General features: G+C 59.3%; 53 protein-coding genes (2 of these 53 cut by a window edge). 23 read left to right on the forward strand and 30 right to left on the reverse strand.

Translation table 11 applies throughout. The features are described 5' to 3' along the window. Together AB4N74_RS28940 and AB4N74_RS28945 are read left to right on the forward strand one after the other, a co-directional pair. Positions 1-263, forward strand: the 3' end of a protein-coding gene (locus AB4N74_RS28940) for a TonB-dependent siderophore receptor (RefSeq protein ID WP_460097926.1). It extends 2,167 nt beyond the left edge of the window; the window shows 263 of its 2,430 coding nt (coding positions 2,168-2,430); its start codon lies off the left edge, out of view; its stop codon occupies positions 261-263. Between the two features lie 126 nt (positions 264-389). Next, positions 390-971, forward strand: a complete 582-nt coding sequence (locus AB4N74_RS28945) for a hypothetical protein (protein ID WP_093436202.1) — start codon at positions 390-392, stop codon at positions 969-971. 12 nt (positions 972-983) lie between these two features. On the opposite strand, the gene AB4N74_RS28950 is transcribed toward AB4N74_RS28945, so the two are convergent. Then, positions 984-1,859 (reverse strand): helix-turn-helix domain-containing protein, encoded by an 876-nt coding sequence (locus tag AB4N74_RS28950; protein WP_116254633.1) that lies wholly within the window; start codon positions 1,857-1,859, stop codon positions 984-986. Positions 1,860-1,998: 139 nt separating this feature from the next. Here AB4N74_RS28950 and AB4N74_RS28955 point away from each other — a divergent pair, with 139 nt between their 5' ends. After that, on the forward strand, positions 1,999-2,901 hold the full coding sequence (locus tag AB4N74_RS28955; protein ID WP_460097927.1) for a DMT family transporter: 903 nt from the start codon (positions 1,999-2,001) through the stop codon (positions 2,899-2,901). 19 nt (positions 2,902-2,920) lie between these two features. Here AB4N74_RS28955 and AB4N74_RS28960 read toward each other — a convergent pair whose 3' ends face one another. From AB4N74_RS28960 to AB4N74_RS28975, 4 genes are all read right to left on the reverse strand, one after another. Beyond that, positions 2,921-3,430, reverse strand: coding sequence for a DUF2165 family protein (locus AB4N74_RS28960; protein WP_093436210.1), 510 nt, complete (start codon positions 3,428-3,430; stop codon positions 2,921-2,923). Between the two features lie 148 nt (positions 3,431-3,578). Next, complete coding sequence (locus tag AB4N74_RS28965) at positions 3,579-4,553, reverse strand: 2-hydroxyacid dehydrogenase (RefSeq protein ID WP_099758044.1); 975 nt, start codon at positions 4,551-4,553, stop codon at positions 3,579-3,581. 727 nt (positions 4,554-5,280) lie between these two features. Further along, positions 5,281-5,655, reverse strand: a complete 375-nt coding sequence (locus AB4N74_RS28970) for a DUF6124 family protein (RefSeq protein ID WP_099758045.1) — start codon at positions 5,653-5,655, stop codon at positions 5,281-5,283. A gap of 410 nt (positions 5,656-6,065) precedes the next feature. After that, positions 6,066-7,034 carry a LysR family transcriptional regulator gene (locus AB4N74_RS28975; RefSeq protein WP_460097928.1) on the reverse strand — a complete coding sequence of 323 codons (969 nt, stop codon included), beginning with the start codon at positions 7,032-7,034 and terminating at the stop codon, positions 6,066-6,068. 275 nt (positions 7,035-7,309) lie between these two features. Here AB4N74_RS28975 and AB4N74_RS28980 point away from each other — a divergent pair, with 275 nt between their 5' ends. From AB4N74_RS28980 to AB4N74_RS28995, 4 genes are all read left to right on the forward strand, one after another. Continuing rightward, positions 7,310-8,809: an efflux transporter outer membrane subunit gene (locus AB4N74_RS28980; protein ID WP_093436224.1), complete on the forward strand. Its 1,500-nt coding sequence runs from the start codon at positions 7,310-7,312 to the stop codon at positions 8,807-8,809. A gap of 140 nt (positions 8,810-8,949) precedes the next feature. After that, on the forward strand, positions 8,950-11,142 hold the full coding sequence (locus AB4N74_RS28985) for an FUSC family protein (protein WP_460097929.1): 2,193 nt from the start codon (positions 8,950-8,952) through the stop codon (positions 11,140-11,142). Then, the gene (locus AB4N74_RS28990; RefSeq protein WP_007914106.1) at positions 11,132-11,332 is read left to right on the forward strand and encodes a DUF1656 domain-containing protein; all 201 of its coding nucleotides are present in this window, start codon (positions 11,132-11,134) and stop codon (positions 11,330-11,332) included. The genes AB4N74_RS28985 and AB4N74_RS28990 overlap by 11 nt, the downstream gene beginning before the upstream one ends. Before the next feature lie 10 nt (positions 11,333-11,342). Continuing rightward, on the forward strand, positions 11,343-12,209 hold the full coding sequence (locus AB4N74_RS28995) for an efflux RND transporter periplasmic adaptor subunit (RefSeq protein WP_038357606.1): 867 nt from the start codon (positions 11,343-11,345) through the stop codon (positions 12,207-12,209). 130 nt (positions 12,210-12,339) lie between these two features. Here the strand turns inward: AB4N74_RS28995 and AB4N74_RS29000 are convergent, their stop codons facing one another. Both AB4N74_RS29000 and AB4N74_RS29005 read right to left on the reverse strand, forming a co-directional pair. Beyond that, on the reverse strand, positions 12,340-12,738 hold the full coding sequence (locus AB4N74_RS29000) for a DUF4440 domain-containing protein (protein WP_460097930.1): 399 nt from the start codon (positions 12,736-12,738) through the stop codon (positions 12,340-12,342). Beyond that, positions 12,735-14,105 carry an MFS transporter gene (locus AB4N74_RS29005; protein ID WP_460097931.1) on the reverse strand — a complete coding sequence of 457 codons (1,371 nt, stop codon included), beginning with the start codon at positions 14,103-14,105 and terminating at the stop codon, positions 12,735-12,737. Before AB4N74_RS29005 ends, AB4N74_RS29000 begins: the two co-directional genes overlap by 4 nt. A gap of 109 nt (positions 14,106-14,214) precedes the next feature. On the opposite strand from AB4N74_RS29005, the gene AB4N74_RS29010 reads away from it, so the two are divergent. After that, complete coding sequence (locus AB4N74_RS29010; protein WP_257357043.1) at positions 14,215-15,096, forward strand: LysR family transcriptional regulator; 882 nt, start codon at positions 14,215-14,217, stop codon at positions 15,094-15,096. 109 nt (positions 15,097-15,205) lie between these two features. Here AB4N74_RS29010 and AB4N74_RS29015 read toward each other — a convergent pair whose 3' ends face one another. The 15 genes from AB4N74_RS29015 to yaaA form a co-directional block, all read right to left on the reverse strand. Beyond that, entirely contained in the window at positions 15,206-16,030 is an 825-nt protein-coding gene (locus AB4N74_RS29015; RefSeq protein WP_116254626.1) for an SDR family oxidoreductase, read from the reverse strand. Positions 16,031-16,065: 35 nt separating this feature from the next. After that, positions 16,066-16,530, reverse strand: a complete 465-nt coding sequence (locus AB4N74_RS29020; RefSeq protein ID WP_093436253.1) for a multidrug transporter — start codon at positions 16,528-16,530, stop codon at positions 16,066-16,068. Positions 16,531-16,797: 267 nt separating this feature from the next. Then, complete coding sequence (locus tag AB4N74_RS29025; protein WP_007914094.1) at positions 16,798-18,249, reverse strand: mannose-1-phosphate guanylyltransferase/mannose-6-phosphate isomerase; 1,452 nt, start codon at positions 18,247-18,249, stop codon at positions 16,798-16,800. A 215-nt stretch (positions 18,250-18,464) separates the two neighbouring features. Continuing rightward, a complete protein-coding gene (locus tag AB4N74_RS29030; RefSeq protein WP_007914291.1) occupies positions 18,465-19,121 on the reverse strand; it encodes an alginate O-acetyltransferase AlgF in 657 nt (218 codons plus the stop codon). A 14-nt stretch (positions 19,122-19,135) separates the two neighbouring features. Beyond that, positions 19,136-20,311: an alginate O-acetyltransferase gene (locus AB4N74_RS29035; protein WP_093436256.1), complete on the reverse strand. Its 1,176-nt coding sequence runs from the start codon at positions 20,309-20,311 to the stop codon at positions 19,136-19,138. A 10-nt stretch (positions 20,312-20,321) separates the two neighbouring features. Continuing rightward, on the reverse strand, positions 20,322-21,887 hold the full coding sequence (locus AB4N74_RS29040) for an MBOAT family O-acyltransferase (RefSeq protein ID WP_064118394.1): 1,566 nt from the start codon (positions 21,885-21,887) through the stop codon (positions 20,322-20,324). A 329-nt stretch (positions 21,888-22,216) separates the two neighbouring features. Beyond that, complete coding sequence (locus tag AB4N74_RS29045) at positions 22,217-23,341, reverse strand: mannuronate-specific alginate lyase (protein ID WP_093436266.1); 1,125 nt, start codon at positions 23,339-23,341, stop codon at positions 22,217-22,219. Positions 23,342-23,349: 8 nt separating this feature from the next. Next, positions 23,350-24,810, reverse strand: coding sequence for an alginate O-acetyltransferase (locus tag AB4N74_RS29050; protein WP_460097932.1), 1,461 nt, complete (start codon positions 24,808-24,810; stop codon positions 23,350-23,352). A 10-nt stretch (positions 24,811-24,820) separates the two neighbouring features. Next, positions 24,821-26,392 carry a mannuronan 5-epimerase AlgG gene (gene algG / locus AB4N74_RS29055; RefSeq protein WP_460097933.1) on the reverse strand — a complete coding sequence of 524 codons (1,572 nt, stop codon included), beginning with the start codon at positions 26,390-26,392 and terminating at the stop codon, positions 24,821-24,823. A 26-nt stretch (positions 26,393-26,418) separates the two neighbouring features. Further along, positions 26,419-27,900 (reverse strand): alginate export family protein, encoded by a 1,482-nt coding sequence (locus AB4N74_RS29060; protein ID WP_460097934.1) that lies wholly within the window; start codon positions 27,898-27,900, stop codon positions 26,419-26,421. Further along, positions 27,897-29,408 carry an alginate biosynthesis TPR repeat lipoprotein AlgK gene (gene algK / locus AB4N74_RS29065; protein ID WP_407047279.1) on the reverse strand — a complete coding sequence of 504 codons (1,512 nt, stop codon included), beginning with the start codon at positions 29,406-29,408 and terminating at the stop codon, positions 27,897-27,899. Before algK ends, AB4N74_RS29060 begins: the two co-directional genes overlap by 4 nt. A gap of 9 nt (positions 29,409-29,417) precedes the next feature. Next, entirely contained in the window at positions 29,418-30,587 is a 1,170-nt protein-coding gene (locus AB4N74_RS29070; protein ID WP_007914303.1) for an alginate biosynthesis protein Alg44, read from the reverse strand. Positions 30,588-30,622: 35 nt separating this feature from the next. Beyond that, positions 30,623-32,104: a mannuronan synthase gene (gene alg8 / locus AB4N74_RS29075; protein ID WP_161986611.1), complete on the reverse strand. Its 1,482-nt coding sequence runs from the start codon at positions 32,102-32,104 to the stop codon at positions 30,623-30,625. An 87-nt stretch (positions 32,105-32,191) separates the two neighbouring features. Continuing rightward, entirely contained in the window at positions 32,192-33,508 is a 1,317-nt protein-coding gene (locus tag AB4N74_RS29080; protein WP_007914305.1) for a nucleotide sugar dehydrogenase, read from the reverse strand. An 809-nt stretch (positions 33,509-34,317) separates the two neighbouring features. Continuing rightward, positions 34,318-35,097, reverse strand: coding sequence for a peroxide stress protein YaaA (gene yaaA / locus AB4N74_RS29085; RefSeq protein WP_099758057.1), 780 nt, complete (start codon positions 35,095-35,097; stop codon positions 34,318-34,320). A gap of 328 nt (positions 35,098-35,425) precedes the next feature. Between yaaA and AB4N74_RS29090 the strand changes: the two genes are divergently transcribed. The 6 genes from AB4N74_RS29090 (at position 35,426) to AB4N74_RS29115 (ending at position 40,737) form a co-directional block, all read left to right on the forward strand. Further along, entirely contained in the window at positions 35,426-36,550 is a 1,125-nt protein-coding gene (locus tag AB4N74_RS29090) for a polysaccharide deacetylase family protein (protein WP_460097935.1), read from the forward strand. Between the two features lie 337 nt (positions 36,551-36,887). Next, positions 36,888-38,282 (forward strand): PhoH family protein, encoded by a 1,395-nt coding sequence (locus AB4N74_RS29095; RefSeq protein WP_007914309.1) that lies wholly within the window; start codon positions 36,888-36,890, stop codon positions 38,280-38,282. Between the two features lie 238 nt (positions 38,283-38,520). Further along, positions 38,521-38,994, forward strand: coding sequence for a cyclic pyranopterin monophosphate synthase MoaC (moaC, locus tag AB4N74_RS29100; protein ID WP_460097936.1), 474 nt, complete (start codon positions 38,521-38,523; stop codon positions 38,992-38,994). Further along, positions 38,991-39,233, forward strand: a complete 243-nt coding sequence (locus AB4N74_RS29105; RefSeq protein ID WP_460097937.1) for a MoaD/ThiS family protein — start codon at positions 38,991-38,993, stop codon at positions 39,231-39,233. The genes moaC and AB4N74_RS29105 overlap by 4 nt, the downstream gene beginning before the upstream one ends. A gap of 3 nt (positions 39,234-39,236) precedes the next feature. After that, the gene (gene moaE, locus AB4N74_RS29110; protein WP_007914312.1) at positions 39,237-39,689 is read left to right on the forward strand and encodes a molybdopterin synthase catalytic subunit MoaE; all 453 of its coding nucleotides are present in this window, start codon (positions 39,237-39,239) and stop codon (positions 39,687-39,689) included. Positions 39,690-39,960: 271 nt separating this feature from the next. Next, complete coding sequence (locus tag AB4N74_RS29115; protein WP_460097938.1) at positions 39,961-40,737, forward strand: ABC transporter substrate-binding protein; 777 nt, start codon at positions 39,961-39,963, stop codon at positions 40,735-40,737. 100 nt (positions 40,738-40,837) lie between these two features. Here the strand turns inward: AB4N74_RS29115 and AB4N74_RS29120 are convergent, their stop codons facing one another. The 5 genes from AB4N74_RS29120 to AB4N74_RS29140 all read right to left on the reverse strand — a co-directional run bounded on the left by AB4N74_RS29120 (position 40,838) and on the right by AB4N74_RS29140 (position 46,148). Next, positions 40,838-41,464 carry a helix-turn-helix transcriptional regulator gene (locus AB4N74_RS29120; protein ID WP_064586076.1) on the reverse strand — a complete coding sequence of 209 codons (627 nt, stop codon included), beginning with the start codon at positions 41,462-41,464 and terminating at the stop codon, positions 40,838-40,840. A 93-nt stretch (positions 41,465-41,557) separates the two neighbouring features. Beyond that, positions 41,558-42,685, reverse strand: a complete 1,128-nt coding sequence (locus AB4N74_RS29125) for an NAD(P)/FAD-dependent oxidoreductase (protein ID WP_116254617.1) — start codon at positions 42,683-42,685, stop codon at positions 41,558-41,560. A gap of 149 nt (positions 42,686-42,834) precedes the next feature. Further along, positions 42,835-43,779, reverse strand: a complete 945-nt coding sequence (locus tag AB4N74_RS29130; protein WP_460097939.1) for an ornithine cyclodeaminase family protein — start codon at positions 43,777-43,779, stop codon at positions 42,835-42,837. A 136-nt stretch (positions 43,780-43,915) separates the two neighbouring features. Further along, on the reverse strand, positions 43,916-45,394 hold the full coding sequence (gene rhlB / locus AB4N74_RS29135) for an ATP-dependent RNA helicase RhlB (protein WP_460097940.1): 1,479 nt from the start codon (positions 45,392-45,394) through the stop codon (positions 43,916-43,918). 97 nt (positions 45,395-45,491) lie between these two features. Beyond that, positions 45,492-46,148 (reverse strand): alpha/beta hydrolase, encoded by a 657-nt coding sequence (locus AB4N74_RS29140; RefSeq protein WP_460097941.1) that lies wholly within the window; start codon positions 46,146-46,148, stop codon positions 45,492-45,494. Between the two features lie 467 nt (positions 46,149-46,615). On the opposite strand from AB4N74_RS29140, the gene AB4N74_RS29145 reads away from it, so the two are divergent. The 4 genes from AB4N74_RS29145 (at position 46,616) to AB4N74_RS29160 (ending at position 50,776) form a co-directional block, all read left to right on the forward strand. After that, positions 46,616-47,647 carry an amino acid ABC transporter substrate-binding protein gene (locus AB4N74_RS29145; protein WP_007914328.1) on the forward strand — a complete coding sequence of 344 codons (1,032 nt, stop codon included), beginning with the start codon at positions 46,616-46,618 and terminating at the stop codon, positions 47,645-47,647. A gap of 66 nt (positions 47,648-47,713) precedes the next feature. Beyond that, positions 47,714-48,895: an amino acid ABC transporter permease gene (locus tag AB4N74_RS29150; protein ID WP_099758062.1), complete on the forward strand. Its 1,182-nt coding sequence runs from the start codon at positions 47,714-47,716 to the stop codon at positions 48,893-48,895. A gap of 10 nt (positions 48,896-48,905) precedes the next feature. After that, a complete protein-coding gene (locus AB4N74_RS29155) occupies positions 48,906-50,000 on the forward strand; it encodes an amino acid ABC transporter permease (RefSeq protein ID WP_093436977.1) in 1,095 nt (364 codons plus the stop codon). 11 nt (positions 50,001-50,011) lie between these two features. After that, on the forward strand, positions 50,012-50,776 hold the full coding sequence (locus AB4N74_RS29160; RefSeq protein ID WP_008080191.1) for an amino acid ABC transporter ATP-binding protein: 765 nt from the start codon (positions 50,012-50,014) through the stop codon (positions 50,774-50,776). A gap of 52 nt (positions 50,777-50,828) precedes the next feature. Here AB4N74_RS29160 and AB4N74_RS29165 read toward each other — a convergent pair whose 3' ends face one another. Together AB4N74_RS29165 and AB4N74_RS29170 are read right to left on the reverse strand one after the other, a co-directional pair. Beyond that, entirely contained in the window at positions 50,829-51,317 is a 489-nt protein-coding gene (locus AB4N74_RS29165) for a type II toxin-antitoxin system MqsA family antitoxin (protein WP_034154577.1), read from the reverse strand. Further along, positions 51,314-51,625 carry a type II toxin-antitoxin system MqsR family toxin gene (locus tag AB4N74_RS29170; protein ID WP_116254613.1) on the reverse strand — a complete coding sequence of 104 codons (312 nt, stop codon included), beginning with the start codon at positions 51,623-51,625 and terminating at the stop codon, positions 51,314-51,316. The genes AB4N74_RS29165 and AB4N74_RS29170 overlap by 4 nt, the downstream gene beginning before the upstream one ends. 166 nt (positions 51,626-51,791) lie before the next feature. On the opposite strand from AB4N74_RS29170, the gene AB4N74_RS29175 reads away from it, so the two are divergent. The 5 genes from AB4N74_RS29175 to AB4N74_RS29195 all read left to right on the forward strand — a co-directional run bounded on the left by AB4N74_RS29175 (position 51,792) and on the right by AB4N74_RS29195 (position 55,816). After that, positions 51,792-52,451 carry a FadR/GntR family transcriptional regulator gene (locus tag AB4N74_RS29175; RefSeq protein WP_123464869.1) on the forward strand — a complete coding sequence of 220 codons (660 nt, stop codon included), beginning with the start codon at positions 51,792-51,794 and terminating at the stop codon, positions 52,449-52,451. Then, complete coding sequence (locus tag AB4N74_RS29180; protein ID WP_093436962.1) at positions 52,441-53,745, forward strand: CynX/NimT family MFS transporter; 1,305 nt, start codon at positions 52,441-52,443, stop codon at positions 53,743-53,745. Before AB4N74_RS29175 ends, AB4N74_RS29180 begins: the two co-directional genes overlap by 11 nt. A 238-nt stretch (positions 53,746-53,983) precedes the next feature. Beyond that, a complete protein-coding gene (locus AB4N74_RS29185) occupies positions 53,984-54,454 on the forward strand; it encodes a nuclear transport factor 2 family protein (protein WP_077571232.1) in 471 nt (156 codons plus the stop codon). Between the two features lie 39 nt (positions 54,455-54,493). Continuing rightward, a complete protein-coding gene (locus AB4N74_RS29190; protein WP_008083651.1) occupies positions 54,494-54,796 on the forward strand; it encodes a GIY-YIG nuclease family protein in 303 nt (100 codons plus the stop codon). 84 nt (positions 54,797-54,880) lie between these two features. Further along, positions 54,881-55,816, forward strand: coding sequence for a glutathione S-transferase family protein (locus AB4N74_RS29195; RefSeq protein ID WP_099758067.1), 936 nt, complete (start codon positions 54,881-54,883; stop codon positions 55,814-55,816). Positions 55,817-55,929: 113 nt separating this feature from the next. Here the strand turns inward: AB4N74_RS29195 and AB4N74_RS29200 are convergent, their stop codons facing one another. Further along, positions 55,930-56,172, reverse strand: partial view of a glutaredoxin family protein gene (locus tag AB4N74_RS29200; protein WP_093436950.1) — the 3' portion only. 108 nt of this gene lie beyond the right edge of the window; only the last 243 of its 351 coding nucleotides appear in the window; the start codon falls outside the window, past its right edge; it ends in the stop codon at positions 55,930-55,932.

Genomic DNA, 56,172 nt, shown 5'->3' on the forward strand with positions numbered 1-56,172 from the left:
GCGATCAATTGCGCGTCGGCGCCGGGGCGCGTTATGTCGGCGAACGAGCGGGTAACGCGGTGAATGATTTTGATCTGCCGAGTTATACCGTGGCGGATGCGTTTGCCACTTACGACACCAGGGTTGAGGGGCAGAAGGTCAAGTTTCAGCTGAATGTGAAGAACCTGTTTGATCGCACGTACTACACCTCGGCGGCGAGCCGGTTCTTTGTGTCGATGGGGGATGCGCGGCAGGTTTCGTTGTCGAGTACCTTGGAGTTTTGAGAACAGTGAAGTTAATGCGCTTTTCGGCGGCCCTTTATAGATATTTTCGTTCTCAGCTACTGCATGGTAATTGTAAAACGATCTAAGCACCTGTCAGTTATGACAGGTGCTTTGGGGAGGATTTAAATGTGTACTGTCTTCTCAATGTCTTTGGAAGAGAGTATTGCCATGTCAAATGACCATGTAGCTGGAGCCGAGGGTTATTTTTTAAAGCTCATTGCGAAAGAAGACTTCAACGGTGTGAAGCCTGATTCACCGGAGAGATTTTCGAGTCTGGATCTTGAACATTTTTCTCTACAAACGCTCGGTGGCGAAAACGGCGCTTCTATGTCGACGATTTTGTTTGAGTCGGATCAGCGTTATGTGGAGGGTCAGTTCGAGGGGACCGGGATTCAATGCAGCGGTGACCACCAGAATGAAAATGATTCTGCCGAACTTCGGATTGTTCTGAAACCTGAAAAAGTTCACCGTTTGCGCTTTGCATTAGATGTTTTTGCGACCCAGAATGTATCGCATATCGAGTTTTACGAACCATCTGGAAACGTGTTGAAACGCTTCGAAAACAAGCTCGGGTGGATCGATTATCAGGTACCCCTGCTGGACAAAGAAATAGCGAGTATTGCGCGTGTTTCTATCTACTATAGGGTCTATTTTGGGACACCGTATATTGATTCGTTTGAGCTGTGGCGATGGCAGAGCTTTGAGTAATTGCGGAATAAGTCATCGTAAAAACGCCTGTCGATACTCGCCAGGTGTTCCTCCCAAAATCTGTTTGAACCGATTAGTGAAATGACTCGCGCTGGCAAACCCGCACGCCAGCGCAATCTCACCCAACGGCAACGCCGTGCCGCGCAACAACTCCCGCGCCCGGCTCAGGCGCCGCGCCAGCACATATTGATGCGGCGGCAGGCCGAAACTGGTACGAAACATCCGCGCAAAGTGGTATTCCGACAGCGCACACAATCCGGCCAGTTGACCGAGGCTGATCGGCTCGGCCAACTGGTTGTCGATGAACTCCACCAGTTGCCGACGCTGGTGTGGTGCCAGTCCGCCCTTCAATCGCAAACCCTGACGCGCGCCGACCTGACTGAGCAAAGTGTGGCTGATCAACTCATGGGCGAGGCTGCTGGTTAGCAGACGCTCGGCTGGCTCGTCCCAATTCAGCGTCAGCAACTGCCGGAAGCGTTGCGCCTGTTGCGCGTCTTCGAGAAAGGTCTGCTCGCGCAACTGCATCTCGCGGGGTTCGCGATCGAGCAGCGTGACGCAACCGAGGGCGAATTGTTCGGCGCTGAAATACAGGTGCGCCAAGCGAATATCACCGTTGATCACCCAGCCCGATTCATGATCGGCCGGCAGGATGCACAACTTGTCCGGCCCGCCTTTTTGCCCGGGTTGATCGCGACGAAAGGTGCCGGTGCCACCGGCGATGTAGCAGGACAAGGTGTGGTGGCTTGGCGCTTCATAATCCTGCGCATCGTGGTGGTTGGTCCACAAAGCGGCAGACAAGCCGTCACCGAGCTCGGCGCTGTGCACCAGGCGTGCGTTCGGCGAGCTGTTCAACGCTTGAAAGACTTGGAGGGTATCGATGGCGGCCATGGTCGGTTCTCTTCAACGCCTTGCATCCTACTCCGTAGACACCGCGCTGCCAGCCTGCCGCCAGACAAAAGCGCAAGAATCTGCAAGCGCACAAGCCTGACCCGGACGGACACTCAAGGCCTACCGAGGAGTGCCTGCCATGAACCTGTCGTTGTATTTGCTGACCGTGCTGATCTGGGGCACCACTTGGATTGCCCTGAAATGGCAGCTTGGCGTGGTGGCGATTCCGGTGTCGATCGTCTATCGCTTCGGTCTCGCCGCGCTGGTGCTGTTTGCGCTGTTGCTGCTCAGCCGTCGCTTGCAGCCGATGAACCGCCGCGGGCATCTGATCTGCGTGGCTCAGGGGCTGTGCCTGTTTTGCGTCAACTTCATGTGTTTCCTGACCGCCAGTCAGTGGATCCCCAGCGGTCTGGTCGCGGTGGTGTTTTCCACCGCGACGCTGTGGAACGCGCTGAATGCGCGGGTGTTCTTTGGCCAGCGCATCGCGCGCAATGTGCTGATGGGCGGTGCGCTGGGGCTGTTCGGCCTGGGCATGTTGTTCTGGCCGGAACTGGCCGGGCATCACGCCAGCCCGCAAACCTTGCTGGGACTCGGCCTGGCCTTGTGCGGCACCTTGTGTTTCTCGGCGGGCAACATGCTCTCGAGTGTGCAGCAGAAGGCCGGTCTCAAGCCGCTGACCACCAACGCCTGGGGCATGGCCTATGGTGCGGCGATGCTGTCGGTGTGGTGCCTGGTCAAGGGCATTCCGTTCGACATGGATTGGAGCCCGCGTTACGTCGGTGCGCTGCTGTATCTGGTGATCCCCGGTTCCGTCATTGGTTTCACCGCGTATCTGACGCTGGTCGGGCGCATGGGGCCGGAGCGTGCGGCTTACTGCACGGTGCTGTTTCCGGTGGTGGCGCTCAACGTTTCGGCGTTTGCTGAAGGGTACCAATGGACAGCGCCGGCGCTGGTCGGTCTGGTGTTAGTGATGCTGGGCAATGTGCTGGTGTTTCGTAAACCGAAAGCAGTGGTGGCGCCAGTACAGGGAAAGTTGGCTTGAAATAAACGAGCGCTGAACGTCAGCGCTCGACTTTCAAGGTGATGTAAATCATCACCGGGAAGATGAAGTCAACTATATGCCGTGCCCAGTCCTTGGCATTCCATGATTGCGAAGTGTCCATGTCGAACCATTCCACACCCACGGTTTGCAGGCAGACGTAATAAATGAAAATGGCCGCGAGTATGCCCATGATCGAGAACTTCTTTGCCTCATGGAATACCTCGGCAGGGGCATTGATATGGCGCAACAACTGATAGGTACCCATCAGGCATAGCACGGTGTAGGTGACTTCCAAAGTAATGATGAACCAGTAAATCCGGTGATGAATCATCGGCGATTCGATGGCCCGATACTTGATGGTTTCGCTGGCAGTGGTGGTGTCCATGCTCAGGATATGGGCCACGTAAGTGTAGTTTGAGTCATAGTCGGTGAAGTTGTGGATCATCACCAACAGGCCAAAGAAACTGATGTAGGCCATCAATATAACTTTGCTGTAACGGATAAGTTTGTCGGTGGTCAGGGTGTTCAAGGTTTTGGCTCTCCATAGCGCTTGTCGATTATTCGGCAGCCAGGCAGAGCTTATAACGCTGTTGTTTGAATTGGTTTGTTGTTCAATTTCAAGTTGTGTATGGCAATAACTAACGGGCAAGTGCGATGTTGCACTTGCCCATATTTTTTTATCCGCGCCAGACTTGCGGGTTGACCAGATCCTGCGGGCGTTCGCCGAGCAGGGCGCTGCGCAGGTTGGCGAGGGCGCGATTGGCCATGGCTTCGCGGGTTTCATTCGTCGCCGAGCCGATGTGCGGCAGGGTCACGGCGTTACTCAACTGGAACAGCGGCGATTCGGCCAGCGGTTCTTTTTCGTAGACGTCGAGACCAGCGCCACGAATACGCTTGTTTTGCAGGGCTTCGATCAACGCCGGTTCATCGACGACCGGGCCACGGGAGATGTTGACCAGAATCGCGTCGGGTTTCATCAAGGCCAGTTCGCGATGGCTGATGAGGTGGCGGGTCTTGTCGCTGAGCGGCACTACCAGGCAGACGAAATCGGCCTCGGCGAGCAGTTGATCGAGGCTGCGAAATTGCGCGCCGAGTTGTTCTTCCAGTTCGGTCTTGCGGCTGTTGCCACTGTAGATAATCGGCATGTTGAAACCGAAGTGGCCACGGCGGGCGACGGCGGCGCCGATGTTGCCCATGCCGACGATGCCGAGGGTTTTGCCGTGGACGTCACAGCCGAACAGTGGCGCGCCGACGCTGGCTTGCCATTGGCCGGCCTTGGTCCAGGCGTCGAGTTCGGCGACGCGGCGGGCGCTGCTCATGATCAGGGCGAAGGCCAGGTCGGCGGTGCTTTCGGTGAGTACGTCGGGGGTGTTGGTGAGCATGATCCCGCGTTCGTTGAAGTAGGCGAGGTCGTAGTTGTCGTAGCCGACGGAGACGCTTGAGACCACTTCCAGTTTTGTGGCGTTTTCCAGTTGTGCGCGGCCGAGTTTGCGGCCGACGCCGATGAGGCCGTGGGCGTGGGGCAGGGCTTCGTTGAATTGGGCGTTGATGTCGCCGGCCTTTGGATTGGGGACGATGACGTCGAATTCTTGTTGCAGGCGTTCGATCATGGGCGGGGTGATGCGGCTGAAGGCCAGGACAGTTTTTTTCATCGTTTTTGGCTCTTGTTCGGGCTTGATACCAAGCACGCTAACATTTTTGTTTTGGGGTGTCTTGGCGGCCTTTGGGCCGACCATGTTCTTTGGGTTTTTGGGTGTATATCCGTTGCTTCGGGGGCTGCGGCTGGCGGTTTCGCCCTTACGGCGACTCACTTTTTTACAAGCGCCTAAAAAAGTAAGCAAAAAACGCTTGCTCCTACGTGCGGCCCGCTCGCTGGGGCTCGGGGTTCCTTCGCTGCGGGATCGATCCGGGCGCAGCGTCTCCGGTTTGCTTCGCTGCACCTACTCCCGCTGTGTTTGGCTACGCCAAACGGTCGCTGCGCTCCCACGCCCGGATCAATCCCTCCACTCAGCCTTCCGACGTCGCCTTACAGATCAAGAGCTGCAGCCGAGCTAACGCTCATCCTGTTGAGTGGTGAAGAGCACGGGTGTTCGGCTTTTGATTTGCGTTGTTTGCTGCCCCTCACCCCAGCCCTCTCCCGAGGGAGAGGGAGCCGATTTTTGGGCTTTCAAAGTCTGAGTTCGACTCGGTATCGCACGTCGGCGTACCTCGCCCAAACACCGCGATCAGTCCCCTCTCCCTCTGGGAGAGGGCTAGTGTGAGGGGCTCTTGATCTGATTCAGAATTTGTATTCGACTCGGTATTTCACGTCGGCGTAACTCTGCCAAACACCACAGTCAGTCCCCTCTCCCTCCGGGAGAGGGTTAGGGTGAGGGGCTTTTAGCTGTGTGCCGGGGATTGGGAGATTTCGTGGTTATCCAGCACCCGATTCACCGCCAGTTCAGCGAGCATGATGATCTGCTGAATCGCCAGAATCGTGCGCCGTTGCGGCAAGTCGATGTAGGCGGCGATGTCGCTGGTCATCAGGCTGGCTTGTGCCAGTGATTCGCAGGCGTGGACCAGCAGGCTTTCGCTGTCCTGTTCCGGTGCGACCTGGAACATGGTGCTGGGTTTGTGGAAGCGCAGGGTGAGTGCGTTGGGTTTGAGGTAGTGGTCGAGGGCGCGTTCGGCGGCTTCGTGGAATTTCTTTGAGCCGGGGAATTCGTAGGGGGTGGTGTTCTCCGCTTCGGGCGGATTAGGCGTTGGTTTGAACATAGGAAACATACTCGTGGCAAGTTGAGTGAAGCCGCCACTTTTCGTTTTCCAGGCGAAAGGGTGGCAACTGTGCGCGGACTGGAAAAACCGGCCAACTTCCCAAAACCGGCAGGCCCTAGGGCCTCCCGCGCACAGCCGCCATAACATTGCGAGCTAAAAAGCGCCGCAGTATGCCATGAGCTTTGGTAGTTGAAATCGGGTTTTCCAGACCCGGTCGCTGATGCGTCAGCGACACCCAAATCCTAGCCACCGCACTTCCGACGGACAACCTGCAAAACCTGTCGGAAAGATCCGCGAAATCCCCGTTCTGTAGGAGCTGCCGTAGGCTGCGATCTGTTGATTTTTAAACATCAAGATCAAAAGATCGCAGCCTACGGCAGCTCCTACAGAAGACGCATTGTGTTTACAAATCAGTTGGCGACGCGCGCGCCGGCGAGGCTGCCGCTGAGTTCGTAGGCGGCCAATTCGGCTTGATGCGCCGCGAGAATTTCCGGCAACGACCCGCGCAGATACTCAACCCACGTCTTGATCTTCGCATCCAGATATTGCCGCGACGGATAGATCGCATACAGGTTCAGCTCTTGCGAGCGGTAGTTCGGCATGACCCGCACCAGTGTGCCGTTACGCAAACCTTCGATCGCCGCATACACCGGCAACACGCCCACGCCCATGCCGCTGGTGATCGCGGTTTTCATCGCGTCGGCGGAGTTCACCAGAAACGGCGAACTGTTGATGGTGACCATTTCCTGGCCATCCGGGCCGTCGAAGGCCCATTTTTCCAGGGGGATCACGGGGCTGACCAGGCGCAGGCAGGCGTGGTTGAGCAGGTCGCTGGGCTTTTGCGCGGCGCCGTTGGCTTTCACGTAGGCCGGCGAGGCGCAGACGATGCTGTAGGTGATGCCCAGGCGTTGCGACACAAAACCCGAATCCGGCAGTTCGCTGGCGAGCACAATGGACACGTCGTAGCCCTCGTCGAGCAGGTCCGGCACGCGGTTGGCCAGGGTCAGGTCGAAGGTCACGTCCGGGTGGGTTTTGCGGTAGCGGGCAATGGCGTCGATGACGAAGTGCTGACCGATGCCGGTCATGGTGTGCACTTTCAATTGCCCGGCCGGGCGTGCGTGGGCGTCGCTGGCTTCGGCTTCGGCCTCTTCGACGTAGGCAAGGATCTGCTCGCAGCGCAGCAGGTAGCGTTTGCCCGCTTCGGTGAGGGCGATGCGCCGCGTGGTGCGGTTGAGCAAGCGGGTTTGCAGGTGGGCTTCCAGGTTGGAGACCGCGCGCGAGACGTTGGCGGTGGTGGTGTCGAGTTGCACGGCGGCGGCAGTGAAGCTGCCGGCTTCGGCGACACAACTGAAGGCGCGCATGTTTTGCAAAGTGTCCATGGGGTGCTCTCAAGGGAGATGGCAAATTGTGACACGAAGTTTCGGGGGCTGAGACCCCAGACTTAAGGATTATCTCGTTAACCGTAACAAAGATTCACAGAAATCCCAGCTTATCGCCGTACGGGGCCTTCCATAGAATTGCGCCGATCCCTGTAGGCGTTGCCGAAGGCTGCGATCTTTTGATTTTGTTTTAAGGGAATCAAGATCAAAAAATCGCAGCCTGCGGCAGCTCCTACAGAGGAAGCATCGATCCCCTCTCTCAGGAATTCGCAGCTGTGCCGCGTCGCATCAACAGAGCGCTTTTGCCGCTCAGTGTTCTGGCTTTTACCCTGGGTCTTGGCGGCTGCATCTCAACGGACGGAATTGCCCCACAGGGCACGGCAATGGAGGCCAATACACTGGCCACCGATGACGCCATCGCCCACGCCGCCCGTGACGCCAACTGGCCCACCGCGCAATGGTGGCAAGCCTACGGCGACCCGCAACTCAATCGCTGGATCGACCTCGCCGTGCAGGGCAGCCCGAGCATGGCCATGGCCGCTGCGCGAGTACGTCAAGCCAAAGCCATGGCCGGTGTCGCCGAATCCGCCGAGTCATTGCAGATCAATGGCGAGTCGACCCTCAAACGCCACAACTGGCCGACCGATCAGTTCTACGGCCCGGGCGATCTGGCCAACACCACCACCTGGGATAACAACGCCGCGTTGGGTTTCAGCTACGCGCTCGATCTCTGGGGCCGTGAAAGCAATGCCAGCGAGCGGGCGGTGGATCTGGCGCACATGAGCGCGGCCGAGGCGCGGCTGGCGCAGTTGGAATTGCAGAACAACATCGTCCGCGCCTACATCGAACTGTCGCTGCATTACGCGCAGCGCGACATCGTCGCCGCGACGCTCAAGCAGCAACAACAGATTCTCGATCTGGCGCAGAAGCGCTTGAACGGCGGAATCGGCACGCACTTCGAAGTCAGCCAGGCCGAAACGCCGCTGCCGGAAACCCATCGTCAGCTCGATGCGCTGGATGAAGAAATCGCCCTGAGTCGCAACCAGATCGCCGCGCTCGCCGGCAAAGGTCCGGGGGCGGGCGCACAGTTGCAGCGCCCGACATTGTCCCTCGGTGCTGCGCTGAAACTGCCATCGGCATTGCCCGCCGAATTGCTCGGCCAGCGTCCCGATGTAGTCGCCAGTCGCTGGCAAGTGGCGGCGCAGGCGCGCGGTATCGATGTGGCGCATGCCGGGTTTTATCCCAATGTCGATCTGGTCGGCAGTCTCGGTTACATGGCCACCGGCGGTGGCGCGCTGGAGTTTTTGACCGGCAAGAAACTCAACTACAACGTTGGTCCGGCGATCTCGCTACCGATCTTCGACGGTGGCCGACTGCGCGCCGAATTGGGTGAGGCTTCCGCCGGTTACGACATCGCCGTGGCGCATTACAACCAGACGCTGGTGAATGCGCTGAAGAACATCTCCGATCAGTTGATCCGCCGCGAGTCGATGGACAAGCAGCAAGGCTTCGCCGCCGAGTCGGTGGCCACGGCGCAGAAGACCTACGACATCGCGATGATCGCTTATCAGCGCGGCCTCACCGATTACCTCAACGTGCTCAATGCGCAGACGTTGCTGTTCAAGCAGCAGCAGGTGCAGCAGCAGGTGCAGGCGGCGCGGTTGAGTGCGCATGCCGAACTGGTGACGGCGCTGGGCGGTGGACTGGGGGCCGGCAACGATGTGCCGACCGCCGAGAAAACCCAAGTGCCGAAAACCCCGGTTCTCCTGCGTTGAACACACATCAAATTGTAGGAGTGAGCCTGCTCGCGATAGCGGTGTATCAGTCAACAGAAATGTTGGATGTAAAATCGCCATCGCGAGCAGGCTCACTCCTACAGGGATCGCGTCTTGCCTGAATTCTTGAGCACAATTGAATGACTCCCTTGCCCGCACCGATACGCTGGCTCTACGCCCTGGAATGGCGCCGTGGTTTCTTCGACTGGGCGCGCAGCGATGGCGTGACCTGGGTCTACATCTTCAAGGTGTTGATCGCCGCATTCCTCACGCTGTGGCTGGCCATGCGCCTGGAATTGCCGCAACCGCGCACGGCGATGATTACCGTGTTCATCGTCATGCAGCCGCAGAGCGGCCAGGTGTTTGCCAAGAGTTTCTATCGCTTCCTCGGCACGTTGGCCGGGTCGGCGATGATGGTCACGTTGATCGCGTTGTTCGCGCAAAACACCGAGCTGTTCCTCGGTTCGCTGGCGATCTGGGTCGGCATCTGCTCGGCCGGTGCCGCACGTTGCCGCAACTTCCGCGCTTACGGTTTCGTCCTCGCCGGCTACACCGCAGCGATGGTCGGATTACCGGCACTGGCGCACCCGGACGGCGCATTTATGGCAGCGGTATGGCGGGTGCTGGAAATCTCGCTGGGGATTCTCTGCTCAACCCTGATCAGCGCCGCGATCCTGCCGCAAACCGCCAGCGCCGCCATGCGCAACGCCTTGTATCAGCGCTTCGGCGTGTTCGCGCTGTTCGTCACCGATGGCCTGCGCGGGCGCAGCAAAGCCGAAGCTTTCGAGGCGAGCAACGTGCGTTTTATCGCCGAAGCTGTGGGGCTGGAAGGGCTGCGCAGCGTGACCGTGTTCGAAGACCCGCACATGCGTCGGCGCAACGGCCGACTGAGTCGCTTGAACAGCGAGTTCATGGGCATCACCACGCGCTTCAACGCTCTGCATCAATTGCTTGAACGCTTGCGCGGCAATGGCGAAGAACATGTGGTTGCCGCGATCAGACCGGGTTTGCAGGATCTCGCCGAAGTGCTTGACGGCTTCAGCGGTCGTGCCCTGACCAGCCCCGATGCTGCGCGTTTGGCGACAGCGCTGGCGACCTACAAGGAAGGGCTGCCGGCACGGGTTCGAAGCTTGCGGGCAACCTTTCAGGACACTGACCCGAGCGAAGCCGAACAACTGGATTTCCACACCGCCTACGAATTGCTCTACCGCTTCGTCGACGACCTGCACAGTTATGCACAGACCCACGCATCCCTGGCCGATCACCGCCACGAACGAGAGCGCTGGGACGAGCCGTTCACCCCACAAACCAACTGGTGGGCGGCCGCTGCGTCGGGCATTCGCGCCTCGTTCATTCTGGTGGTGCTCGGCAGTTACTGGGTCGCCACCGCATGGCCAAGCGGCGCGACGATGACGCTGATTGCCGCCGCTACCGTGGGCCTCTCCGCCGCTACGCCGAACCCCAAACGTATGGCATTTCAAATGGCCTGCGGCACGTTTCTCGGCGCGCTGATCGGCTTCGTCGAGATGTTTTTCATCTTCCCGTGGATCGACGGTTTTCCGCTGTTGTGCGTGATGCTCGCGCCGGTGATCGTGCTCGGTTCGTTCCTCACTTCGCGCCCGCAATACGCCGGTGTCGGCCTAGGTTTGCTGATCTTCTTCAGCACCGGTTCGGTGCCGGACAACCTGACCATCTACAACCCGTACACCTTCATCAACGACTACATCGCCATGGTCATGGGCATGCTGGTCTGCGCCGCTGCCGGGGCAATTATCCTGCCGCCGAACAGCCGCTGGTTGTGGAAGCGTCTGGAGCAGGATCTGCGTGGGCAAGTGGTTTACGCGATCAGCGGCAAGCTCAAAGGCCTGGCGTCGAGTTTCGAGAGCCGTACCCGTGATTTGCTGCACCAGGCTTACGGTCTCGCGGCCGGGCAGCCGAAGGTGCAGAAGAACCTGCTGCGCTGGATGTTCGTGGTCCTGGAAGTCGGCCACGCGATCATCGAGCTGCGCAAGGAGCAGGCGATTTTGCCGGTGCACCCGGCCTATGCCGAATCGCAACCGTGGCGCCAGGCGATCCGCGTAATGGGTCGCGCGCTGGTGCGGCTGTTTCTGCAACCGAACGCCAGCAATCTCGAACGCGCACTGGTCGCTGTCGATCATGCGATCAGTCGCGTGGCGGCGACCGATGAGCCATTCGCGCCGCACTTCGATACCTCAGCATTGCGTCGGGTGAAGAGCTATCTGCACTTCATCCGCACTTCGCTGCTCGACCCGCAATCTCCACTCGCTGCCTACGCCGTCGCCAAGCCCGAAGGACTTGCCCATGCCTCGTGAAATCGCCTTCCACGGCGTGTACATGCCGACCATGACCTTGATGTTTTTCATCGCTGCGGCACTGGCCTGGGCGGTGGACCGGTTCTTGTCCGGGTTCGATCTGTACCGCTTCTTCTGGCACCCGGCGCTGTTGCGTCTGAGTCTGTTTACCTGTCTGTTCGGCGCCATGGCGCTGACTGTCTACCGTTGAGAACGTCCCGATGAAAAAGTTTTTCAGCCTGCTCGCGACCTTGTTGGTGCTGGCCCTGGCGTTGTGGATCGGCCGCACGCTGTGGGAGCACTACATGAACACGCCGTGGACCCGCGATGGTCGGGTACGCGCCGACATCATCAACGTCGCCGCCGACGTCACCGGTGAAGTGATCGATGTACCGGTGCGCGACAACCAGTTAGTGAAGAAGGGCGATCTGCTCATGCAGATCGACCCTGAGCATTACCGCATCGCCGTCAAACAAGCACAGTCTTTGGTTGCCTCGCGCAAGTCGACGTGGGAGATGCGCAAGGTCAATGCCCATCGCCGCGCCGACCTCGACAACCTGGTGATCTCCAAGGAAAACCGCGACGACGCCAGCAACATCGCCGACGCCGCGCTGGCCGATTACCAACACGCGCAGGCGCAACTGGAAGCCGCCGAACTCAACCTCAAACGCACCGAAGTGCGCGCCGCCGTCGACGGCTACGTGACCAACCTCAATGTGCATCGCGGCGACTACGCGCGCATCGGCGAGGCGAAAATGGCCGTGGTCGACATGAACTCGTTCTGGGTTTACGGCTTCTTCGAAGAAACCAAACTGCCCCACGTCAAAGTCGGTGACAAGGCCGACATGCAGTTGATGAGCGGCGAAGTCTTGAAGGGCCACGTGGAGAGCATCTCGCGCGGCATTTATGACCGCGACAACCCGGAAAGCCGCGAGCTGATTGCCGATGTAAACCCGACGTTCAACTGGGTGCGGTTGGCGCAACGGGTGCCGGTGCGGATTCATATTGATGAAGTGCCGGAAGGTGTGCTGCTGGCGGCGGGGATTACCTGCACGGTGGTGGTGAATCAGAGCGCTGTGGATAACTGATGAACCGAGTCGCTGCCATTCGCGAGCAAGCTCGCTCCCACATTGGATCTGCGGCGCAACCAGGATCCCTTGTGGGAGCGAGCTTGCTCGCGAAGAGGGCGGCTCGGTGTCGCAAGAGAATGCCGAATCTTCAATCAGCACAAAACGTCTCCTGCAAATGCAGCCACAACACCCGCCCGGTTTCGAGTTTTTCAAACACCACGGTCGAACGCCGATCCGTGTGCACACCGCTCGCATCGCTCTGCTGTTCGCGGTAACTCACGGTCGCGCCGCGCTGATGCAAGGCAATCACACGTAACTCACTGAGCTGGATTCTGAAACCCTTCTTCTGTCCGCCTGCGGCTCGAAACAGCACGCGCAAGGCATCGACATCCAGGGCTCGGCCCAACGGCGTCACCATGGAAAAGCGTGGCGAAAAACGCGCCAGCAAGCGCTGCAGCGCGGCGTCATCTTCTTCTACGGCAAACCATCGTTCGATGGCTTCGTGCGCCTGGATCACTTCGTCCAGGTAGGGCGTGGCGTCGTTCATGCAGTTTTTTCCTCAAGGGTAGTCGGGTTCAATAGCGCGAGCACGTGGGTCGAGTCGAAACGCAGGACGGCGACCATCGGCAACAGCGTGAGCAGCGCGGCAGCGATAAAACAGGCTTGGAAACCAACACCGCCCAAGGCGCCCAGAAGTGAACCGAGCAGCGCCGCCGCGAGGCAGAAACCGAGTTGGCGATTGATGTTCCACAGGGCACTGGAGTGGCCCATTTTTTCTGGCGCGATGCCAACAAAGGCCAAGGTCTGCGCGGTGACGCTGCACAGGCTACCGCCCAGCCCCATCAGGGCATAGGCAATGATCAGCGGCGTGCTGGCGGGTTGTTCGCTGCGCATCAGCAAAACGATACCCAGGCATTGCACGAGCATGCCGGCGCTGAGCAATGGCTTGGGGCCGATGCGGTTGAAGTTGCGTTTGCCAAGCATGATTGCCACCCCCGAGCCGACTGCCCACGGCAGCATCAGCGCGCCGGTTTGTGCCGCGCCGACACCGAGGTTGTGCAGGTACAGCACGGCAATCATGTGGGTGCCGGTAAAAACTCCCGGCACGCACAGGTAGATCAGCATCGCCAGACGCAGCGACGGGTTCTTGATCAGTTGCAGGTCGAGGATCGCGCCGGGTTTGCGCCAGCCATCGCGCAGGTAAATGCACAGGGTCAGAAGGCTCAGCAGCAGGGCAACGATGCCGAGGTTACGGGTGTCGGCGTCGCTCAACAGACTGATGGCGATCAACAGTAAACTTAGCGCCGACGCAGCTAGCAGCAGACCGCGGGCATCCAGCGTCGGGCGTTCAGTCAACGGTTGATCGGCTTTCAACCAGAGCAGGCCAAGCCCAAGTGCGAGCAGTGTCACCGGCAGATTCAGGTAAAAAATCCAGCGCCAGGACAACGTCTGAACAATCAAACCACCGGCCGCCGGCGACAGTGCTGGCACCAGCAGCGCCACCAGCAACACCACTCCGGTGAAGTGCGCGCGTTGCGTCGCCGGGAACTGTCGATACGCCAAGGCCTGGCCCACCGGCAGCAGCAGTCCGCCACCGAGGCCTTGCAGCAGTCGCCAGGCAATCAGGCTTTCAATCGATCCCGCCTGCGCCACCAGTGCCGAGCCCACACCGAACAGCAGCAGCGAGGCGAGGATCAAGCGCCGCTCGCCAACCCGGGTCGCCAGCCACACGCTCAATGGAATGATCAGCGTCAGGCCCAACATGTAGGCGTTGCTGATCCACGCCAGTTGCGTCACCGAGGCGTGCAATTGTTGCGCGATGTCGGGGTAGGCGATGCTGGCGACGAACATGTTCAGCAAGTCGAGCGCGAAGCCCAACAAATACACCAGCGCGACTTTCGAGCGATAAGCCATGGCAGCTTCCCTGTGATGAGACGTGCAGGGTAGGGCGCTTCTGGTCATAGGAAAACGCTGGTTTGGCTGCTAGTTTGTCAAAATCATTTTGACAAAGAGTGCCTTGGATATGGTCAGTCTGGATCGGTTTGACACCTTCAAAGCGGTGGTCGAGACGGGATCACTCACGGCTGCTGCCGACACATTGGGGCAAACGCGCGCCGTGGTCAGTTTCAACCTCAAGCGCCTGGAGGAAGAGCTGGGCGTGACCTTGCTCACCCGCAATACGCGGCAACTGGCGCTGACCGATGCCGGTGAGCGCTTTTATCGACGCTGTTTGCGCACATTGGATGAAGCGCGGCTGGCGATCGAAGAGGCGCGTTCCGAGCATGCACAGCTCAAGGGCACACTGCGTATCACCACGACGGTCGAGTTTGCCTTGGCTCAGGTGGTGCCGGCGCTTGAGGTGTTTCGCCAGCAGCAACCACAACTGAATATTCATTTGTCCACATCATCGACCCATGCCGATCTGATTTCCGAGCGGTTTGACCTGGCGATTCGGCTGGGGCGCATGCACGACTCCAATCTGCGTGCGGTGCAGTTGTCGACGTTCGAGGTATTTGCAGTGGCGGCGCCGGGGTTGGTCGAACGCTTTGCACCGGTGGCCACGTTGGCAACGCTGGAGTCGATGCCGACGTTAGGGCATGCGCGGGTGCCGGAACTGACCGTGACCGATCCGGCCGGTACAGAGCATTTCTACCAGCCGAAACCGGGAACCACCGCCATCGTCGCGGACAACTCGGCGACGCTGCGGGCCTTTGCATTGACCGGGCAAGGTGTGGCGATACTGCCGCAATGGTTGATTCAGGACGATCTCGATGCCGGGCGGTTGCAGCGTTTGCTGGTGGATTACCTGTTTGCGCAGCAGGGGGTGTACGCGCTGTACCCGGACACCCGGCATTTGCCGCTGAAAGTGCGGGCGTTCATTGATTTCATGAAAGGCTGGGGATGAGTGTTGGCTGATCTGGCCTCTTCGCGAGCAGGCTCGCTCCCACAGGGGACCTTCGGCATGACAGATATCCAATGTGTGCGAGCCTGCTCGCGAAAGCGTCAACCCGGTCTCAGAGCTTTGCGCGCAACCCGAACCGCTTCATCAATGTCGACTCCAGCAACCCTTTAGGCAACAACGCCGCCAACAACGGCAACGCCCGGCTGCCATTACCAATACGAACCAACCGTGGCGGTTTGCTCTGCTGCACAGCCTTCAACAGTTCAGCGGCAAACTCACTGGCCGGGGTCGGCTTGTCCTGCGACGCCTTGGCCCGCGCGCGAATGCCTTCACGCAGTGGAAACCACGGCGATTGTTCATTGATCAACTGCTCGGCTTCATGCCCGGCGTTCTTGGCAAAACTCGACTGGATGGCCCCCGGTTGAACCTCCATGACGCGAATGCCGAACGGTGCCAGTTCCATGCGCAAGGCATCGCTCAAAGCATGCACTGCCGCTTTCGAGGCGCAGTACGCACCGGCGAACGGTGTGACCAGAACCCCTGAAACGCTGCCGATATTCACCACCAGCCCCTTGGCCCGGCGCAGCACCGGGAACAGCGCGCGGGTGACGCCGACAATCGAAAACACGTTGGTTTCGAATTGACGCTGCATGGCCGCCACACCGCCGTCGAGCAGCGGTCCCATGGCGCCATAGCCGGCGTTGTTGATCAGCACATCGAGGCCGCCGTGTTGCTGGTTGATCCGCTCGGCGAGTTGTTCCAGCGCCGCATTGTCATTGACGTCGAGTTGCACGGCTGTGAACCCGGCTGCCGCCAGCACCGCCACGTCTTCAGTCTTGCGCGCACTGGCCCAGACTTCGTATCCGGCGGTTTTGAACGCATCGGCGAGGGCGCGGCCGATGCCGCTGGAACAACCGGTAATCAACGCAACGGGCATGGCGCATTCCTTGTGCAAAAAATCGGGGGAGGGGATCAGTCGGAGAAACTACCCTGCAATCGCTCGGCGCGAAACTCCAGGGTTTGCGGGCGATATCCGGGGCGCAGGGGCGGCATCGGCAGGCAGTCTTCCCATTCGCCGCCGGCCTGCAATTCGCCGGGGCCGCGATAGCGCGGGGCGGTGTATTGGTTGTCGGCCAGATTGACCGTGTCGCCCGGCGCGTAGGCAGCGATGCGCCAGCGCAGTTCGGTCAGGGGCACGTCGTTGCCGTTCTTCATTTTCAGTTGCAGCGGACGATCGGCCGGGCATTGTTCGGGGGCGTAGGCAATACGCATCTCAAGGCGCGCCAGTTGCTTGATCTCGCGGTTGTCCAGCCACACCACCCACATGGCCACGAAACCCAGGCCAATCGCCGCCGCCACCGACACCGGCAGGGCCTTGGCCGGGTAGCGCAACAGCAGGATCAACCAGGTGATGACCAGCAGAATGCCGATGAACATGTCGCACAACCTCGAAAAGAGAGAGGGTCATCCTACCTAAGCGTAGGTGAGGTTGGCGATGGGCATCGGGACTTGCGGTGTCTGACCGGGCCTCTTCGCGAGCAGGCTCGCTCCCACAGGGGAGTGCATTTCAAGTGTGGGAGCGAGCCTGCTCGCGAAGAGGCCATTTCAGGCGACACAAAATCATGACAAAAAAAGCCCCCGCCCAACCCGCTGCGGATAGGGGACGCAGCGGGCTGGACGGGGGCTTCTTGTTTTATCGATCAGTTATTGCGCGATGGTTTTCACCGACACGCCGCGTTCGATCGGGGTGGAGCGACCGTAGATATCTTCGAAACGTTCGATATCGTCTTCACCCAGGTACGAACCCGATTGCACTTCGATGATTTCCAGCGGGATCTTGCCCGGGTTGCGCAGGCGGTGCACCGAGGCGATCGGGATGTAGGTCGACTGGTTCTCGCAGAGCAGGAACACGTTTTCATCGCAGGTCACTTCAGCAGTGCCGCTGACCACGATCCAGTGCTCGGCGCGGTGGTGGTGCATCTGCAGCGACAGGCATGCGCCCGGTTTCACCGAGATGTGCTTGACCTGGAAACGCCCGCCCATGTCCACCGAGTCGTACGAACCCCACGGACGGTACACCTCGCAGTGGTTCTGGGTTTCGCTGCGGCCCTGTTCGTTGAGCGTGTTGACCATTTGCTTGACGCCCTGAACCTTGTCTTTGTGGGCGATCATCATGGCGTCTTTGGTCTCGACCACAACGATGTTTTCCAGACCGATCACCGACACCAGTTTGCCGTTGCCGTGGATCATGCAGTTCTTGCTGTCCTGAATGACCACGTCGCCTTTGGTGACGTTGCCGTTGGCGTCTTTCTCGTTGACTTCCCACAGCGACGACCAGCAACCGACATCGCTCCAGCCAGCGGTCAGCGGCACGACGCAGGCACGCTGGGTTTTTTCCATGACGGAGTAGTCGATGGAGTTGTCCGGGCAGCAGGCGAAGGTGGCTTCGTCGAAGGTGATGGTGTCGGCGTCCTGCTGGCTGCGTTCGAGGGTCAGCAGGCAGGTGTCGTAGATGTCCGGATCGTGCTTTTTCAGTTCTTCGAGGAAGCGGCTGGCGCGGAACAGGAACATGCCGCTGTTCCAGTAGTAACCGCCGGATTCGACGTACTCGGTGGCACGTTTCACGTCAGGTTTTTCGACGAAGTGCGAAACGCGGCTGACGCCTTCTGGCAGCAGCGAATCGCCGGTGGATTTGATGTAGCCGTAACCGGTTTCCGGTTTGGTCGCCGGCACGCCGAACAGGACCATTTCGCCGTTTTCGGCAGCGACGGTGGCCAGAGCCAATGCGCGTTGCAGGGCTTTCTGGTCTTCCAGTACGTGGTCGGCCGGCAGTACCAGCATCAGTTCGTCACGGCCTTCATTGACCAGCATCATCGCGGTCAGCGCTACGGCTGGCGCAGTGTTGCGGCCGAACGGTTCCATGAGAATGCGTTGGCATTCCAGTTTGCGATTGGCCAACTGCTCGTTGACGATGAAGCGGTGATCCTTGTTGCAGACCACGATCGGGGTGTCCATGCCTTCGAACACCAGACGCTCGAGGGTCTGCTGGAATAGAGTGTGTTCGCCGGTCAGGGCGAGGAATTGCTTAGGGAACTGCTTACGCGAAAGCGGCCAGAGACGCGAACCGCTACCACCTGACAAGATCACCGGAATCATATTGTTTACTCCATAAAATCGATTGGTTAGAGGCACGAACGCTGTGTCGTTTCACTCTTGTTTTTGTTTCGTATCCGAACTGACAACCCGATCCCCTGTAGGAGTGAGCCTGCTCGCGATTGCGGTGGGTCAATCAACACATTCTTTGAATGTGAAACCGATATCGCGAGCAGGCTCACTCCTACATGGGGATATGTGTCAGTCAGGAAAAATGATTAGCGAGTCGATACCGGGCGTTTCACCCAGACTGGCGACAGGCTGCTGCCGCTGCCGGTGACGTACAGCACCGCTGCCTCACCTCGCTCAAGGGCGACCGGTTTGACGTCGCCGACTTTCTTGTCACCTTCGTACAGCGCCAGGCTGACTTTCACCGGGTTGATTTCACGTTCGCCACGGCCCTTGGCGGCCACGTTCGGCACCACGTCGGTCTTGCCGTCGGCAGTCTTCAGGGTCAGCGGCTTGTCGCTGAGGTTCTGTACGCGCACCAGGGATTTCTGCTTGTTCTTGAACGGCGGCTCTTCAATCAATTGCGGCGCGCCGGAAGCGTTGTTGACCAGGGTGTAGTAGTGGTCACCGGCGAGTTTCACCGGCAGGGTCTGGCTGCCAACTTTGGCGCTGTAATCACCGCCCGGCATGAAGCTGAAGTCACTGCTGGCCAGTGGCGCAACGTCGCTCAGGTTGGTGCTGCCGACAGTGGCGCTGACTTCAGCGTTGCTGGCGTTATAGACACGCACAAAGGTCGAGCCTTTCGGTGCGGTCGGGCCGTACAGCGCGGCGTCGCCACCGGCGAAGGCAGGCACGGAAAGCACGCTGAGGCCAGCAACCAGTGCGAAGCTTTTAGCGAGACGACGAGGAGTAGTAGTGAAAGTCATGGTGTACCTCTCTTTCAGTTTTGCGCCCGATCGGGCGTCTCGGATTTAGTGTTGATGGCTACGTTTTGTTGGCGAGCACCGGCTTGTTTAAGCTCTGCGACCCACTGCGGGTCGGCGTCGCCGATTTCGTTGTTCACAGGCAGATAACGTTCAGGAAACTCCCAGATCAGCACCTGTGGCGGGCTGTTCTTGAAGTCATCGCTTTTCAGGTAGCTGAGCATCGGCAGGATCGGGCCGTGGCCGTCTTCGGCGTAGCTCACCACGTCGCTGTGCAGCGCTTGTTTCAGCGCACCGACGAAGTTCCAGTTGGGGTTGGCGCTGTAGCTGGTGCCGACCAGTGCCACCGGCACTTCATTGCTGGCGAACAGCGCGTCGTCACCGGCAGGCTGATCGCCCGCTGCGACGGTATTGCGCTTTTGCAGCGGCTCTTGCGCCGGCATCAGGTTTTCGAACAGCGGATCGAGCGGCAGGAACAGACGCAGGTCGCCCTTGTGCGTGACCTTCTCGGCCGGCGTGGTGACGAAGCGCTGCGGCTCGCCGCTGAGCGGGAACTTGTCGGCGATGGTTTTCGCCAGGGTGTTGGCGGCGATCTCGGCGCCTTCCGGCGTCCAGTGGGTGTCAGTCCGCAGGAACACTTGCTGACCGTTCTGCTTGGCCTGTTGCAATGGCTTGAGCAGGTCCGGGGCGAGGATCTTGTCGGCCGCCACACGTTGGTGGAAATCCTGATAGAGGTTTTCGTGGATGCTCGCCGGTTTCACTTCACCCAGATGCTCCGGGTACAGACGAACCTTGGCCGGCACGATCGCCATCACCAGTTTCACGCCTTTCGCTTTCAGGGTCTGGCGCACGCCTTCGACCAGCGCGTAGTTGCCTTGCAGGTTCAGCTCTTCGTTGACGATCGGGTTGAATTCCTCATCGCTGTACAACCACTGATCCCGACCGAGCACCACGCCCGGACGACCTTCGTTGAACAGTTTGAAATCCAGCGCGGCCCAGAGATTGGTGCCCAGACGCTTGATCGGGAATTCATCGTCGTAGTGGGTTTCCACAGCCTTGGTCCAGCGACCGTTGAGCACCGTAGCGTCGGCATTGGTGCTGAAACCGAAGAAGCTGCGAACCGACCACAGACCGAGGACCAACAGGGTCACCAGGAACAGGGCGATGTAGAAGATGCGTAATGAGCGGGTCATGTCAGATCCCTCAGAACTGGAAGTAAAGGAACGGCGAGAAGCTTTGCGCCGAGAGTTTGAGAATCGAGGCGATGAACAGCAGCAGGATCAGACCGCGCATCACGTAGCGCGACCAGTCCGCGCTCCAGTAGGCCGGTTGCACCTGGGCTTCGACGCCGACGGTGTAGCCAGGTTCATGGATGCTCGCCGGGTTTTCGCCGGGTGCGGCTTTGATCATTCCCGGGGTCGCGGTGGCAGGGCCGTTGGCCTCGACGTTGACTTCAGGCTTGGTCTTGGCTGGCGGCTGATTGGTGTACAGATCGCGCAGACCGAAGAACGCCAGCGTCACGTACGCCACGACCAGAGTCGCTACTTGCAGACCGGTGAGGCTGGCCTGATTGAGTTCCGACAGCGACCAGTCGCCAAAGCTGAACATTGCGCCGTACATACGGCCGGCAACGTGCAGGTTCTCGGCACGGAAGATCACCCAGCCCATGACCACCAGCAGGAAAGTCAGCGCCCAGCGGATCGGGTTGAGACTGCGTGGCGAGGTGTTCAGGCCCAGCGCTTTTTCAATCGCCAGCCACATGCCGTGCCACGCGCCCCAGACGATGTAAGTGATGTTCGCGCCGTGCCACAGACCACCGAGGAGCATGGTCAGGAACAGGTTGCGATAGGTCATCAGCGTGCCTTTACGGTTACCGCCGAGGGTGATGTACAGGTAGTCACGCAGCCACGTCGACAGGCTGATGTGCCAGCGGCGCCAGAACTCGGTGATCGACTGACTGATGTACGGCTGTTTGAAGTTTTCCATGAAACGGAAACCCATCATCAAGCCCAGACCAATGGCCATGTCGCTGTAACCGGAGAAGTCGAAATACAGCTGCGCGGTGTACGCCAGCGCGCCAAGCCAGGCATCGCCGGTGGTCGGGTTTTGCAGGGCGAAGCAATGGTCAGCGACCACCGCGAGGGTGTCAGCGATGAAGACCTTCTTGATGAAACCCTGCATGAACCGCGTGCAGCCCTCGGAGAACTTGTCGAGGGTGTGCGTGCGGTTGTTGAACTGGTCGGCGAGGTCGCGGAAACGCAACACCGGGCCGGCGATCAAGTGCGGGAAGATCGCTACGAACGCGGCGAAGTCGATCAGGTTGCGCGTGGCCGGGGTGTCGCCGCGATACACGTCGATGATGTAGCTGATCGACTCGAAGATGTAGAACGAGATACCGATCGGCAACAGCACGTGGGTGAGGATGAACGGCTCAAGACCGACCGACGTCATCATCGCGTTGATGCTGTCGACACCGAAGTTGGCGTACTTGAAGTAGCCGAGGATGCACAGGTCAACCGCGACGCCAAGCAACAGCCAGCGCTGCGCCGGTTTGGTCCGCACACCGGCGGCACCGACTTTAAGGCCGATCCAGTAGTTCCACAGCGTGACAGCTGCGAACAGCGCGAGGAAGTCCACACGCCACCAGGCATAGAACACGTAGCTGGCGATCAGCAGCAGCAGGTTGCGATAGCGTTGCCCGCTCAAGTAGTACAAGCCGAGAAAGATCGGCAAGAACAGAAACAGGAACACGTTGGATGAAAATACCATCCCGATCTCTCCATGTTTGAACCAACAGTCAAGGGCCAAAGCCCCCCCAAACCCCCCGTGGTCGTGGAGGGGTGAAACGGTGTTTCTGTCAGGGTTGTGCCGGGCCTTGAAAACTTGCCCTCACCCCCCGCCCTCTCCCGGAGGGAGAGGGAGCCTGATCTCCATGGTTTTCAAAAATGGAGATCGACTCGGTATTTCTGTGCAGCCTGATCTCGGTTGTTTTTCAAAGCCTGAGACCGACTCGGTATTTCATTTCGGCGTAACTCGCACAGCCACCTCGGTCAGTCCCCTCTCCCTTTGGGAGAGGGTTAGGGTGAGGGGCTTTTGCTTTATGAGCCTTTGTTGCCCTTCTCATGCGACGGGTCGTAGACCTTGGTCAGATCCCCACCCAGGCGGAAAGTCTTGAACGGCTGCATGCCGTGCTTCTTCTCGATGACATCCGGCGCACAGGTGTAGAGCGTGCAAAACGGTTCGAGCCAGGCGAATTTCATGTCCTCTTTCAGATCGGTCATGTCCTGCTCTTTGCCGTTCTTCTTCTCGAATTCATCCGGGTCTTTCACCCCCGACAACACTCGATCACCAAGACGTTTCAGCGCGCCGTTGTTTTCCTGACGCAGATCGACACCGTTGACTTGGGCGAAACTGGCGATCATCGCCAGCGGCGGCAGGGCGTAGTTGTGATAGGCGAGGGCGCGTTGCTGGCGCTTGAGTTCGTTCGGCAGGAAGCCGTCGGCATCGACTTGGTTGACGCCAACCTTGTATTCCTTCACTGCCCAGTCAAACAGGTCGCGGCGGTTGGTCGCGACCGAAGTCGCCATCACCGACCAGGCGGCCCAGTACGAGTGGTTGTTGGTTTTTTCCAGCGGCAGGTTGTCCCAATCGCTGACGACCTGATCGGCCATTTTGCTGAACCACGCCTCGATCAACTGCGCCTCCTGCTGATGTTGGGCCAGCGGATGTGAGTCGGAGAACTTCAGGCGAATGTACGAAGAGGCCATGCTGCCCAGCGCCCATTTGCGCATCGACTTGCCGGTGTGGTTGAAGTCTTTCGACATCAACGCATCGGCCTTGGCCCACGCGGTCAGCCAATTGAGCGTGCAATCGAGCTGCTCCGGGCGACCGTCGCGCATGAACTGCATCACCCGTTTGGCGGTGCCGCGTTCCAGCGTGGTGATGTCTTTGGTGGTGTCGCGAAAGGCTTTTTCCGACTGCACGTTCAGTGTTGCGCGGGCCTTGTCCGAACCTTCGTATTTGCTGCGAAATTGCAGCGGCCCGGTGTACGGCGTCGGCATCGCATCGCAGCCTTCGCTTTTGTCACCGGTCTTGAATTTATCCACAGGCGCAAAATAGCCCTGAGGTGGACGCAGTGGCGCGGCGGCCTGCGCGGTGCCGGCGAAGATTGCCAGCCCGAGCAGCGTCGGCGCTAAAAGAGTTTTCAGTTTCGAGTTTCGCATAGCAGACCTCATTGCCCGACCTGAGCGGTTTGTTGCCCAGCGCCCGGGAATACGTTGCGTTTGCAGATTTTCGCTTCGACTTTCTGTGGCGCGGTGCCCGCTTCCGGGCCCTGGACTTCGACCGTCAGCAGGTTTTGCGAGGCCCAGTCTTCGTCCGTGCGCAGCTCAAAGGCGAAACGACCGTCGGTGTCGGAGGTTTCCGGTTTCTCGATCTTGATGTCCTCGTGGCGACCGTTCATGTACCAGAGGGTGGCTTGCAGGGTTTTCACCGAAGGGTCGGCGAAGCGGATGTCGACCTGATGGCTGCTGTTCTGCAGGTTCAGGTTCTTGCTGTTGACCAGCAGTTCTTGTTTGCTGCCCGGCTTGAGCGTGGTGCTCGCGGACATTTGCGCGTCTTTGCCTTCGCAGCCGTTGTCGAGAAGAGACATCATCTGGCGATAGATGGTTTCCTGGTCGAGGCGGTACAGCGGCGAGAATTCCCAGATGAGAATTTTCGGCGGGGTCTTCTGGAATTCGTCGCTGCCGAGGTACTGCAACATCGAACCTTCCAGACCACCGCCGGGGAAGGCGACGTTGAGAATGTCAGCGCCGATGGCTTCTTCGAGGAAGCCGGCGAAGTTGTAGTTCTTGCCGCTGTGCGAGGTGCCCACAAGGGTGATTTGCGGGTTGCCGGAATCACCGAACAGGTCGCCATCGCCAGCCTCACCTTTCGGCTCGGTGGTGAACTGGTCCATGTACTGGATCGCGTAGCTGGTGCCGCACAGTTGCCCGGCCATGTTGTGCAAGGTACCGGTCTTGCCCATGCGCCCGGAGCGCTTGGTTTCGAATTCACGCTTGGGAATGTCGGCGAAGGCCGGGATCTGCTTGACCTTCTCGGCAACGATTTTCGCCGTGCGCTGTGCGCCGTAAGGGGTCCAGTGCTGGTCGCCGCGGAAGTAGAAATCGTGGGCGGGCAGGGTGTCCGGCAGCGATTCGTTGGTCAGCGGCGACAGGTCCGGCACCACATAACCCATCTTGGCGAAACGGCCGAGCATGGTCTTGTAGTTGCCCAGCGCTTTCTCGTAATCGAACGCGGCTTTTTCCTGCGGATTGAGCTTGTTGCGGTTCACCAGGCCACGGGTCGGCTGGTAAACGATCACCAGTTCGACGCCTTTGGCTTTGAACGCATCGTGCAGTTGTTGCAGGCGCTTGTAGCCGGCCGGGGTGGTGTTGAATTCGGTGCGCAAATCTTCCTGCGTGCGGAACAACCAGTCGCCTTGCGCCTGCACCAGGGTGGTGAAGTTTTGCTGATAACGCGTGGTGTAATTCTTCGCGTCATGGGCCGCCGGGCACAGGTTGCAGCACGGTTCGGCGCTGAACTTCGGTGGCGTGGCGGCGGCGCCTTCATCGGCGCGCGCACCGTTGCTGGCCGCGAGAATGCCCACGGTCAGGGCCGACAGGCTGAGTAATCTGATCAAGTGTGGGTGCATAAAATTATCCTCAGTCCCGCATTTCGGTCTGGCGTTCGACAGGGTCGATCAGCACGGCTTTCTGCTGGCGCACCAGCAGGTCGAGAATTTCATCCTGGCGCTCGCCGAGGATGCCGTTGAAGCTGATGCCGCTGGATTTGGTCGGCGCCAGCATCGACACGCGATACAGCTCGACGCTCAAGGGCGAATCGATCGACAGCGGGCCGCTGCCATTGGCCGCCAGCTCACCGCCAACGACGATCAGCGACACCTGCGCATCGAACGGGTCGAGCTTGATGTCACGGTCGGTGTCGGTGAGGTCTTTGATGTGGCCGTAGACGCCGGTCAAACCGTTGGCCATGGCGACGTTTTCGTAGAGGCGGATGTTCACGCTGTTACGAATGCGGATGCCGTGGCGCTTGTTGCTGATGACCTTGTTGCCCCACAGCAGGTTGTCGGCAGACTCGTAGAGGGTGATGCCGTCGGTGTGGTTCTTGTAGATCTCGTTGTAGGCAATGATGTTGTTGACGCTGTTACGGTCGATCACCAGGCCCGAGAGGTGGTTGTCGTAGCTTTTGTTGTTGAAGATGAAGCTGTCGTTGACCTCACGGGAAATAATGATCCCGTGCTTCTTCTTCGTACCGTACACGGTGTTCTCGGCAATGATCAGGCCGTGGGAACGGTCGTGCGGGTCGATGCCGTAAACGATGTTGTCTTTGTAGGTGTTGCCCTTGACCACGAAGTCGCGGGTCTCGTAGCAGTAGAAGCCGTACCACATGTCGGAGAACTCGGAGCCGACGATCCAGCCGGTCGGTTCAGGACGCTTGAGCACCTTGGCCATGTTCGGCGTGTACTGGGAAATACTCACGCCGTACGACTTACTGTTGGCGTAACCGAAACTGGCCATCTTGCTGTTAACGATGTAGGTCTCGGTGCCACCCCAGGCGAGCAGGAACGGACGGAATTCCTTCGGCGAACGGAAGGTCGCCGGGCCGTTGTCCTTTTCGCGCCAGCCGGTGACTTTGGTGTCACGCACAAACAGTTGGCCGTCGTTGACCAGGAACGAACCGGCCTCTTGCGACAGGCGCAATTCCTGGGTTTGGCCGTCGATTTCGAGGATGCCTTTACGGCCGACGACGATCGGCAGCTTCGACAGGTACACGCCCGGCGAGGTCTCGCTGAAGTACTGCTTGGGCAGTTTCTGCGCCAGGTCCTTGAGGTTCATGTAGCCGTCATCGACGAAGATCGCCTGGGGGATGCCGTGCTGACGCACCACCCATTCGGCCATCTTGTTGTCGCCGCCGATAAAGTCCTTCAGCGCGTCTTCCTGCATCATCCGGCGCACGCTGACTTTGCCTGCTTTGCTGCGGACGATTTTCGCCGCAGCGGCTTCGGCGGTGTAGCCGGAAATGTCCGGCAGTTTCGGCGCGGCCAGGTTCAGCGCTTCGGTCGGCGCGCTGCTGACGGTGTAGGTTTTTGCTTGCTGCAATTCCTTGGCAGTCGTCACCGGTTTGGCCGGTTCGACAGTGGCGAAGGCGCCAGCCGAGGCCAGCAACATCGCGCCGGCCAACAGGCTGAGCGAGCCTTTCCTTGCATGGTGCATGTCGGGCACTCCCTTGGCGGTTTGCATCAGAAGCGCCAGATCACGTCGATGAACGCGCGGTGCATGTACGAATCAACCTGCTTGCCGTAGGCATCGCCCGGTTTGAACACACCGCCACGGAAACGCACCAGGGCCGATGGCTCGTCGATCGACTGGCTCAACGCCGCCGGCAACAGGCCTTGCTTGAAGTACTTGGTGACGACCAGGTCCATCTCCTGACCCAGATCCTTGTTGCCGTCTTCAAGCGGCAGCGAGGTGCTGGAGAGGATCGCGCCGGTGGCGTCGTCGGTATTGTTTTCCACGGCGTTGATGCCGTTGCTGCCCACCGGCTTGTTGCCGTCGACACGCCAGAACTTGTGGTAGATCAGGCTGGCGTCGTACTCGTCGTTGACCATCCACGAACCGAACAGCGTTGCGGTTTGCATGTTGTTCATTTCGCCACGGAACGCTTCACCGAAACGGTGAACCCGCGAGCGGGTACCGGTGTAGTTGGAGCGGTTGCTCTCCAGACCGTTCTGTTCGTAATCGGCGCTGGCGCGGGCATAGGCACCGCCGACTTGCCATTGCGGATCGAGGCGCAGGCGTACGCCGATGTCGGTGGCCCAGCCGTTGACGTCATCACTGCGCTTGGCTTGTGCCGGACGCGAGCCATCGGCGTTCAAGGCGTTGACCGTATCGCGGTCGCCGCTCATGCCGGTGATGCTGCCCCAGTAGTTGACGGTGTTGGTGTTGCGCCAGTTGTAGGCGTCGCTGTCAGCGGTCAGGCCGAGCCAACTGATGTCGCCGTTCTGGGTTTTATCCAGCGAGTCGCGCGGGACGCCCGGCTCGGCGTAATCGAGTTTGCCGTCATCGTGGGTGTGATGACCGCGAATGCCGACCCAGTTGCCCGGCGTCCACTGATAGGCGGCATCGGCGTAGGCGTGCAGGCGATCCTTGTCTTTCGGCGCCAGCTCTTTGAGGTCGGTGCGGTATTCGCTGAAGCGTTCGGCGACACCGGCGTTGGCGCGCAACAGGGTGGTGTCGAAGGTCCAGTTCAGCGCTTCGATGTTGGTATCGCGCCATTGGCCGTCGTCATTGCGCAGGCGCTGGCGACCGAACTTGAGCATCTCGCCCGGGTACGGGGTGAGGCCGCTGTAACCGACCCAGAACTCGCGCATCGCCAGGTAGTTTTTCTTGGTTTTGCGATCACTGTTGTCGGTGGCTTGCTCACCGTCGGATTGTTGCAGGGTGTCGGTTTCGATGATGTCGGTCGAGGTCACGGCCTGGCCCATGGCGTAGGCGCTCCACGCGCCGCTTTCGCCGTAGACCCACGGACGCAGGTCGAGGCCGACGCCGTTGACGTCGCCGCCGCTGGCGGTGCCGAGGTCACGGTCGTCTTCGGACTGGCCGGTGACTTTCACTTCGAGGCCGAAGTTCTTGGTTTCAGTCATCGCGGCCAGTGTCGGGCAAGACCAGATCAGCGCGAACGAAAGGCCAATGCCGGCCTTCACGAATGGATTCAACTTCATAATTTTTCCTCGCCGTCTTCTTCTTGCAGGGCGTGCAGTTGCAGCGTGTTCGGGTTCAGAGCGCCACGGCTGGCTTGCTCTTGTTGCAGCAGACGCTGGGCTTCGGCCAGACGCTCGGGCGGCAGTTGCGCGGCGAGGGTGGTCGCCAGCTCATCGGCTTGCGGAGTGTTTTGTGCCTTGGCCAATTGGCTGAACACGTAGGCGTTGAGCGGGTCGGGCTTGGTGCCCTTGCCTTGGGAGAACAGCTGGGCGATGGCGAAATCGGCGCTGTTCTGGCCGTTGCGCGCAGCGGTCAGCAGGTGGTCGAGGGCTTTCTGCGGATAGACCTTGCCGAGGTAGCCACGGCGATAGATCTGGCCGAGGTAGTAGTCGGCGGCGACTTCGCGGCCGACGGCTTTCTGGAAATGTTCTTCGGCGACTTTCGCGTCGGCCGGGACCAGTTTGCCTTCGTAGTAGAGCTTGCCCAGCAACAGCTCGGCGCGTGGCTGGTCGGCGGCGCGACCGTTGTCGAGGTACTTCATCATCTGATCGACGTCGCCCAGTTCCGGGTAGTCGTAGAGCAGTTGTGCGAGGGTCACCCACGACGCCGGGTAACCCGGAGCGATCGGCTCAAGCAACGACTGCGCGGTTTTCTCGTCAGTCTTGCCGAGGGTCGAATCGGCCAATACACGGGCCACGGAATCGACGCGCTGCGCGGTGACGGTGCCACGGCTGTAACCGGCCTGCATCTGCTTGATCAGCTCGGCCTGTTGCTCTGGCTGGGCACGTTTCTGATAGACCGTGGCCAGTTCGACGTAGCAGATGTCGGTGGTGTTGAGCGCGGCTTTGCAGATCTTTTCCACGTCATCCAGGTGCTGGTCGTAGGTGCCCTGAGTGCGATACAGCAGCACCTGCGCCAGACCGGCTTCCGGGTAGCCGGATTTGCGCCACTGATCGATCTGCTGCTGGGCGTTGATGTTGGGGAAGCTGTGCGGGTATTGCAGGTACAGCATCGCCAGCGGGATCAACGTGTTGCCTTCGCCATTGGCGGCGGCTTTTTTCAGCAGGCTTTCGGCTTCGTGGTGCTCGGCTTCGGTGGAACCCGGCTTGGCTACCAGCAGGCGACCGAGACGCGCCTGAGCGCGCGGCGAAACACTGGCGGCGGCGCGGTAAGTCGCTTCGGCCTGTTTCATTTGCGCCGGGTCGCGGCTGTCGACCTGGATATCAGCGAGACCGACTTGCGCCTCGCTGTAACCGAGATCGGCCAGTTGCTGATAATTCTGCGCGGCGGTGGCGGTGTCGCCACGTTTGAGCGCTTCGTTGGCCAGACGCTGATCGGGTAGGCCGGCACAACCGGCCAGACTCACCGCCAATGCCAATGCGCACACTGAACCCATGTGGGAGCGAGCTTGCTCGCGAAAGCGGTGTGTCAGTCGGCACTGAGGCTGAATGTCAGAATGCATTCGCGAGCAAGCTCGCTCCCACAGGGTTTGTGGTGTGCTTGAGATGGGTGGAGTAGTCACAGGCATATCCTCGACTTAAAGACCGGCAGCCATGGCTTTGTCGATCAGCCAGTTCAGGTTCGGGCCACGGTCGCTGTTCACTTCCACCGGGCGGCCGGCCAAGCTGCTGTCGAGCGGCTCGTCAGGCTGGATCTGCACGCGGATGTCGGAGGACAGGTCGGCGCTTTTCAGGCTGGTGCTGCTGACGATCTTGCCGGTGCGGGTCTTGTCTTCGCCGGCGATCTGGAAGCTCACCGGGGTGCCCGGACGCACGTCGCCGAACTGGCGATAGGAGAAGCGCGCATCAACGGTGGCCTGGGTATTGCGCGGCACCAGTTGGAAGATCACATCGCCTTTGCTCGCGTATTGCCCGTCAGCCACCAGTTGCTGGGCCACGGTGCAATCGCATGGCGAGGTCAGGGTGCCGGTCATTTGCTTGCCGAACAGTTCTTCAACCTTGGCCGGGGACAGTTGATCTTCTTCCAGATGACCCTTGAGCACATCGAGCATGCTGGTGCTGAAGGTCGCCAGTGGCGCGCCTTTCGCTGCAACGCCGTCGGACTTGACCAGGCTCTGCACGGTGCCGTCGCGCGGCATGGTGATGTTCATCCCCGGTACGCTGACCAGACCGGCCTGTGCGTGGCTGACGAAGTACATGCCGTATACCGATTTGAAAATGAAGCCCGCCGCGACCAGGCCGACCGCGAAGATACCGGCGCTGAAGGTCACTGCTTTCAGGCGCCCGAACGGGGTCATGCCGGAGCCGCCGTCCTTGACCTTGCGTGCCTTGGTGAAGTTGTCGCGCTGCAGGGTCGCCAGCACTTCGCCGATGCTGACGATGTCGCCGGCCAGGTGCGAGGTGATCAAGTGGCGCAGGGTAGAAATATCCTGCGGTTCCAGATTCTGGAACTGGCAGCCGGCGCGGCCGGTCTGGCGGTCGAAGGAGCGCACCTGCAATTCAACGTCCATGGCGATGCCGAGGTTGTCGATGACGAATTGCAGACGCGCCTTGTACACCTGGCCAATGGTCAGCGGCAGTTGCCCGGCGTTGAACGCCAGACCACCGGCAGACAGGTCGATGACCCGCGCTTCGACCGGCGTCCGGTCAGGACCGAAGAAGCGCAGTTTGGCCGGGATTTTCACGCGGGCGTGTTGGCGCTGGGCTTCGGATTCATGCACTACGTTGGCGTTGACGGCGGTATTCATGGGGGCGATTTCCTTGTTAATTCAATAGGGGCAGGTCAGACCATCATCAGCAGCACGGCGACGAAAATGCTGCCGGCGGAGAAGGTCATGGTCCGAGACGACCAGGTGTTGAACCAACGTTGAAAGCTGGCGAGATCACGGGTCAGGGAAGTGGGTTGGCGAGTCCAGGATTGTTGGTCGAGGCGGAAGAACACGTAGATCTTCACCAGCGCACCGACGATCTGGTTGTAATACAGAATCGCCGGGTAAGCCGGGCCGATCCGGTGACCGGAACACGACAACAGCAACGTCAGGATCAGGCGGGTGATGCCGATCCACAGCAGGTAAACGAGGATGAACGCGGTGCCGTACTTGAAGCTGGCGATCATCGCCACGGTCAGGCCAAGCAAGGAGGTCCACATCGATACGCGCTGATCGAACAGCACCACCGAGGTGAAGGCGCCGAGGCGTTTCACGCCCAGGCCCAGTGCTCGCGAGTTCTGCCGCAGGTTGTTGCCGTACCAGCGGAACATCAGTTTGCGGCTGGCCTTGATGAAGCTCTTTTCCGGCGGGTGTTCAACGGTGTTGATCGCCGCGTCAGGCACGTAGAAGGTGTCGTAACCGAGGCGCATCAAGCTGAACCAGCTCGACTTGTCGTCGCCGGTCAAAAACTTGAAACGGCCCAGACGCCAGTGTTGCAGCGAGTCGCTTTCAACGTCGGCGATGAATTCCGGGTTGGTCACCACGGTGGCGCGAAACACTGACATACGACCGGTCATGGTCAGTACGCGTTTGGACAGGGCCATCGAGCACATGTTGATGTGGCGCTGGGCGAAACGCAGCTTGTGCCATTCGCTCATGATGTAGCCGCCGCGCACTTCGCAGAACTCGTTGGTGGTCAGGCCGCCGACGTTGCCGAACAGCTGAAACCACGGCACGGTCTTGCGCACGGTGCCTTCGCCGAGCACGGTGTCGCCATCGATCACGGCTACCACGGCGCGGTCGTCCGGCAAGTGGCGGGAAATCGCGCGGAAACCATAGGCCAGGCCATCACGTTTGCCGGTACCGGGAATGCGCACGAAGTCGAGCTTCACGCGGTCTGGCGGATTCATTCGCGCCCACAGCGCCTTGACCAGCAGCTCATCGGACATTTCCACGATCGAGCAGACCACGGTGGTCGGCAGTTCGCAGTCGATGGCTTCGCGGATCACCGAGCTGTAGACCTGCGCCGTGGTCAGCGCGTCGATCCGGAAACTGGTAACCATCAGGAACACATGCGACGGGTCCGCCGCCTTACCCAGCTTGCGTACTTTGCGACGCAGGTGCGGGTAAACGATGTAGAGAAAAATCATGCCGCGCACAAAATGCGTTGCACCCATCGAGTAGCGCCAGATACCCACGGCGCCAATCAGGAAAATGAAGTCCTTCGACTCGGAGTCGAATGTGGACGTGGGCAGCATCAAGGCCAGGCCCATCAGCAGACTGAGATAAAAAAGCCAGCCGGCTGATTGCAGAAAAAAATGTTTGAGCTTGCTCATCAGCGTCATCCGAAGGTAAGGGAGGCTTCAAGCTGCAAGCTTCGAGCTGCAAGTACTGCAGCTCGAAGCTTGTCGCTTAGGTCTGCATTACCAGCAGATACCCTCGGTGCGCGTACCAGCGTCGGTGGCTTTGGCCATGAAGCCGACCAGGTCGATGACCTGTTTGCCGTGCGGCGCTTGCTGGGCCAACGGGCGGAACTTCTCGTCGCGGTTGCCGAGGATGATCACGTCGGAGTTATCGATCACCGAATCGAAGTCCGCGTTGAGCAGGGACGACACGTGCGGGATCTTCGACTCGATGTAGTCCTTGTTCGCGCCGTGAACACGGGCGTACTCGACGTTGCTGTCGTAGATGCTCAGGTCGTAACCCTTGCCGATCAGCATCTCGGCCAGTTCCACCAGCGGGCTTTCGCGCAGGTCATCGGTGCCGGCTTTGAAGCTCAGACCGAGCAGGGCGACTTTGCGTTTGTCGTGGCTTTCGACGATGTCGAAGGCGTTCTGCACTTGCGATTCGTTGCTGCGCATCAGCGAGTTGAGCAGCGGCGCCTCGACGTCCAGCGAACCGGCGCGATAGGTCAGGGCGCGCACGTCTTTCGGCAGGCACGAACCGCCGAAGGCGAAGCCCGGGCGCATGTAGTACTGGGACAGGTTGAGGGTCTTGTCCTGGCAGACCACTTCCATCACTTCACGGCCATCGACGCCGACTGCTTTGGCGATGTTGCCGATCTCGTTGGCGAAGGTCACTTTGGTCGCGTGCCAGACGTTGCAGGTGTACTTGATCATCTCGGCAACGGCGATGTCCTTGCGGATGATCGGTGCGTCGAGTTCTTCGTACAGCGATTGCAGAACGTCGCCCGAGGCCTTGTCGAACTCGCCGATGACGGTCATCGGTGGCAGGTCGTAGTCGGCAATGGCGGTGGATTCACGCAGGAATTCCGGGTTGACCGCAACGCCGAAGTCGACACCGGCCTTCTTGCCCGAGCAGTCTTCGAGAATCGGGATCACCACGTTGGCCACGGTGCCCGGCAGCACGGTGCTGCGCACGACGATGGTGTGGCGGGTGGTTTTTTCACGCAAGACAAAACCGATCTCGCGGCATACCGCTTCGATGTAGTTCAGTTCGAGGTCGCCGTTCTTTTTGCTCGGCGTACCCACGCAGATCATCGACAGATCGGTGTCGCGAATCGCCTCGGCGAAGTTGGTCGTGCCACGCAGACGACCGGTCTGGATACCCTGTTGCAGAAGTTCGCCCAGGCCGGGTTCAACAATCGGCGACTTGCCGGCGTTGATCATGTCGATCTTGTCTTTGGCAACATCGACGCCAACTACGTCATGGCCCCGTGCAGACAGGCAACCGGCACATACTGCGCCAACGTAACCCAAACCAAATATGCTGATGCGCATCGCAATTACCTCTGTATATATCAGGCCTTAGAGGCCGGAGTTAATGGTGTTCAGCGTTCATTAGTGCACTCGAAAGTGCGGCACACAGGCGCCACAATGCCGTGTGCAGGCATACTAAGTTTCGAGTGTCTAAATAAGTGCACTCAAGATGTGCGCAACCAGGCCTTGTTGTTATGACTTGCCCTGTTATGCAGCCGATCCTCTTTGGAGAAGACTCTTGTGCAATCGTCTTGCGCGCTCGATGTCAGGATGAAAGTCCCGTAAATCAAGCGGTTGGGTGCTCAGGCGAGCACGTTTATTAGGGCGCGGCCATGGCCTTTGTAGGGGATATAAATGGTGCGTATCTCCTGTCCATCGTCTGTTTTGAGACTAGTTAGTCATCTAGGCAAGTTGCTGTGACAACTTGGTTACATGGCTATCTGCTCTGCGTAAGTTATCTCGTACAAACTCGGCGAGAATCGTTACCGGTGGTATGAGCTATGCATTCGGACGAAGTTCCTGTCCGCTCATCGCGAAATCTGAAATTTCTTGAAATATTGTCAGAGATGGCACTAGTCTCAATTTGATAGCACTTTCGTTTTCGACCTTTAATAACAGGCGAAAAATCACGTTAGATAGTTTTGTGCCACTACGCTGAAAAAAGTTAGGTGCCACTACTGAAAAAAATGATCAGTGTCGAGTGAAACTAATCTTAGAAAAGACAGGGAGGTTTTTCTGACGCCATTAAAATGGCGAAATGGTGCGAAGGTTTTTTGACATCGTGCGAGCTGCACGACTCTTTATAGAAAGAGTCGTGCATTGGGCATGCTTTATTCCGGGGCGTGGTCGCGCAAAAACACCAGATTGTCGGGTTTCGACTGTTCGACGCTGTAGCGATAACCCTGCACATCGAACTGTTTGAGCTGGGCCGGATCGTTGATCTTTTCCTGGATCACGAAACGGCTCATCAGGCCCCGGGCTTTTTTCGCGTAGAAGCTGATGATCTTGTACTGACCGTTCTTCTGGTCCTTGAACTCGGTGTTGATGATCCGCGCGTTCAGGGCTGTGCGTTTCACTGCCGAAAAGTACTCATTGGAGGCGAGGTTGAGCAGCACGTCGTCGCCTTGATCGGCCAGCGCTTCATTGAGCCATTCGCTGATGCGCGTACCCCAGAAGGCGTACAGGTCTTTGCCACGGGCGTTGGCCAGTTTGGTGCCCATTTCCAGACGATAGGGTTGCATCAGGTCGAGCGGGCGCAGCAGCCCGTAGAGACCGGAGAGCATGCGCAGGTGTTTTTGCGCGTAATCGAAATCGGTTTCGCTGAAGGACTGGGCGTCGAGACCGGTGTAGACGTCGCCCTTGAACGCGAGCAGTGCCTGTTTGGCGTTTTCCGGGGTGAAGGCAGGCGTCCAGCTGCCGAAGCGCGCGGCGTTGAGCCCACCGATTTTGTCGGACACGTGCATCAGTTCGCTGATCTGCGCCGGGGTCAGGTCGCGCAGTTGCTGGATCAGTTCCTGGGAATGGTCGAGGTATTGCGGCTGAGTGAAGCGCTGGGTCGCCGGCGGTGTTTCGTAATCGAGGGTCTTGGCGGGGGAAATCACCATCAGCATGAAGTCGTCTCCTTTAATCGTGGGGGCGATTCTAGGGGGTTGTCCGATTTGACTCCAGCTATGGGGGTTATAGGTATGAGTAAGCTCCGGCATTTGCGACGGCTGGTGGATTTTTCCCTCACCCCAGCCCTCTCCCGGAGGGAGAGGGGGCTGACCGAGTTGTACTGTCGATTTACGCCGACATGATCTATCGAGTTGAACTCAAATTTTGAAATCAATGAAGGTCAGCTCCTTCTCCCTCCGGGAGAGGGCTGGGGTGAGGGCGGCGTCCTTCAGCCTTGCACATCAGCTATAGTGCCGCGCGGGTTTTGTTATGGAGACATCCCTTTTGCGCATTGTTCTTTTATTCACCGCGTGGCTGTTGAGCTTCGGTGCCGTCGCGGCGCCGGGCGATGTGGCGACGCTGGATCGCAGCACCTGGCCGGAGCAGCTTAGCAACCCGACCCTGTTTGACGTGGCGTCACGGGCGGAAATCCTGATGTTCGCCCGTGTCCTGCTGGGCACCGAGTCGATGGACGAGGCCGCTCTGGCGCAGCGTCTAGGCTTGCGCACGGTCAATATCGATGCGGTCAACATTCTGCGCCAACGCCTCTGGCCGCGCCTGCTGGCCAACTACAACTATGCCCAGCAAAGCTGCGATCAGGACGCCTCGTTCTGCTTTCTTGTAGAAGACTTGCCAACGCTGCGCGAGCAAGCTGCCAAGTTCGTCGTCAGTGACGACAGTTATTACACCAAGTGGGCCGAGCCGAGCCGGATCTTCCATGTGCAGTACCTCGACGAGTTGTTGCGCAAGGCCGCGTTGTCGCCGCAGAGCAGCAACGAATTCGATCGTTTCGGTGACTACGAGCGCAACGGCGACGCGATGCACGACCGGCTGTTCCTGCTGACCTTCGACAGTGCCGCCAATCTGCAACCGGACAACACCGGCTGGCTCAGCGAATACCTACGCAAATCGAACCTGAGCGGCACGTTCTTCGTGCTGGGCAAGGATATTCAGGCGCGACTGGCTGATCGCTCGGTGAGCAGCCTGCAAGCAGAGTTCTCGAAACAGTGCGTCGGCGTTCAAGGCTGGGAGTTCCGCTCCCACAGCCACTGGCAGGACTGGCAGGATTCGGTGCGGCGCAGCGCAGATCTGATGAAGAACAAGTTGCCGGAAAACTACGTGCCGCTGTTTCGTCCGCCGGAAGGGCAGCGCCGCAGCGATGCGCAAGGTTTCTTCAACACACAAGGCCTGCAAGTGGCGCTGTGGGACATCGATGCCCAGGACGGCGCCGGCAAACTCAAGGGCGCAGCGAGCGCGCAGAGGGTGCTGACTCTGATGCTGTTGTGGCGACACGGGGTGATCAATTTCAACATGAAACAGGACGCGGTGAAGACCTCGTTACCGTGGTTGATCACGCAGACCGCGCAGAGCGGTATCGGTTGGGAAGACTGTCAGGACGCTTTTCGCTGAGAAACGAAAAAAGCCCGGAAACATTGGGCTTGGGGTGATTTTTTTGAAGAGTTCGATGCAGGCGGACTTCCGACTTTAGCGGGGTCTGGGCAGTCCGCCAAGGGCTTTTCGTCACTCTGAAAAATAAACTTAAAAAAACCGTCAAAGTACTTTTTTATGTCATCGGTTTTGGAGTATTACGAAGACAGACCGCCGAAACCTGCAACACAGGTGGCGTCTTCCAAGACCCGTTTGTTTGCAGTCACTTGAATCTCCGCAGGTGAGATTTCGGCAGTCACTTCGAGGCGCAGCACCGCTCAGGTATTGCGTCCAATGGCTCTGACAAAGGTGACCGAGTATGGATGATCACGGACGTAGCCCTTCCTCCAACCAGCCAATCCTTTATGTACTCGATACCAACGTATTGATTCACGATCCAAATGCCCTGCTGAATTTCGAAGAACACCACGTCGCGATCCCGATGACCGTGCTTGAAGAGCTGGACAAGCTCAAGAGCGGGCATCACAGCGTTGCCGCCGAATGCCGTCAGGCAATCCGGCTGATCGACAAAACCCTGGGCGACGCTTCCCCTGAAGACGTCGAGCTGGGTGTGCCGATCCAGCGCGGTAAAGGCGGGCCGAAGGGCTTGCTGTCAATTCTGATGAGCAAACAGGCCGAATCGAATCTGATTCTGCCCGAGCATCTGAACGACAATAAAATCATCAACCAACTGATCGATTTGCACACCCGCGATCCGAAAAAGCCTGTGGTGCTGGTCACCAAAGACATCAACATGCGCCTCAAGGCGCGCGCCTGTGGCATCGATGCCGAGGATTACAGCACCGACCAACTGGTCGATGACGTGTCTCTGCTGCCTAACGGCTATCACAACATGACCGGCTCTTTCTGGGACCGCGTGAGCAAGGTCGACACCCGCCAGGATCACGGCCGCACCTGGCACCAAGTACAACTGATCGACAACCTGCCCGCGGTGCACATCAACGAGTTCATCATCGACGAACAGGGCTTTGTCGGCTGGATCAAGGAGATCGACGAGGCCAAGCTGCTGATCCTCGACCTGCATCAGGAACCGCTGCTGCATCAAGAGGCCTGGGGGCTGAAACCACGCGACATCTATCAGAGTCTGGCGCTTTACGCGCTGCTCGATCCGGACATTCATCTGGTCAACCTGTCGGGTGCCGCCGGTTCCGGTAAAACCATTCTGGCGCTGGCCGCGGCGATCGAGCAGACCATGGTCAGCAAGCGTTATCGCCGCATCATTGCGACCCGCAGCGTGCAGGGCCTGGACCAGGAAATCGGCTTCCTGCCCGGTACTGAAGCGGAAAAAATGGAGCCGTGGCTGGGCGCCATTACCGACAACCTCGAAGCCTTGCACATGGATGACGAAAACACCCATGGCAGCGTCGACTACATCCTCAGCAAAGTGCCGTTGCAGTTCAAATCGCTCAACTACATTCGCGGGCGCAGCTTCCAGCAGAGTCTGATCCTGATCGACGAATGCCAGAACCTCACGCCGCACCAGATGAAAACCATCATCACCCGTGCCGGCGCGGGTTCCAAAGTGGTGTGCCTGGGCAACCTCGCACAGATCGACACCCCTTACCTGTCCGCGACCAGTTCCGGGCTGACCTACCTGACCGAACGCTTCAAGGATTTCCCCAACGGTGTGCACATCACCCTGCAAGGGGTGCCTCGTTCGATTCTGGCCGAATACGCCGAATCGCATCTGTAACCCTTCACCCCAAACCGGGCGGCCCACCAGCCGCCCGGTTTTTTATGGCCCTGCACAAATCCAAATGTAGGAGTGAGCCTGCTCGCGATAGCGGTCGATCAGTCGACATCAGTGGTGAATATCAGACCGCTATCGCGAGCAGGCTCACTCCTACAGGGATGGTGGTGATTTCATAATCAATGATGCGGAAATTTGACCCGCAGGTTTACAATCGTCGCTCCTGATCAGGAGTAATCCCGTGCTGACTCATCTCGATTCCCAAGGTCGCGCCAACATGGTCGACGTCACCGAAAAAGCCGTGACGTTCCGTGAAGCGACGGCCCAAGCGCTGGTGCGCATGCTCCCCGAAACGCTGCAGATGATCGTCAGCGGCGGCCATCCCAAGGGTGACGTGTTCGCCGTGGCGCGCATTGCCGGCATTCAAGCGGCGAAGAAAACCAGTGATCTGATTCCCCTGTGCCATCCGCTGATGCTCACCGGCGTCAAAGTCGAACTCAGTGCTGGTGGCGACGACACCGTGCGCATCGTTGCCCGCTGCAAGCTGTCCGGGCAGACCGGCGTTGAAATGGAAGCACTGACTGCCGCCAGTGTTGCCGCCCTGACCATTTACGACATGTGTAAAGCCGTCGATCGCGGCATGACCATTGAAAGCGTGCGTCTGCTGGAGAAGGTCGGTGGCAAGAGCGGGCACTTTCAGGCGGAGCAGCCATGAACCTGACCGTGAAGTTTTTTGCCCGTTACCGCGAAGCGCTGGGCGTGGATTCGGTAAGGATTGAAGGTGATTTCGCCACCGTCGAGGACGTTCGCGCACTGCTCGTGCAACGTGACGGCGCCGAGGTGTTGGGCGAGCAGAACCTGATGTGCGCACGCAACGAAGACCTCTGCCAACTCGATGAGCCGGTGGTCGATGGCGACGAAGTGGCGTTTTTCCCTACCGTGACCGGAGGCTGATCCATGGCGATTCGCGTGCAGGCCACGCCATTCGATCCGGGCGCTGAAGTCAACGCGATGCATGCGGCCAATGTCGGCGTCGGCGCGGTGGTGAGTTTTGTCGGCTACGTGCGCGACTTTAACGATGGGCTGGATGTGGCCGGGATGTTCCTCGAACACTATCCTGGCATGACCGAAAAAGCCCTCGGCAAGATCGCCAGCGAAGCCGAACAGCGCTGGCCGTTGCTGAAACTGGAAGTGCTGCACCGCATCGGCGCACTGGAACCGGGCGAGCCGATCGTGTTCGTCGGCGCCGCCAGTGCCCACCGCCAGGCCGCCTTCGATGCCTGCGCCTTTGTCATGGACTACCTGAAAACCCGCGCGCCGTTCTGGAAGAAAGAAAACACCAGTGACGGCCCGCGTTGGGTTGAGGGGCGCGACAGTGATCATGCAGCGGCGGATCGCTGGAAAAAGTAATTCCTGTAGCGCCCTTCAGTAAGCCTTCGCGAGCAGGCTCGCTCCCACATTGGATCGTCATGAACGCAGATATTGTGTTCGCTGTAGATCCCCTGTGGGAGCGAGCCTGCTCGCGAAAGCGTCATCTGCATCACCTAAATCCTCCCGCCTGGCCCGATTGACGGCGTGTACATATAAGTCCAGTATGGATTTACAAGTACAAAAAACCCATCTGTTTTTCAGCTCTTTCTTCTGTCTTGCCAAACCAACAACAACCCGCGAGAGAACGAACATGAAGAAACTCCCCCTCATCACCGGTCTGGCCCTCAGCCTGTTGGCCTCAGCCAGCGTGTTCGCCGCCGAGCAAACCCTGCGCATCGGCATCGAAGCCGCTTACCCGCCATTTGCGTCGAAAACCGACAAAGGCGAAATCGTCGGTTTCGACTACGACATCGGCAATGCCCTGTGTGCGCAGATGAAGGTCAAGTGTGTGTGGGTCGAGGGTGAGTTCGACGGTCTGATTCCTTCGCTGAAAGTGAAGAAGATCGACATGGCGCTGTCCTCGATGACCATCAACGAAGACCGCAAGAAGTCGGTGGATTTCACCCACAAGTACTACTTCACTTCGTCGCGCCTGGTGATGAAGGACGGCGCCACGGTCGACGATCAATACGCCAGCCTCAAGGGCAAGAACGTCGGCGTGCAGCGCGCGACCACCACCGATCGTTATGCCACCGAGGTGTTCGAGCCGAAGGGCATTAACGTCAAGCGCTACAGCAACAACGAAGAAATCTACATGGACCTGGCAGCGGGGCGGCTCGATGCGATTTTTGCCGACACCATTCCGCTGAATGACTTTTTGTCGATGCCGCGTGGCAAGGGTTATGCGTTTGTCGGGCCTGAGTTGAAGGATCCGAAGTACGTGGGCGAGGGCGCGGGAATTGCGGTGCGCAAGGGCAATACTGAACTGGTCAGCCAGTTGAATGGCGCCATCGATGGCATTCGCGCGAGTGGCGAGTACCAGAAGATTTCCGAGAAGTATTTCAAGTCCGACATTTACGGCGACTGATCTACCGCTTTCGCGAGCAGGCTCACTCCTACATTTGGAATGCGTTCCCCTGTAGGAGTGAGCCTGCTCGCGATGGCGTCAGAGAAATCACCGCAAATCTCTAGCCCTTCAATTCCTTCAAATGCTTGTACACCGTCGCCCGCCCCATGTTCAGCACGTTGGCCACATAGTTCGAGGCGCTCTTGCCCTTGAACGCGCCTTCGGCGTGCAGCGCCAGCACCAGTTCACGTTTGTGATCGCGGGTAAGCAGGTTCAGGCTCAGCTGCCGCTCGCGCAGCCAGGCGTGGAGGAAGGTGTTGATGCGTTCCTGCCAGTCATCGCGAAACAGTGAGTCCGGTTGCGGGATCAGTTTGCTCGGCGAGAGAAACAGGTCCAGCGCGGCCTTGGCATTCTCGAACAGCGAAATATTCAGGTTGATGCACAACACCGCCAGTGGCCGGCCTTCGCTGTCGCGCAGCACGGTGCTCAGGCTGCGAATCTTCTGGCCATCCCAATTGAGCTTTTCGTAAGGGCCGATATTGCGGTCGCTGACATCCTCGCTGAGCATGTCCTCCAGTGACGAGTCGTCGCCGATCTCGCGCTTGGACAGGTTGTTGGCGATGTAGTCGACCTTTTGCGTGCGCAGGTCGTGCAGCACCACTTCGGCGTGGGGAAAGAACAGCGTGGCGATGGCGTCGGCAACAGCGCGGAAGTTATCCAGCGCCGGGTCGAATTCAGGGGCAGTCATGACAGTGGAGCTCCAGGCAGCGTCAACGCCTCCGTGATCAGGAGGCGTTGCGAGTGTGCCGCAATCCGTTGGGCGCGTCATCCGCAGGGACAATCAGGCGAGACGGGCAGGGGCGAGCATGGCGCTGTCCAACCCGAACTGCTGCAAGTGCTCGGGCAACGGCTCGCCGCGTACCAACGCCGCGCTGGCCTGGCCCATCGCCGGGGAAGTCTGAATGCCGTAACCACCCTGCGCCGCCACCCAGAACAGCCCCGGCACCTGCTGATCGAAGCCACTGAGCAAATCACCGTCGGCGACGAAGCTGCGCAGGCCGGCCCACGTACGCGTCGGACGGCGGATGGTCAGCGTGGTGGCCTCTTCGATCTGGTAGATGCCCATGGCGATGTCCAGTTCTTCCGGCTGCACATCGTGAGGCTCGACCGGGTCGGCGTTGGCGGGCGAGCCGAGAAACATGCCGGCGTCGGGCTTCATATAGAAGGATTCGTCGAGGCTGACCAGCATCGGCCAGTGATGAATGTCGACGCCTTCCGGCCCGGCGAAAATGAACGCGGCGCGGCGCTTCGGTTGCAGGCCCAGCGGTTGGGCGCCGGCCAGTGTGCCGATCTTGTCGGCCCAGGCGCCGGCGGCGTTGATGATCACTGGCGCGCTGAACGTCTGGCCGTTGGTCTGAACACTCCAGCGGCCCTCGGCATCGCGACTGAGGCCTAGCACTTCGCAATCGGTGTGCAATTCGCCGTTGTTGCGGCGAATCCCGCGCAGGTAGCCCTGATGCAAGGCGTCAGTATCGATGTCGCTGGCGCTCGGGTCATAGATCGCGCCATGGACTTTTTCCCGGCGCAGGATCGGCAGTCGCGCGCAGGCTTCGTCGGCGCTGAGCAGTTGCATCTCCGGCACGGTGGCTTTGGCGCTGAGATATTGGTTGTTGAGTTCGGCGGCATCACCGGTGAAATCCACGGTCATTTCACCGCGTGGGGTGAGCAGTGGGTGTTCGCAGAAACCGGCTGGCGGGTGGTCAAAAAACGCCCGGCTGGCCTGGGTCAGCGCGCGAACTTGTGGCGTGCCGTACGCGGCGGTAAACAGCGCGGCGGAGCGCCCGGTGGAGTGATAGGCCGGGTGGGATTCACGTTCGAGCACGATCACTTTGCCGTGCGGCGACAGCCAGAAACCGGTGGATGCGCCGGCAATCCCGCCGCCGATGATGATGAAATCTGCCTGGCTCATGTAGGTCTCCAGTGGATACGCAATATCGAGGCGTTCGCTAGTCCCTTGTGGGAGCGAGCCTGCTCGCGAAAGCGGTATATCAGTCGACATCTTCGGTGAATGTCAGACCGCTATCGCGAGCAGGCTCACTCCTACAGGGGATTGTGGTGTTAGTGAGTCAAGTGGTAAACCGCATTGGCCAGGGCGATGTCTTCCAGGCCGAGGCCGATTGAACGGAAGAACACGTGACGATCGTAATCGGGGCGCTGCACTTTCTCGCTGAGCAAGTCGGCGAGGTCGCCGACAATCGAATCCTTGCTCCAGCCATGCTGTTCACTGGCAATCAGCATCTCACCTGCCGAGCCCGGCGTGGTCAGACGATAGTCGCAGAACACCTGCATGTCGTTGAGGCTCTGCGGCGGCACTTCATGGGCACGCGGGGCGTTGGTGCTGATCGAGGTGATCAGGGCTGGTTTGCTCAGCGCGGCCGGATCGATCACCGGGCCGGCGGACGAGGTGCACAGCATGATCACGTCTGCCTCGACGAGGGCGGCTTCACGGCTGTCAACGATCCTCAGATTGGGAGTGATGGCTTTCAACAGTGCCTTGGTTTGAGCGTCGGCGGACAGGCTTGGCGAATACAGGCTGATGTTCTGCCAGTCGCGCAGACCTTTCACATAGTGCAGATGCGCCTGCGCAACCTTGCCACTCCCGATGATTGCCAGTCGCGTGGCGTTTGTCGGAGCGAGGGTGTCGACCGCCACAGCCGTGGTCGCGGCGGTGCGCGCGGTGGTCAGTTCAGCGGCATCGCAGAGCAGCAGCGGTTGACCGGTTTTCATCGACATCAACAAGGTCCATGCCGTCACCAGCGCACCTTGCTCGCGAACGATATACGGCGAGGTCTTCACGCCGTACACGCCGTCTTCGGCCAGCACGCCCAGATAATTGATGAAGTCGCCGGCACCTTGCGGAAATTCCACCAGTTGCTGCTCCGGTTGCACGGCGTTACCCGCAGCAAGATCACGGAACAGCTTGCGCAGGATTTGCGGCACATCAATGCGCGCCAGCAGCTCACGGGCCTGATGCTGGTCGATCACGTAGGGTGTACTGGACATATCAGGCTCCAAAGATGAAAAATAAACTTATTTGTCCATTATGGACTTTTAGTTTTCTCTCGCAAGCACCTGATGAAACACCGGGCGAAAAAAAAGCGCAGTCCGTTGCCGGCTGCGCTTTTCTTTTAAACGTCGTTTACTGCGGACGCTTGCGCTCAACCGCGCGCAACAGATGCGTCGGCGGCGTTTCACAGCTGATCTTGCGACCGAGCTTCTCTTCGATGGACGGCAACTGGTAGGAGTCGTCCTCACCGGCGAAGCTGATCGACACACCGTCGGCGCCGGCACGACCGGTACGACCGATGCGGTGCACGTAGTCGTCCGGGACTTCCGGCAGGGTGAAGTTGATCACGTGGCTGATGCCGTCGATGTGGATGCCGCGACCGGCCACATCAGTGGCGACCAGTACGCGAATCTTGCCTTCGCGGAAACCCTCCAGGGTCTTGATGCGTTTGTGCTGCGGCACATCGCCGGACAGTTGCGCGGCGTTGATGCCATCGCGCACCAGGCGTTCTTCGATGCGGCGCACTTCGTCCTTGCGGTTGGCAAACACGATCACGCGTTCCCAGCCGTTATCGTTGACCAGGTTGTAGAGCAGTTTGTACTTGTCGGCACCGGCCACCGCATAGATGTGCTGCTCGACGTTTTCGTTGGCAACGTTGGTGATTTCGATTTCGACGATCGCAGGGTCAGTGGTCCACTGCTTGGCGAGGTTCATCACGTCTTCGGTGAAGGTCGCGGAGAACAGCAAGGTCTGGCGTTCGGACTTCGGTGGCGTCTGGCGAATGATCTGACGTACCTGCGGGATGAAACCCATGTCGAGCATGCGGTCGGCCTCGTCCAGCACCATCACTTCGACCATGTCCAGGTGCACGTCGCCACGCTGGTTGAAGTCGAGCAGACGGCCGGGTGTGGCGACGAGGATGTCGCAGTGACGCGCTTCGAGGTGCTTGAGCTGCTTGTCGAAGTCCATGCCGCCAACAAACGTCATGACGTTGAGGCCGGTGTACTTGGTCAGGTCAGCGGCGTCCTTGGCGATTTGTACCACCAGCTCACGGGTCGGCGCGATGATCAGCGCACGGGGTTCGCCCATGTAGCGTTCTTTCGGCGGCGGGGTCTGCAGCAGTTGGGTGATGATCGAGATCAGGAACGCGGCGGTTTTACCGGTGCCGGTCTGCGCACGGCCAATGGCGTCTTTGCCGGCGAGGGTGTAACCCAGCACCTGCGCCTGAATCGGCGTGCAGTACGGAAAACCCAGATCCTGGATGGCGTGCATCAGTTCTGGAGACAGCTTGAAATCGTGGAAGCGGGTTTTGCCTTCCTGTGGCTCGACGACGAAATCCTCGAGTTTCCACGGAATAACCGCTGCCTTGGGCTTCGGTTCGCGGCGCGGTCTGGCCGGTTTCGGCGCTTCGCTGCGGGCAGGTTCGGCGGCGATTGGCGCGGCCGATGCAGGTTGCGGTTCTGCCTTCGGTGCCGCTACGTGAGCGGGGCGGTCGGCCTGTGGCGCATCGTTGCGATGACCGGGGGCGTGCGACGGCGCACTGGGAACTGGCGCGAGCTGCTCAGCCTCGCTTTTACCGAACATCTTCTTGAGTGCTTTGAGCACGGTCATCTCATCAATTGGTTAAGGAATGTACGCCGGCCAGTGTAATGCAAGAAACGGGCGCGGCGTAGTGGGAGGGATCAAAGGGCGGCTTTAATCTCGACGCTTAGCGCAAACGTTCGGTCAACCAGGCACCGATGTCGCGAATTTCCTCGGGTAACACTTCGTGCTCCATTGGGTATTCCTGCCATGTCACGGTGACACCATGCTTCACCAAATGCTCATAAGCACTGCGCCCCATCGAGTTTTGCACCACGCCATCGAACTGGCCGTGGAGGCATATCGCGGGGATCCGCTGCTGACTGGCTGACAGCTCCATCTCATCACTGAAGGTCGGCGCATATGTCGACAACGCCAGCACGCCGCCCAACGGTCCCTGCCATTTCACAAAAGCGGTGTGCAACACCACCGCGCCACCCTGGGAAAACCCGGCGAGAAAAATCCGCGAGGCGTCTATTCCGCTGGCGCGCTCGTTTTCGATCAATTCAATGATGCGATCCGCCGACGCTTCCAGCTCATCACGATCGATCGCGCGTGCCGGGCTCATGGCTTTGATGTCGTACCAGCTTGGCATGGCATATCCGCCATTTATGGTCACTGGACGAGTTGGCGCCTGTGGCAACACGAAGCGCGTGCTCAGCAGGCTTTCCTGCAATGCCTCGGCCACCGGCAGGAAGTCGTAACGGTCGGCGCCGAGGCCGTGCAGCCAGATCACGCAGGCGTCTGCGGGCTTAACAGGCTGAAGAATCAAGGGCTCGGTCATGTCTGCTCCAAAAATGTGCGGGCGCTCTCATTAAGTGCGTGGTTCGAGTGCGCGTCCGGTTGATCCGTTAAGAAGATGTCGCAAGGTTACAAGTTTTGCTATTGACCTGTCGCCGAATCGATTCGGTGAGCGGTGTGGTACGGGCTTTGCTATGGCTTGAACCGTGCAACCGATCTTGCGTGGGCGGTAACACTATCAGTGTACGACCCGCGACGGGATTGCAAAGAATCCGGTGATGGATGTTCGCCAATGGCCGCTACGGGCTTAGCGAATGTGAAAGGGCTACAGCCCGTTCGGCCGATTGGTGAGAAGTGAGTTGTCCATGATGTGGATTTTCTCCTACTAGACTCATAGCGAAGGTCTTACGTCGGTTGACCCCAAAAAAAGCCAACACGGGTCAACAACGCCTCAAAAGGGTGCGACTGGACTCAAGCTCCGACACAACAAGAGCAAAACTGGAGGTTTGAATGAAGATGTTGAAATCCACTCTGGCGATCGTGACTGCAGCAACAGTTCTCGGCGTCAGCGGGTTCGCTCAGGCGGGTGCAACCCTGGATGCCGTGCAGAAGAAAGGTTTCGTGCAGTGTGGCGTGAGCGACGGTCTGCCGGGCTTCTCGGTACCGGACGCAACCGGCAAGATCCTCGGGATCGACGCTGACGTCTGCCGCGCTGTGGCCGCTGCCGTATTCGGCGACGCGACCAAGGTCAAATTCAGTCAGTTGAACGCCAAAGAGCGCTTCACCGCGCTGCAATCGGGCGAGATCGACATCCTGTCGCGCAACACCACCATGACCAGTTCGCGTGACGCGGGCATGGGCCTGAAATTCCCGGGCTTCATTACCTACTACGACGGCATCGGTTTCCTGGTTAACAACAAGCTGGGCGTAAAAAGTGCCAAAGAGCTGGACGGTGCAACCATCTGCATCCAGGCCGGTACCACCACCGAGCTGAACGTTTCCGACTACTTCCGTGGCAACGGTCTGAAATACACCCCGATCACCTTCGACACCTCCGATGAAAGCGCCAAGTCGCTGGAATCCGGTCGTTGCGACGTGCTGACCTCCGACAAGTCCCAACTGTTCGCCCAGCGCTCCAAGCTGGCCTCGCCGAAGGACTACGTGGTTCTGCCGGAAACCATTTCCAAAGAACCGCTGGGCCCGGTCGTACGTAACGGTGACGACGAGTGGTTGGCCATTGTGCGCTGGGTTGGCTACGCGCTGCTCAACACCGAAGAAGCCGGCATCACTTCGAAGAACGTCGAAGCCGAAGCCAAGTCGACCAAGAACCCGGACGTTGCCCGTATGCTCGGCGCTGACGGCGAGTACGGCAAAGACCTGAAACTGCCGAAAGACTGGGTTGTGCAGATCGTCAAACAAGTCGGCAACTACGGCGAAATCTTCGAGAAAAACCTCGGCAAGAGCACTCCGCTGGAAATCGACCGCGGCTTGAACGCCCTGTGGAACAACGGCGGCATTCAGTACGCACCACCAGTGCGCTAATGGTTCTATCGCCCGGCGGGCCAACCGCCGGGTGATGTTCTTGTTCCATTTCTTCCGGGGCACTTCATGCAAAATTCAATCGGCGCACCAAAGCAGAGGCTCAGCCTCAGCGATCCACGAGTGCGTGCGTGGCTATTCCAGATCATCACCGTTGTGGCGGTGGTCTCGCTGGGCTGGTACTTGTTCGACAACACGCAAACCAACCTTCAGCACCGGGGCATTACTTCCGGTTTCGGCTTTCTGGAGCGCAGTGCCGGATTCGGCATCGCTCAACACCTGATCGACTACACCGAAGCGGACAGCTATGCCCGCGTCTTTGTTATCGGTCTGCTCAACACCCTGTTGGTGACCGTGATCGGCGTGGTTCTAGCGACGATCCTCGGTTTCATCATCGGTGTGGCACGGCTGTCGCAGAACTGGATCATCAGCAAACTGGCGACCGTGTATGTGGAAGTGTTCCGCAACATTCCGCCGCTGCTGCAAATCCTGTTCTGGTACTTCGCGGTATTCCTGACCATGCCGGGACCGCGCAACAGCCATAACTTCGGTGACACCTTCTTCGTCAGCAGCCGTGGCCTGAACATGCCGGCCGCGTTGGCCGCTGATGGTTTCTGGGCGTTCGTGATCAGCATCGTGGTGGCCATCGTCGGCATCGTGCTGATGTGCCGCTGGGCCAACAAGCGCTTTGAAGAAACCGGCGTGCCGTTCCACAAGTTCTGGGTCGGTCTGGCGATTCTGCTGGTGATCCCGACCTTGTGCGCACTGATCTTCGGCGCTCCGCTGCACTGGGAAATGCCTGAACTCAAAGGCTTCAACTTCGTCGGCGGCTGGGTGCTGATCCCGGAACTGCTCGCCTTGACCCTGGCCCTGACCGTGTACACCGCGGCGTTCATCGCTGAGATCGTGCGTTCCGGGATCAAGTCGGTCAGCCATGGCCAGACCGAAGCGGCGCGCTCGCTCGGCCTGCGTAACGGCCCGACCCTGCGCAAGGTGATCATTCCGCAAGCCCTGCGCGTGATCATTCCGCCCCTGACCAGCCAATACCTCAATCTGGCGAAGAACTCCTCGCTGGCGGCCGGTATCGGTTACCCGGAAATGGTGTCGCTGTTCGCCGGCACCGTGCTCAACCAGACCGGTCAAGCCATCGAAGTGATTGCCATCACGATGAGCGTGTACCTGGCGATCAGTATCAGCATTTCCCTGCTGATGAACTGGTACAACAAGCGCATTGCGCTGATCGAGCGGTAAGGAAAAGCGCATGAGTACTCATACTTTCAAACCCGACATGCCCCCACCGAACAGCAGCATCGGCGTGGTGGCGTGGATGCGCGCGAACATGTTCTCCAGCTGGCTCAACACTCTGCTGACCCTGTTTGCGTTCTACCTGATCTACTTGGTGGTGCCACCGATCCTCAGTTGGGCGATTGTCGATGCCAACTGGGTCGGCACCACTCGCGCCGACTGCACCAAGGAGGGCGCCTGCTGGGTGTTCATTCAGCAGCGTTTTGGCCAGTTCATGTACGGCTACTACCCGACGGAGCTGCGCTGGCGCGTCGACCTGACCGTGTGGCTGGCGGTGATCGGCGCGGCGCCATTGTTCATCTCGCGTGTTCCGCGTAAAGCGATCTACGGGCTGAGCTTTCTGGTGCTGTATCCGATCATTGCCTTCACCTTGCTGCACGGCGGTTTTGGTCTGAGCAATGTGGCGACCAGCCAGTGGGGCGGCCTGATGCTGACCCTGGTTATCGCCACTGTCGGTATCGCCGGTGCGTTGCCGCTGGGGATTGTGCTGGCGCTGGGCCGTCGTTCGAACATGCCGGCGATTCGTGTGGTCTGCGTGACCTTCATCGAGTTCTGGCGCGGCGTGCCGTTGATCACTGTGCTGTTCATGTCCTCGGTGATGCTGCCGCTGTTCCTGCCTGAAGGCATGAACTTCGACAAACTGCTGCGGGCACTGATCGGCGTGATCCTGTTCCAGTCGGCCTATGTGGCCGAAGTGGTGCGTGGCGGTCTGCAAGCGATCCCTAAAGGTCAGTACGAAGCGGCCGCGGCGATGGGCCTCGGTTACTGGCGTTCGATGGGCCTGGTGATCCTGCCGCAAGCCCTGAAGCTGGTGATCCCGGGCATCGTCAACACCTTCATTGCGCTGTTCAAGGACACCAGCCTGGTGATCATCATCGGCCTGTTTGACCTGCTCAACAGCGTCAAACAAGCCGCTGCCGATCCGAAATGGCTGGGCATGGCCACCGAAGGCTACGTGTTCGCCGCCCTGGTGTTCTGGATTTTCTGTTTTGGTATGTCGCGCTATTCCATGCATCTGGAACGCAAGCTCGACACTGGCCACAAGCGTTAGGAGTTCTGTAAATGAGTGAAGCAATCAAAAAGCCTGTAGGTCCTGAAGGCATTATTCAAATGCAGGGCGTCAACAAGTGGTACGGCCAGTTCCACGTGCTCAAAGACATCAACCTCAACGTCAAACAGGGCGAGCGTATCGTCCTGTGCGGCCCATCGGGTTCCGGCAAGTCGACCACCATCCGCTGCCTCAATCGTCTGGAAGAACACCAGCAGGGCCGCATCGTCGTCGACGGCGTGGAGCTGACCAACGACCTCAAGCAGATCGAAGCGATCCGCCGTGAAGTCGGCATGGTGTTCCAGCACTTCAACCTGTTCCCGCACCTGACCATTTTGCAGAACTGCACCCTGGCGCCGATGTGGGTACGCAAGATGCCCAAGCGCAAGGCCGAGGAAATCGCCATGCATTACCTGGAGCGCGTACGCATTCCGGAGCAGGCGCACAAATTCCCGGGGCAACTGTCCGGTGGTCAGCAACAACGTGTGGCGATCGCCCGCGCGCTGTGCATGAAACCGAAAATCATGCTGTTCGACGAACCGACTTCAGCGCTCGATCCGGAGATGGTGAAGGAAGTACTCGACACCATGATCGGCCTGGCTGAAGACGGCATGACCATGCTCTGCGTGACTCACGAAATGGGCTTTGCCCGCACCGTGGCCAACCGTGTGATCTTCATGGATAAAGGTGAGATCGTTGAGCAAGCGGCGCCGAATGACTTCTTCGATAATCCGCAGAATGAGCGGACGAAGTTGTTTTTGAGTCAGATTTTGCATTGATGGTATGTGCGTAAAAACAACCCGGCCTTGTGCCGGGTTTGTTTTTTGTGGGTCAGGAAACGGTCAGGGTTTCGTGTTCCTTGTGCACTGTGTGCGTGAAACCTCGCAGGTCTGCGCCTTCAGCCAAGGTCTGGATATCGACGAGCATGTAGGGATGACGATCCAATAAGCGCATCAGCAGCACCAATGCTTTGGGGGGAAGTAACTCGCCCCGTTCGTAGCGAGAGAATGCGTTATGCCCGCCACCAGAGAGCAGTTGCACTGTCTCTTTCTGCGTCAGGTGCAATTTGCGTCGAATTCGTTTCATCTCGGCGCCGATCATTTGTCTGCCAGCGAGAACCAACTCGTCACCGGCATCACAATAACGCTCAGCACTATCGGTGTCGAAATCCCATTCCACTTCACCGCACTTCTGGCACTCCCAACCAGATAGATCGTCTACACGGCGCTCCATGCCTTTGACACTCAGGGTTTCTCCGCGACCCTGGAAATGCCTCATTCCCTCACGTGCACCGCAGCTGACACATTGCTGGGTTTTCATGGGTTTTTCTCCTTGAAGGAGATTACCGGTGGGCTGCCGCCGGGGCGATAGGTCACCTTGATGTAAATCTCCTGACCTCGTGAATTGATGTGATACACGTCTTGCCAGATTCGATGATCGTCATAAGTCGTCATCGATTTGTACAACATCCTGGTTTGTAGCTCGAAAACGATCTCTAGCATTTCGCTGAGGTTGAAGCCGAGCTTCTCAGCTGATTTGACCGAAGCTTTGGTGAAAGCTTTTTGACCTAACCGCCTCACCTCAGCCTTGATCACCGCCAATTCGTAATGGGGTGTGTTCTTTTCCATAAGAAACCAAAACCCTGTCCCTGAAATTACCCTTAAAGGGTAATTTTGACCAATCGAAAGTGCCGCTCCATGTGTCTCCGATTGACCCTAGGTGGTTGCCGTCCTACACGGGTCTGACTAACATGTCAGAAAATTCATCCTATGATTGGATGAAAGGGCGAATCCTATGTCAGACATTTCTCCACTTATCAAACGATCCTTGGTCGATCAGGCCCTGGATCAACTCCGCCAGCGCATCAACAGCGGTGCCTGGAAGGTCGGCGAGCGTCTGCCGACCGAACCCGAGCTGTGCGCCGAGCTGGGTATCAGCCGCAACACCGTGCGCGAAGCCATGCGCGTGCTGGCGTTTTCCGGACTGATCGAGATTCGCCAGGGCGATGGCAGTTACCTGCGCGCCGTGGTCGATCCGCTCGACACGCTCAAGGCCCTGTCGCGCTGCTCGCTCGATCAGGCGCGGGAAACCCGGCACATCCTCGAAGTCGAGGCCATCGGCCTGGCAGCGTTGCGCCGTACCGACGAGGACCTCGTCGCCTTGCGTGAAGCGCTCGGCACCAGCGGCAGCCACTACCACGGCGATCTCGACACCTATATCGCCTGCGATCTGGTGTTCCACCGTCGTCTGGTCGATGCCGCGCACAACCCGACCCTCAGCGAGCTTTATCGCTATTTCTCCAGCATCGTCGGCGCGCAATTGCGCCAGACCCTGAATATCGTCCCGCGCCGTCAGGAAGTGTTCGACTTGCATATCGAGTTACTCGATGCGGTCGAGCAACGCGACCCGGAACGGGCCAAAGCTTTGTCGAGGCAGTTGATCAATGAACCTTGAAACCGAGAAATCCATGTCCCGCAGTGAGCTATCCACAACCCCAAAGCGCACGGCAGAGCTTGAAGAGCTGCTGATCGACGCTGAGGCCGACGACGAGCAAGTGCAACAAAGCCATCCGCTGGTGCGCCGGCCGTGGTTGTTGCTGCTCGGCTTGATTCTGGTCGCGCTGAATTTGCGTCCGGCGCTGTCGAGCATGGCGCCGCTGCTCAGTGATGTGTCGAAAAGCCTCGGTTTGTCGGCGGCTCAGGCCGGTTTGCTGACCACACTGCCAGTGCTGTGCCTGGGATTGTTCGCCCCACTAGCACCGATTCTGGCGCGGCGTTTTGGCGCTGAACGGGTGGTGTTGGGAATTCTACTGACACTGGCCGGCGGGATTATCTTGCGCAGCAACTTCGGCGAGATCGGCCTGTTCGCTGGCAGCGTATTGGGCGGCGCGAGTATCGGCATCATCGGAGTTTTGCTGCCGGGCATCGTCAAGCGCGACTTCGCCAAACACGCCGGCACCATGACCGGCGTGTACACCATGGCGCTGTGTCTGGGCGCGGCGATGGCGGCGGGTTCCAGCGTGCCGCTGAGTGAACATTTCGGTCACAGTTGGGCGATGGGCCTGGGTTTCTGGGTGATTCCGGCGCTGGTTGCAGCGGTGTTCTGGCTGCCGCAAGTCGGGCAGAAACATGGCGCGCACAATGTCGCTTATCGTGTGCGCGGGCTGCTGCGTGATCCGCTGGCCTGGCAGGTGACTTTGTACATGGGCCTGCAATCGTCGCTGGCCTACATCGTGTTCGGCTGGTTGCCGTCGATCCTGATTGGTCGCGGCTTGACGCCGACCCAGGCCGGTCTGGTGTTGTCCGGTTCGGTGATCATCCAGCTCGCCAGTTCGTTAGCAGCACCGTGGCTGGCGACGCGCGGTAAGGATCAGCGTCTGGCGATCGTCGTGGTCATGGCGCTGACTCTTGGCGGGCTGTTCGGTTGCCTGTACGCGCCGATCGAAGGCCTGTGGGGCTGGGCGATTCTGTTGGGGCTGGGGCAGGGCGGTACGTTCAGTCTGGCGTTGACGTTGATCGTACTGCGTTCGCGTGATTCGCACGTTGCGGCGAATCTGTCGAGCATGTCTCAGGGTTTCGGTTACACGTTGGCGTCGATGGGGCCGTTTGCGGTCGGCGTGGTGCATGACTGGACCGGCGGCTGGAATGCCGTGGGCTGGATCTTCGGCATCATTGGCACAGGCGCGATCATCGCCGGCCTCGGCGCCGGGCGTGCGCTGTACGTGCAAGTGCAAAGCGAAAAAATCTGACGCATAACCCTTTTTTGGGGCCAGTGACATCCAATGTGGGAGCGAGCTTGCTCGCGAAGACGGTGGTTCAGGCAAAGATCATGTTGAATGTGCCGGCCTCTTCGCGAGCAAGCTCGCTCCCACAGTTTTTAGGGCGCCTTGAAGATCTTGCGTGGTATTCGGTTTACGAATGCCGATAGTGTTTCTGCGCATTGCAGATTATCGTGCTGGCACTCTGTACCTATTTTGGAGTTTGCCCATGAGCGAAGCCCACGCCGCGTTGATCACCCGCTTCTACCAGGCCTTCCAGCGCCTCGATGCCGAAGCCATGGCCGCCTGCTACACCGACGACGTCGTGTTCAGTGATCCGGCCTTCGGCGAACTGCGCGGGCGCGACGCCGGCGACATGTGGCGCATGCTCACCACTCGGGCCAAGGATTTCTCGCTGACCTTCGACAACGTCCGCGCCGATGAGCGCAGCGGTGGCGCACATTGGGTCGCGACCTACCTGTTCAGCCAGACCGGCAACATCGTCATCAACGATATCCAGGCCCGCTTCGTCTTCCGTGACGGCAAGATCTGCGAGCACCACGATCACTTCGATCTATGGCGCTGGTCGCGTCAGGCCCTCGGTTTCAAAGGCCTGCTGCTGGGCTGGACACCACTGGTGCGCAACGCCGTGCGCGCCCAGGCATTGAAGGGACTGAAGGCATTTCAGGCCGGTCGCTGATAAGATCGCCGCCTGTTTCCTACACGTCTTGATCCCGAAGTGACCAGCCTTAGCGAAAAATCTGTCGACGTCGCCGAACCCGTGAGCAAGTCCTGGTTCGTCTACCTCGTTCGCGCCGCCAATGGCTCGTTGTACTGCGGGATCAGCGACGATCCGGTGCGTCGTTTCGCCAAGCATCAAAGTGGCAAAGGCGCACGGTTCTTCCTCTCAAGCCCGGCGATGGCGCTGGTTTATACCGAACTGTGCCGCGACAAGAGCGATGCGCTGCGCCAGGAACGTTTGATCAAAAAACTCAGGAAGAGCGCGAAGGAATGTCTGGTTGCGTCTTATCAATCTGACTGATTGGTTCCCATCAGGCAGATCTGTAGGCTGCTAAGCAAATGCACGCTAAGCTGCGGGCTCACTATCTGAGCGGCGGAGCCGAGCATGTCCGAGTTGATTCTGCATCATTACCCGACCTCCCCATTTGCCGAGAAGGCCCGCCTGTTGCTGGGCTTCAAAGGCTTGTCGTGGCGCTCGGTGCATATCTCGCCGGTGATGCCGAAACCGGATCTGACCGCCCTGACCGGCGGCTATCGCAAGACTCCGGTGTTGCAGATTGGCGCTGACATCTATTGCGACACGTCGTTGATCGCTCGTCGTCTCGAGCAAGAGAAGGCTTTGCCAGCGTTCTTCCCCGAGGGTCAGGAGTTCACCACCGCCAGTTTCGCCACTTGGGCTGACTCGGTAGTGTTCCAGCATGCGGTGAGTCTGGTGTTCCAGCCGGAATCTGTGGCCGTGCGTTTTGCCAAGTTGCCGCCGGAAGCGATCAAAGCGTTTATTGCCGACCGCGCCGGTTTGTTCAGTGGTGGCAGCGCCACGCGTTTGTCTGCCGAACAAGCCAAGCATCAGTGGCCGACGATCATGGCGCGTCTGGAGCAGCAGTTGCAGCGCGAGCAAGGCGACTTTCTGTTCGGCGAACCGTCGATTGCTGACTTCGCATTGGCGCATCCGCTGTGGTTCCTCAAGGCGACGCATGTGACGGCGCCGCTGGTGGATGAGTATCCGGCGGTTTCGGCGTGGCTGAGTCGAGTGCTGGGCTTTGGCCATGGCGCAGCCAGTGCGATGACGTCGGAAGAGGCGCTTGAGGTTGCACGCAACGCGACACCGGCGGCATTGCCGGATGAGCAGTTTGTTGATCCGAACGGCTTCAAGGCTGGCCAGCAGGTGGCAGTCTCGGCGACGGATTACGGGGTTGATCCGGTGGTGGGTGAGTTGCTGTTTGCCGGCAGTGAAGAGCTGATCATTCGTCGCGAAGACGAGCGTGGCGGCGTGGTGCATGTGCACTTCCCGCGATTCGGCTTCCGCATCGAAGCCCGCTGATCTCTCAAGTCTGATGCAAAACTTTGTAGGAGTGAGCCTGCTCGCGATAGCGGTGTGTCAATGGCGGATTTATCGACTGACACCGCAATCGCGAGCAGGCTCACTCCTACAGGTTATTTCAGGGCGGCGAGGATTTCGTCCGGGTCAAAACCGCGAATCAACGTACCGTTAACGTCGATCAACGGAATCCCGCGTCCACCCAATGCCTCATACGCCTTGCGCGCCTCGGCATCCTTCTCGATATCGAACTCCTTGAACGCAATCCCTTTGCTGTCGAGAAAGCGTTTGGTCTGCTTGCAGTAGCCGCACCAGTCAGTGGCGTAGAGCACGACATTGGCCTGCGCCCGTGTCTGCTC

This window comes from Pseudomonas sp. H3_C08 (assembly GCF_054669455.1).

Bases quoted from the DNA above. Each gene is read 5' to 3' on its own strand.
- AB4N74_RS29010 (WP_257357043.1), top strand. From the start codon at position 14,215: ATGGTCAGTCTGGATCGGTTTGACACCTTCAAAGCGGTGGTCGAGACG.
- AB4N74_RS29185 (WP_077571232.1), top strand. From the start codon at position 53,984: ATGAGCGAAGCCCACGCCGCGTTGATCACCCGCTTCTACCAGGCCTTC.
- AB4N74_RS29030 (WP_007914291.1), bottom strand. From the start codon at position 19,121: ATGACTTTCACTACTACTCCTCGTCGTCTCGCTAAAAGCTTCGCACTG.
- AB4N74_RS29165 (WP_034154577.1), bottom strand. From the start codon at position 51,317: ATGAAAACCCAGCAATGTGTCAGCTGCGGTGCACGTGAGGGAATGAGG.
- AB4N74_RS29060 (WP_460097934.1), bottom strand. From the start codon at position 27,900: ATGAAGTTGAATCCATTCGTGAAGGCCGGCATTGGCCTTTCGTTCGCG.
- AB4N74_RS29045 (WP_093436266.1), bottom strand. From the start codon at position 23,341: ATGCGAAACTCGAAACTGAAAACTCTTTTAGCGCCGACGCTGCTCGGG.
- AB4N74_RS29175 (WP_123464869.1), top strand. From the start codon at position 51,792: ATGTCAGACATTTCTCCACTTATCAAACGATCCTTGGTCGATCAGGCC.
- AB4N74_RS28955 (WP_460097927.1), top strand. From the start codon at position 1,999: ATGAACCTGTCGTTGTATTTGCTGACCGTGCTGATCTGGGGCACCACT.
- AB4N74_RS29035 (WP_093436256.1), bottom strand. From the start codon at position 20,311: ATGACCCGCTCATTACGCATCTTCTACATCGCCCTGTTCCTGGTGACC.
- AB4N74_RS29080 (WP_007914305.1), bottom strand. From the start codon at position 33,508: ATGCGCATCAGCATATTTGGTTTGGGTTACGTTGGCGCAGTATGTGCC.
- AB4N74_RS29140 (WP_460097941.1), bottom strand. From the start codon at position 46,148: ATGACCGAGCCCTTGATTCTTCAGCCTGTTAAGCCCGCAGACGCCTGC.
- AB4N74_RS29050 (WP_460097932.1), bottom strand. From the start codon at position 24,810: ATGCACCCACACTTGATCAGATTACTCAGCCTGTCGGCCCTGACCGTG.
- AB4N74_RS29025 (WP_007914094.1), bottom strand. From the start codon at position 18,249: ATGATTCCGGTGATCTTGTCAGGTGGTAGCGGTTCGCGTCTCTGGCCG.
- AB4N74_RS28970 (WP_099758045.1), bottom strand. From the start codon at position 5,655: ATGTTCAAACCAACGCCTAATCCGCCCGAAGCGGAGAACACCACCCCC.
- AB4N74_RS28975 (WP_460097928.1), bottom strand. From the start codon at position 7,034: ATGGACACTTTGCAAAACATGCGCGCCTTCAGTTGTGTCGCCGAAGCC.
- AB4N74_RS29040 (WP_064118394.1), bottom strand. From the start codon at position 21,887: ATGGTATTTTCATCCAACGTGTTCCTGTTTCTGTTCTTGCCGATCTTT.
- yaaA (WP_099758057.1), bottom strand. From the start codon at position 35,097: ATGCTGATGGTGATTTCCCCCGCCAAGACCCTCGATTACGAAACACCG.
- algG (WP_460097933.1), bottom strand. From the start codon at position 26,392: ATGCACCATGCAAGGAAAGGCTCGCTCAGCCTGTTGGCCGGCGCGATG.
- AB4N74_RS28995 (WP_038357606.1), top strand. From the start codon at position 11,343: ATGAAAAAGTTTTTCAGCCTGCTCGCGACCTTGTTGGTGCTGGCCCTG.
- algK (WP_407047279.1), bottom strand. From the start codon at position 29,408: ATGCCTGTGACTACTCCACCCATCTCAAGCACACCACAAACCCTGTGG.
- AB4N74_RS29180 (WP_093436962.1), top strand. From the start codon at position 52,441: ATGAACCTTGAAACCGAGAAATCCATGTCCCGCAGTGAGCTATCCACA.
- AB4N74_RS29020 (WP_093436253.1), bottom strand. From the start codon at position 16,530: ATGTTCATCGGCATTCTGCTGGTCATCACCTGGTTGATCCTGCTGTTG.
- AB4N74_RS29195 (WP_099758067.1), top strand. From the start codon at position 54,881: ATGTCCGAGTTGATTCTGCATCATTACCCGACCTCCCCATTTGCCGAG.
- AB4N74_RS29125 (WP_116254617.1), bottom strand. From the start codon at position 42,685: ATGAGCCAGGCAGATTTCATCATCATCGGCGGCGGGATTGCCGGCGCA.
- AB4N74_RS29130 (WP_460097939.1), bottom strand. From the start codon at position 43,779: ATGTCCAGTACACCCTACGTGATCGACCAGCATCAGGCCCGTGAGCTG.
- moaE (WP_007914312.1), top strand. From the start codon at position 39,237: ATGGCGATTCGCGTGCAGGCCACGCCATTCGATCCGGGCGCTGAAGTC.
- AB4N74_RS29015 (WP_116254626.1), bottom strand. From the start codon at position 16,030: ATGCCCGTTGCGTTGATTACCGGTTGTTCCAGCGGCATCGGCCGCGCC.
- AB4N74_RS29145 (WP_007914328.1), top strand. From the start codon at position 46,616: ATGAAGATGTTGAAATCCACTCTGGCGATCGTGACTGCAGCAACAGTT.
- rhlB (WP_460097940.1), bottom strand. From the start codon at position 45,394: ATGACCGTGCTCAAAGCACTCAAGAAGATGTTCGGTAAAAGCGAGGCT.
- AB4N74_RS29095 (WP_007914309.1), top strand. From the start codon at position 36,888: ATGGATGATCACGGACGTAGCCCTTCCTCCAACCAGCCAATCCTTTAT.
- AB4N74_RS29170 (WP_116254613.1), bottom strand. From the start codon at position 51,625: ATGGAAAAGAACACACCCCATTACGAATTGGCGGTGATCAAGGCTGAG.
- AB4N74_RS29120 (WP_064586076.1), bottom strand. From the start codon at position 41,464: ATGACTGCCCCTGAATTCGACCCGGCGCTGGATAACTTCCGCGCTGTT.
- AB4N74_RS29150 (WP_099758062.1), top strand. From the start codon at position 47,714: ATGCAAAATTCAATCGGCGCACCAAAGCAGAGGCTCAGCCTCAGCGAT.
- AB4N74_RS29115 (WP_460097938.1), top strand. From the start codon at position 39,961: ATGAAGAAACTCCCCCTCATCACCGGTCTGGCCCTCAGCCTGTTGGCC.
- AB4N74_RS28990 (WP_007914106.1), top strand. From the start codon at position 11,132: ATGCCTCGTGAAATCGCCTTCCACGGCGTGTACATGCCGACCATGACC.
- AB4N74_RS28965 (WP_099758044.1), bottom strand. From the start codon at position 4,553: ATGAAAAAAACTGTCCTGGCCTTCAGCCGCATCACCCCGCCCATGATC.
- AB4N74_RS29160 (WP_008080191.1), top strand. From the start codon at position 50,012: ATGAGTGAAGCAATCAAAAAGCCTGTAGGTCCTGAAGGCATTATTCAA.
- AB4N74_RS29155 (WP_093436977.1), top strand. From the start codon at position 48,906: ATGAGTACTCATACTTTCAAACCCGACATGCCCCCACCGAACAGCAGC.
- AB4N74_RS29105 (WP_460097937.1), top strand. From the start codon at position 38,991: ATGAACCTGACCGTGAAGTTTTTTGCCCGTTACCGCGAAGCGCTGGGC.
- AB4N74_RS29070 (WP_007914303.1), bottom strand. From the start codon at position 30,587: ATGAATACCGCCGTCAACGCCAACGTAGTGCATGAATCCGAAGCCCAG.
- AB4N74_RS28950 (WP_116254633.1), bottom strand. From the start codon at position 1,859: ATGGCCGCCATCGATACCCTCCAAGTCTTTCAAGCGTTGAACAGCTCG.
- alg8 (WP_161986611.1), bottom strand. From the start codon at position 32,104: ATGAGCAAGCTCAAACATTTTTTTCTGCAATCAGCCGGCTGGCTTTTT.
- AB4N74_RS28945 (WP_093436202.1), top strand. From the start codon at position 390: ATGTGTACTGTCTTCTCAATGTCTTTGGAAGAGAGTATTGCCATGTCA.
- AB4N74_RS29005 (WP_460097931.1), bottom strand. From the start codon at position 14,105: ATGGCTTATCGCTCGAAAGTCGCGCTGGTGTATTTGTTGGGCTTCGCG.
- AB4N74_RS29000 (WP_460097930.1), bottom strand. From the start codon at position 12,738: ATGAACGACGCCACGCCCTACCTGGACGAAGTGATCCAGGCGCACGAA.
- AB4N74_RS28985 (WP_460097929.1), top strand. From the start codon at position 8,950: ATGACTCCCTTGCCCGCACCGATACGCTGGCTCTACGCCCTGGAATGG.